Origin of the sequence: Pantoea sp. 1B4, from assembly GCF_016925765.1 — a bacterium.
Lineage (GTDB): Bacteria > Pseudomonadota > Gammaproteobacteria > Enterobacterales > Enterobacteriaceae > Pantoea > Pantoea agglomerans.
In genome coordinates, this window is record NZ_JAEUWZ010000001.1 from 2,882,727 (window position 1) to 2,940,397 (window position 57,671).

Annotated in this window: 49 protein-coding genes, 6 tRNA genes, 2 other RNA genes and 5 pseudogenes (1 of these 62 only partly in view); 32 read left to right on the plus strand and 30 right to left on the minus strand. The window is 55.7% G+C overall.

All coding sequences use genetic code 11. The features are described 5' to 3' along the window. Positions 1-181: 181 nt before the first annotated feature. Together mgrA and JNO11_RS13860 are read left to right on the plus strand one after the other, a co-directional pair. Positions 182-1,172 (plus strand): annotated as a pseudogene (gene mgrA, locus JNO11_RS13855) (L-glyceraldehyde 3-phosphate reductase). A 172-nt stretch (positions 1,173-1,344) separates the two neighbouring features. Then, the gene (locus JNO11_RS13860) at positions 1,345-1,740 is read left to right on the plus strand and encodes a DUF2502 domain-containing protein (protein WP_325177430.1); all 396 of its coding nucleotides are present in this window, start codon (positions 1,345-1,347) and stop codon (positions 1,738-1,740) included. Between the two features lie 359 nt (positions 1,741-2,099). On the opposite strand, the gene JNO11_RS13865 is transcribed toward JNO11_RS13860, so the two are convergent. Continuing rightward, positions 2,100-3,341 carry an Nramp family divalent metal transporter gene (locus tag JNO11_RS13865; protein ID WP_010257845.1) on the minus strand — a complete coding sequence of 414 codons (1,242 nt, stop codon included), beginning with the start codon at positions 3,339-3,341 and terminating at the stop codon, positions 2,100-2,102. Between the two features lie 369 nt (positions 3,342-3,710). On the opposite strand from JNO11_RS13865, the gene JNO11_RS13870 reads away from it, so the two are divergent. After that, the gene (locus JNO11_RS13870) at positions 3,711-4,901 is read left to right on the plus strand and encodes a NupC/NupG family nucleoside CNT transporter (protein WP_010671371.1); all 1,191 of its coding nucleotides are present in this window, start codon (positions 3,711-3,713) and stop codon (positions 4,899-4,901) included. 326 nt (positions 4,902-5,227) lie between these two features. Here the strand turns inward: JNO11_RS13870 and JNO11_RS13875 are convergent. Continuing rightward, positions 5,228-5,303 (minus strand) — tRNA-Ala (locus JNO11_RS13875). A 45-nt stretch (positions 5,304-5,348) separates the two neighbouring features. Next, positions 5,349-5,424, minus strand: a tRNA-Ala gene (locus JNO11_RS13880). A gap of 361 nt (positions 5,425-5,785) precedes the next feature. Here JNO11_RS13880 and JNO11_RS13885 point away from each other — a divergent pair. The 3 genes from JNO11_RS13885 to JNO11_RS13895 all read left to right on the plus strand — a co-directional run bounded on the left by JNO11_RS13885 (position 5,786) and on the right by JNO11_RS13895 (position 7,417). Beyond that, on the plus strand, positions 5,786-6,574 hold the full coding sequence (locus JNO11_RS13885) for a formate/nitrite transporter family protein (protein ID WP_010257841.1): 789 nt from the start codon (positions 5,786-5,788) through the stop codon (positions 6,572-6,574). A 111-nt stretch (positions 6,575-6,685) separates the two neighbouring features. Then, positions 6,686-7,039 carry a YfeC-like transcriptional regulator gene (locus JNO11_RS13890; protein ID WP_010257838.1) on the plus strand — a complete coding sequence of 118 codons (354 nt, stop codon included), beginning with the start codon at positions 6,686-6,688 and terminating at the stop codon, positions 7,037-7,039. Positions 7,040-7,063: 24 nt separating this feature from the next. Next, complete coding sequence (locus tag JNO11_RS13895) at positions 7,064-7,417, plus strand: YfeC-like transcriptional regulator (protein ID WP_010257835.1); 354 nt, start codon at positions 7,064-7,066, stop codon at positions 7,415-7,417. Positions 7,418-7,452: 35 nt separating this feature from the next. On the opposite strand, the gene gltX is transcribed toward JNO11_RS13895, so the two are convergent. Then, positions 7,453-8,868, minus strand: a complete 1,416-nt coding sequence (gene gltX / locus JNO11_RS13900) for a glutamate--tRNA ligase (protein WP_010257834.1) — start codon at positions 8,866-8,868, stop codon at positions 7,453-7,455. A 273-nt stretch (positions 8,869-9,141) separates the two neighbouring features. Here gltX and JNO11_RS13905 point away from each other — a divergent pair. From JNO11_RS13905 to JNO11_RS13935, 7 genes and pseudogenes are all read left to right on the plus strand, one after another. Further along, positions 9,142-9,217 (plus strand) — tRNA-Val (locus JNO11_RS13905). 41 nt (positions 9,218-9,258) lie between these two features. Continuing rightward, positions 9,259-9,335: transfer RNA gene (locus JNO11_RS13910), tRNA-Val, on the plus strand. Positions 9,336-9,369: 34 nt separating this feature from the next. Then, positions 9,370-9,446: transfer RNA gene (locus tag JNO11_RS13915), tRNA-Val, on the plus strand. Positions 9,447-9,450: 4 nt separating this feature from the next. Next, positions 9,451-9,526 (plus strand) — tRNA-Lys (locus JNO11_RS13920). Positions 9,527-9,568: 42 nt separating this feature from the next. Next, positions 9,569-9,704: non-coding RNA, RtT sRNA (locus JNO11_RS13925), on the plus strand. Between the two features lie 42 nt (positions 9,705-9,746). After that, positions 9,747-9,882, plus strand: a non-coding RNA gene (locus JNO11_RS13930) — RtT sRNA. 254 nt (positions 9,883-10,136) lie between these two features. Then, a pseudogene (locus JNO11_RS13935) lies at positions 10,137-10,479 on the plus strand (FlxA-like family protein). On the opposite strand, the gene JNO11_RS13940 reads toward JNO11_RS13935, so the two are convergent. Next, complete coding sequence (locus tag JNO11_RS13940) at positions 10,476-11,396, minus strand: LysR family transcriptional regulator (RefSeq protein ID WP_010259882.1); 921 nt, start codon at positions 11,394-11,396, stop codon at positions 10,476-10,478. The pseudogene JNO11_RS13935 and the gene JNO11_RS13940 sit on opposite strands and share 4 nt — an antisense overlap. 95 nt (positions 11,397-11,491) lie before the next feature. Here JNO11_RS13940 and JNO11_RS13945 point away from each other — a divergent pair, with 95 nt between their 5' ends. Then, the gene (locus JNO11_RS13945) at positions 11,492-12,502 is read left to right on the plus strand and encodes a bile acid:sodium symporter (protein ID WP_325177431.1); all 1,011 of its coding nucleotides are present in this window, start codon (positions 11,492-11,494) and stop codon (positions 12,500-12,502) included. Positions 12,503-12,529: 27 nt separating this feature from the next. Here the strand turns inward: JNO11_RS13945 and JNO11_RS13950 are convergent, their stop codons facing one another. The 3 genes from JNO11_RS13950 to zipA all read right to left on the minus strand — a co-directional run bounded on the left by JNO11_RS13950 (position 12,530) and on the right by zipA (position 15,845). After that, a complete protein-coding gene (locus JNO11_RS13950; RefSeq protein WP_003848878.1) occupies positions 12,530-12,748 on the minus strand; it encodes a DUF3820 family protein in 219 nt (72 codons plus the stop codon). After that, on the minus strand, positions 12,741-14,768 hold the full coding sequence (ligA, locus tag JNO11_RS13955; RefSeq protein WP_010259887.1) for an NAD-dependent DNA ligase LigA: 2,028 nt from the start codon (positions 14,766-14,768) through the stop codon (positions 12,741-12,743). Before ligA ends, JNO11_RS13950 begins: the two co-directional genes overlap by 8 nt. 78 nt (positions 14,769-14,846) lie before the next feature. Then, positions 14,847-15,845, minus strand: a complete 999-nt coding sequence (gene zipA, locus JNO11_RS13960; RefSeq protein ID WP_022624162.1) for a cell division protein ZipA — start codon at positions 15,843-15,845, stop codon at positions 14,847-14,849. A gap of 219 nt (positions 15,846-16,064) precedes the next feature. Between zipA and cysZ the strand changes: the two genes are divergently transcribed. From cysZ to crr, 5 genes and pseudogenes are all read left to right on the plus strand, one after another. After that, positions 16,065-16,832, plus strand: coding sequence for a sulfate transporter CysZ (gene cysZ, locus JNO11_RS13965; protein ID WP_033788115.1), 768 nt, complete (start codon positions 16,065-16,067; stop codon positions 16,830-16,832). A gap of 141 nt (positions 16,833-16,973) precedes the next feature. Then, entirely contained in the window at positions 16,974-17,942 is a 969-nt protein-coding gene (cysK, locus tag JNO11_RS13970) for a cysteine synthase A (protein WP_010671366.1), read from the plus strand. Positions 17,943-18,330: 388 nt separating this feature from the next. Then, complete coding sequence (ptsH, locus tag JNO11_RS13975) at positions 18,331-18,588, plus strand: phosphocarrier protein Hpr (protein WP_003848868.1); 258 nt, start codon at positions 18,331-18,333, stop codon at positions 18,586-18,588. Between the two features lie 161 nt (positions 18,589-18,749). Continuing rightward, positions 18,750-20,478 (plus strand): annotated as a pseudogene (gene ptsI / locus JNO11_RS13980) (phosphoenolpyruvate-protein phosphotransferase PtsI). A 94-nt stretch (positions 20,479-20,572) separates the two neighbouring features. After that, positions 20,573-21,022, plus strand: coding sequence for a PTS glucose transporter subunit IIA (gene crr / locus JNO11_RS13985; RefSeq protein WP_325177675.1), 450 nt, complete (start codon positions 20,573-20,575; stop codon positions 21,020-21,022). 61 nt (positions 21,023-21,083) lie between these two features. On the opposite strand, the gene JNO11_RS13990 is transcribed toward crr, so the two are convergent. The 10 genes from JNO11_RS13990 to JNO11_RS14035 form a co-directional block, all read right to left on the minus strand. After that, on the minus strand, positions 21,084-22,424 hold the full coding sequence (locus JNO11_RS13990; RefSeq protein WP_325177432.1) for an ATP-binding protein: 1,341 nt from the start codon (positions 22,422-22,424) through the stop codon (positions 21,084-21,086). Continuing rightward, the gene (locus tag JNO11_RS13995) at positions 22,421-23,101 is read right to left on the minus strand and encodes a response regulator transcription factor (protein ID WP_010671364.1); all 681 of its coding nucleotides are present in this window, start codon (positions 23,099-23,101) and stop codon (positions 22,421-22,423) included. Before JNO11_RS13995 ends, JNO11_RS13990 begins: the two co-directional genes overlap by 4 nt. 168 nt (positions 23,102-23,269) lie before the next feature. Then, entirely contained in the window at positions 23,270-24,154 is an 885-nt protein-coding gene (cysM, locus tag JNO11_RS14000) for a cysteine synthase CysM (protein ID WP_325177433.1), read from the minus strand. Between the two features lie 81 nt (positions 24,155-24,235). Next, on the minus strand, positions 24,236-25,324 hold the full coding sequence (gene cysA, locus JNO11_RS14005) for a sulfate/thiosulfate ABC transporter ATP-binding protein CysA (RefSeq protein WP_010259925.1): 1,089 nt from the start codon (positions 25,322-25,324) through the stop codon (positions 24,236-24,238). Next, entirely contained in the window at positions 25,314-26,189 is an 876-nt protein-coding gene (gene cysW / locus JNO11_RS14010) for a sulfate/thiosulfate ABC transporter permease CysW (protein WP_010259929.1), read from the minus strand. Before cysW ends, cysA begins: the two co-directional genes overlap by 11 nt. Beyond that, positions 26,189-27,022 (minus strand): sulfate/thiosulfate ABC transporter permease CysT, encoded by an 834-nt coding sequence (cysT, locus tag JNO11_RS14015; RefSeq protein ID WP_010259932.1) that lies wholly within the window; start codon positions 27,020-27,022, stop codon positions 26,189-26,191. The genes cysW and cysT overlap by 1 nt, the downstream gene beginning before the upstream one ends. Next, entirely contained in the window at positions 27,022-28,038 is a 1,017-nt protein-coding gene (locus tag JNO11_RS14020) for a sulfate ABC transporter substrate-binding protein (RefSeq protein WP_033772378.1), read from the minus strand. The genes cysT and JNO11_RS14020 overlap by 1 nt, the downstream gene beginning before the upstream one ends. 252 nt (positions 28,039-28,290) lie before the next feature. Beyond that, on the minus strand, positions 28,291-28,908 hold the full coding sequence (locus JNO11_RS14025; RefSeq protein WP_061901213.1) for an RpoE-regulated lipoprotein: 618 nt from the start codon (positions 28,906-28,908) through the stop codon (positions 28,291-28,293). A gap of 65 nt (positions 28,909-28,973) precedes the next feature. Continuing rightward, entirely contained in the window at positions 28,974-29,441 is a 468-nt protein-coding gene (locus tag JNO11_RS14030; protein WP_010259942.1) for a DUF2919 family protein, read from the minus strand. After that, entirely contained in the window at positions 29,431-29,856 is a 426-nt protein-coding gene (locus JNO11_RS14035; RefSeq protein WP_003848834.1) for a GNAT family acetyltransferase, read from the minus strand. Before JNO11_RS14035 ends, JNO11_RS14030 begins: the two co-directional genes overlap by 11 nt. 207 nt (positions 29,857-30,063) lie before the next feature. Here JNO11_RS14035 and amiA point away from each other — a divergent pair, with 207 nt between their 5' ends. The 5 genes and pseudogenes from amiA to ampH all read left to right on the plus strand — a co-directional run bounded on the left by amiA (position 30,064) and on the right by ampH (position 36,703). Continuing rightward, on the plus strand, positions 30,064-30,912 hold the full coding sequence (gene amiA, locus JNO11_RS14040) for an N-acetylmuramoyl-L-alanine amidase AmiA (protein ID WP_325177434.1): 849 nt from the start codon (positions 30,064-30,066) through the stop codon (positions 30,910-30,912). A gap of 100 nt (positions 30,913-31,012) precedes the next feature. Beyond that, positions 31,013-31,927 (plus strand): oxygen-dependent coproporphyrinogen oxidase, encoded by a 915-nt coding sequence (gene hemF / locus JNO11_RS14045; RefSeq protein ID WP_010671360.1) that lies wholly within the window; start codon positions 31,013-31,015, stop codon positions 31,925-31,927. A 346-nt stretch (positions 31,928-32,273) separates the two neighbouring features. Further along, the gene (gene tal, locus JNO11_RS14050) at positions 32,274-33,224 is read left to right on the plus strand and encodes a transaldolase (protein WP_010259954.1); all 951 of its coding nucleotides are present in this window, start codon (positions 32,274-32,276) and stop codon (positions 33,222-33,224) included. A gap of 57 nt (positions 33,225-33,281) precedes the next feature. Continuing rightward, on the plus strand, positions 33,282-35,282 hold the full coding sequence (gene tkt / locus JNO11_RS14055) for a transketolase (protein ID WP_010259958.1): 2,001 nt from the start codon (positions 33,282-33,284) through the stop codon (positions 35,280-35,282). 256 nt (positions 35,283-35,538) lie between these two features. Further along, positions 35,539-36,703: pseudogene (ampH, locus tag JNO11_RS14060) on the plus strand (D-alanyl-D-alanine-carboxypeptidase/endopeptidase AmpH). On the opposite strand, the gene JNO11_RS14065 reads toward ampH, so the two are convergent. From JNO11_RS14065 to JNO11_RS14080, 4 genes are all read right to left on the minus strand, one after another. Beyond that, positions 36,700-37,773, minus strand: a complete 1,074-nt coding sequence (locus tag JNO11_RS14065) for a DUF1176 domain-containing protein (protein WP_061901210.1) — start codon at positions 37,771-37,773, stop codon at positions 36,700-36,702. The pseudogene ampH and the gene JNO11_RS14065 sit on opposite strands and share 4 nt — an antisense overlap. Positions 37,774-37,962: 189 nt before the next feature. After that, positions 37,963-38,541 carry a GDP-mannose pyrophosphatase NudK gene (nudK, locus tag JNO11_RS14070; RefSeq protein ID WP_031592577.1) on the minus strand — a complete coding sequence of 193 codons (579 nt, stop codon included), beginning with the start codon at positions 38,539-38,541 and terminating at the stop codon, positions 37,963-37,965. Positions 38,542-38,683: 142 nt separating this feature from the next. Continuing rightward, complete coding sequence (gene ansP / locus JNO11_RS14075) at positions 38,684-40,180, minus strand: L-asparagine permease (RefSeq protein ID WP_010259970.1); 1,497 nt, start codon at positions 40,178-40,180, stop codon at positions 38,684-38,686. A 278-nt stretch (positions 40,181-40,458) separates the two neighbouring features. Beyond that, a complete protein-coding gene (locus JNO11_RS14080) occupies positions 40,459-40,731 on the minus strand; it encodes a DUF1471 domain-containing protein (protein WP_010671356.1) in 273 nt (90 codons plus the stop codon). 255 nt (positions 40,732-40,986) lie between these two features. Here JNO11_RS14080 and narQ point away from each other — a divergent pair, with 255 nt between their 5' ends. The 3 genes from narQ to acrD all read left to right on the plus strand — a co-directional run bounded on the left by narQ (position 40,987) and on the right by acrD (position 46,727). Then, positions 40,987-42,675 (plus strand): nitrate/nitrite two-component system sensor histidine kinase NarQ, encoded by a 1,689-nt coding sequence (gene narQ, locus JNO11_RS14085; RefSeq protein WP_029519734.1) that lies wholly within the window; start codon positions 40,987-40,989, stop codon positions 42,673-42,675. 137 nt (positions 42,676-42,812) lie between these two features. Further along, entirely contained in the window at positions 42,813-43,442 is a 630-nt protein-coding gene (gene narL / locus JNO11_RS14090; protein ID WP_010259976.1) for a two-component system response regulator NarL, read from the plus strand. Between the two features lie 168 nt (positions 43,443-43,610). After that, complete coding sequence (gene acrD / locus JNO11_RS14095) at positions 43,611-46,727, plus strand: multidrug efflux RND transporter permease AcrD (RefSeq protein WP_033758593.1); 3,117 nt, start codon at positions 43,611-43,613, stop codon at positions 46,725-46,727. Between the two features lie 105 nt (positions 46,728-46,832). Here the strand turns inward: acrD and JNO11_RS14100 are convergent, their stop codons facing one another. Then, positions 46,833-47,024, minus strand: coding sequence for a hypothetical protein (locus tag JNO11_RS14100; RefSeq protein ID WP_010259981.1), 192 nt, complete (start codon positions 47,022-47,024; stop codon positions 46,833-46,835). A 284-nt stretch (positions 47,025-47,308) separates the two neighbouring features. Between JNO11_RS14100 and JNO11_RS14105 the strand changes: the two genes are divergently transcribed. From JNO11_RS14105 to JNO11_RS14115, 3 genes are read left to right on the plus strand one after another with little or no spacing between them, the layout of a single operon-like run. Continuing rightward, positions 47,309-47,677, plus strand: a complete 369-nt coding sequence (locus JNO11_RS14105) for an ArsC family reductase (protein ID WP_325177435.1) — start codon at positions 47,309-47,311, stop codon at positions 47,675-47,677. 1 nt (position 47,678) lies between these two features. Next, on the plus strand, positions 47,679-48,806 hold the full coding sequence (gene dapE / locus JNO11_RS14110) for a succinyl-diaminopimelate desuccinylase (RefSeq protein ID WP_010671351.1): 1,128 nt from the start codon (positions 47,679-47,681) through the stop codon (positions 48,804-48,806). A 22-nt stretch (positions 48,807-48,828) separates the two neighbouring features. Continuing rightward, complete coding sequence (locus JNO11_RS14115) at positions 48,829-49,017, plus strand: YpfN family protein (RefSeq protein ID WP_003848800.1); 189 nt, start codon at positions 48,829-48,831, stop codon at positions 49,015-49,017. Positions 49,018-49,049: 32 nt separating this feature from the next. Here the strand turns inward: JNO11_RS14115 and ypfH are convergent, their stop codons facing one another. The 6 genes and pseudogenes from ypfH to dapA form a co-directional block, all read right to left on the minus strand. Next, positions 49,050-49,730 carry an esterase gene (gene ypfH / locus JNO11_RS14120; protein WP_010671350.1) on the minus strand — a complete coding sequence of 227 codons (681 nt, stop codon included), beginning with the start codon at positions 49,728-49,730 and terminating at the stop codon, positions 49,050-49,052. Between the two features lie 73 nt (positions 49,731-49,803). After that, positions 49,804-51,811 (minus strand): annotated as a pseudogene (locus JNO11_RS14125) (GNAT family N-acetyltransferase). Further along, positions 51,811-52,677 carry a neutral zinc metallopeptidase gene (locus tag JNO11_RS14130; RefSeq protein ID WP_010259999.1) on the minus strand — a complete coding sequence of 289 codons (867 nt, stop codon included), beginning with the start codon at positions 52,675-52,677 and terminating at the stop codon, positions 51,811-51,813. The pseudogene JNO11_RS14125 and the gene JNO11_RS14130 overlap by 1 nt, the downstream one beginning before the upstream one ends. Before the next feature lie 130 nt (positions 52,678-52,807). Next, entirely contained in the window at positions 52,808-53,521 is a 714-nt protein-coding gene (gene purC, locus JNO11_RS14135; RefSeq protein WP_010260002.1) for a phosphoribosylaminoimidazolesuccinocarboxamide synthase, read from the minus strand. 146 nt (positions 53,522-53,667) lie between these two features. Further along, entirely contained in the window at positions 53,668-54,699 is a 1,032-nt protein-coding gene (bamC, locus tag JNO11_RS14140) for an outer membrane protein assembly factor BamC (RefSeq protein ID WP_325177436.1), read from the minus strand. A 14-nt stretch (positions 54,700-54,713) separates the two neighbouring features. Beyond that, complete coding sequence (dapA, locus tag JNO11_RS14145) at positions 54,714-55,592, minus strand: 4-hydroxy-tetrahydrodipicolinate synthase (protein ID WP_010260008.1); 879 nt, start codon at positions 55,590-55,592, stop codon at positions 54,714-54,716. 143 nt (positions 55,593-55,735) lie between these two features. Here dapA and JNO11_RS14150 point away from each other — a divergent pair, with 143 nt between their 5' ends. Together JNO11_RS14150 and bcp are read left to right on the plus strand one after the other, a co-directional pair. Next, positions 55,736-56,317, plus strand: a complete 582-nt coding sequence (locus tag JNO11_RS14150) for a glycine cleavage system transcriptional repressor (protein WP_010260011.1) — start codon at positions 55,736-55,738, stop codon at positions 56,315-56,317. A gap of 157 nt (positions 56,318-56,474) precedes the next feature. After that, positions 56,475-56,942, plus strand: a complete 468-nt coding sequence (gene bcp, locus JNO11_RS14155) for a thioredoxin-dependent thiol peroxidase (RefSeq protein WP_010260016.1) — start codon at positions 56,475-56,477, stop codon at positions 56,940-56,942. 99 nt (positions 56,943-57,041) lie between these two features. Here bcp and JNO11_RS14160 read toward each other — a convergent pair whose 3' ends face one another. After that, positions 57,042-57,671: the final stretch of a sensor domain-containing diguanylate cyclase gene (locus tag JNO11_RS14160; protein WP_010260020.1), read on the minus strand. It continues 936 nt past the right edge of the window; the window shows 630 of its 1,566 coding nt (coding positions 937-1,566); its start codon lies off the right edge, out of view — the gene reads right to left on this strand; its stop codon occupies positions 57,042-57,044.

Here is a 57,671-nt window from a genome sequence, read left to right on the forward strand (position 1 = left end):
GACAGAGGATGAAATTAGCGAGGCGTGCCGCTATTTTAGCCAGCCGCAATGGCTGGAAAGGCGACGTTACGCTGGCGGAATATTCTGTAAAAATGCGAATTGCAGCGCGCTGTCACTGAGTGTAACCGTATACACTGATAGACTTTTGGCACATATCCCCGTTTTTACCCAGGAGCGCTGAATGTCCCTTTTCCCTCATCCCGATCGCTATCAACAGATGGAATATCGCCGCAGCGGCCGCAGCGGAATCAAACTGCCCGCCATTTCGCTGGGACTGTGGCATAACTTTGGTGACAGTACCCGGGTCGATAACAGCCGTGAGCTGCTGCGTCATGCGTTTGACCTTGGCATCACGCACTTCGACTTAGCCAACAATTACGGTCCACCCCCCTGGCTCAGCAGAAGAGAACTTCGGGCGTATTCTGCGGGAAGATTTTCGTGCCCATCGTGATGAGCTGATCATCTCCACTAAAGCGGGCTATACCATGTGGCAGGGGCCTTATGGTGATTGGGGTTCGCGTAAATATCTGGTCGCCAGTCTGGATCAGAGCCTGAAGCGAATGGGGCTGGAGTATGTGGATATTTTCTATCATCACCGTCCCGATCCGGAAACCCCGCTGGAAGAGACGATGCGCGCGCTGGATCATGTGGTGCGCCAGGGCAAAGCGCTTTACGCTGCCCTTTCTAACTATCCGGCCGATCTCGCCGCCGAAGCGATAGCTATCCTGCGCGATCTCGGCACCCCTTGTCTGATTCACCAGCCGCGCTATTCGATGTTTGAACGCACACCTGAGCAGGGATTGATTCAGACGCTGGGCGATGCGGGCGTCGGCTGTATCGCCTTCTCTCCGCTGGCAGGCGGCGTGCTCACCGATCGCTATCTGCAGGGCATTCCTGAAGATTCGCGCGCGGCCAGCGGCAGCAAGTTCCTGAATGAGAACCAGCTGACGGATGAGAAGATGGAGAAAGTCCGCAAGCTTAATGCTATTGCGCAGCAGCGCGAACAGAAGCTGGCGCAGATGGCACTGGCGTGGGTGCTGCGCGATGAGCGTGTGACTTCAGTACTGATCGGAGCCAGCAAAACAGCCCAGATCGATGACGCGGTGGCGATGCTCGCTCGCCGTCAGTTCAGCGACAGCGAGTTAGTTGCGATTGACGCGGCGCTGCTGTAACGATTTTAGCGCCCGGCTGAGGCCGGGCGTTTTCTGCGCCAGAATAGTCTCAAACCCCTTTCTCTCCCCAATTTCCTCACAATCTTCCGACACAATGATGCGGTAACAACAGCAATACGCAGGCATAATCGCTGCGCCGCAACAGCATCAGACTGTTGATGAGGAGAAGAAAATGAAAAGAGCCCTTATTTTTGCTGCCCTGCTGGCCCTGTTATTGCCGCTGGCACACCACACAGCCCAGGCCTCCAGTGCCTCTATTACTCTGGCCCCCGGCGTCACCCTGAATCTTGGCGATCGCGATCGCCGTGGCTATTACTGGGATGGTGGTCGCTGGCGTGAACCGCGCTGGTGGAACGACCGCTATTCTTACAACGAACGCCGCTGGTGGCGACACGAAGAGTGGCGTCGTCAGCAGCAGTGGGAGCGCGAACGCCGCTGGCATGAGCGCGACCGTGAGCGTCGCTGGGAACATCAGTATCGCCGCGATCGTGATCGTGGCTGGGATCATCATGACCGTCGTGGGCCTGACCATCGCGGTCCAGACCATCACGGACACGATCGCCATTAATAAAAACGCCCGGCAGAACCGGGCGTTTCAGACAACACAAAGACTTCAATCAGTGTGATTCTGGCCGCAACGCATAAACTCAACGCGCAGGGAACACGGTCAGAAGAGGAAAGCGTCCCGCGCCATGGACAAAAACGCCGGGAGCGTTTTTGAACAACGCAACGCGTTGGCCCGGCTACGGGCGCACCTCAGGGATGAGGTGCGTAATCGCGCGGGCCGAGCATGTCATGGATGACGGATTTTGCGTCTTTCCGATCTGACCGTGTTTCCTGCGCTGGCTCGGTATCACAGCGAACCTGGCCAGACGTTGCCAACAAGAAAATGCCCGGCAGAACCGGGCGTTTCAGGTTTCACAGTCGCTACAGCCCCAGCGCTTCACCCACCAGCAGGTAAAGATTCAGCGTAATCACCAGCAGCACGATCAGTCGCCCGGTATTCTGCATCAGACGCGAGTTAACCATATCATCGCCCATCAGCTCGCGGTTGCCGGTAAAGGAGAGCAGCGGAATCAACGCCAACGCAATACCGAAACTCAGCAGCACCTGACTCATCACCAGCACCCTTGTCGGGTCCCAGCCGGCCCAGATGACAATAAAGGAGGGCAGCATGGTGACGGTTCGGCGCACCCACAGGGGAATATGGAAGTGGATAAAGCCCTGCATCACCACCTGCCCCGCCAGCGTACCGACCACCGTTGAAGATAATCCGGCGGCCACCAGGCTCAGACCAAACACCGTCGCCGCTGCCTGACCTAACAGCGGTTGCAACGTCAGATAGGCCTGATCGAGTTCAGCGATTTTACTGTGCCCGCTGAAGTGAAACGCCGCTGCGGCAGTCGCCATCATTGCCAGGTTAACAAATCCGGCGATGGTCATGGCAATCGCCACATCCAGTTTAGTTGAGGAGTACCGCTGACCTTTGCTGTCCTCACTTTTGCCCTGCGTCAGCGCGGAGTGCAGGTAAATCACGTGCGGCATAATGGTCGCACCCAGCACACCCGCCGCCAGGAATACGGCATCCGACGTTGGTAACGCGGGCAGCGCCATACCGATCACCAGCTCTTTGACACTGGGCTGAGAGAAGAAGAGTTCGACGATATAGGCCGCCGCCACAAACAGCAGCAGTCCGCCAATCACCAGCTCCAGCGGCTTTTGCCCACGGCTCTGTAACATCAATATCAGGAACGTGGCGATGCCTGTCAGCACCGCGCCCTGCATCAAAGAAATGCCGAGCAGCAGTTTGAACCCCAGCGCGGCACCGATAAATTCCGCCAGGTCAGTGGCCATGGCGATAATTTCCGCCTGCACCCAGTAAAACCAGACGGCGGGCCGGGGAAAACGATCGCGGATGTGTTCAGCGAGGTTTTTGCCGGTAGCGATACCCAGCTTGGCTGACATCAGCTGAATCAGCATGGCCATGATGTTGGCCCATACCACCACCCACAGCAATTTGTAGCCGTAAGCAGCGCCCGCCTGAATGTTGGTCGCAAAGTTGCCCGGATCGATATAGCCGATAGCGGCGATAAAAGCGGGCCCCAGTAGTGCGAGTTTGACTTTTCTGACTCCGCGAGCGGCGCGCTCGGCGGTACGACTTTCAAACATATCCGGTACCCTGTCTGAACATTTGCCTGCCCCGGCAGCTTAGGGGTTAGCAGGTGCAAGTGAAATTCGTTTGTTGTTATCGGTGTAATAGATGCTGCTATAAAGTATAGCCATTGCTATACATTACAGTAAAGGATGTGATTGCTAAAAATGTGAGCAATAGTGTCACTTTACGCCCGGTGTAAAATTCAGACAATAATTATGTGGTTATCTGAAGTGAAGTATTTGTAAACAGGACGTGATCTCTGGAACTTTTCTGGAAAATATAACGATAGCGAATACTTATATTGTGGTTCAGATCTCGTTTTTAAGTAACGCGTTACATAGAATACGCAACAAAATACAACCCTCCTCAAATTTGGAGCAACCATGTCCCATATTTTGCAATTTCTTTTAGCACTGGTGGTGGTCGGGATACTCGCCTTGCTGGTTAGTCACGATCGTAAAAGCATTCGCATTCGCTACATTATACAGCTACTGGTGATTGAAATTGTGCTCGCCTGGTTCTTCCTGAACTCAGAAGCGGGACTCGGTTTCGTCAAAGGATTCGCGGGCTTCTTTGACCATCTGCTGAAGTATGCCGCTGAGGGTACCAACTTCGTCTTCGGCAACATGAGCGACAAAGGCCTGGCCTTCTTCTTCCTTAACGTATTGTGCCCTATCGTCTTTATCTCTGCGCTGATCGGTATTCTGCAGCATTTCCGTATCCTGCCATGGGTGATTCGCGGTATCGGTACCGTACTGTCGAAAGTGAATGGCATGGGAAAACTGGAATCTTTCAACGCCGTGAGTTCTCTGATACTGGGACAATCAGAAAACTTCATCGCCTATAAAGATATCCTGGGCCAAATGTCACAGCGCCGCATGTACACCATGGCCGCGACCGCGATGTCGACCGTATCGATGTCGATCGTCGGCGCCTACATGACCATGCTGCAGCCGAAGTATGTGGTCGCCGCGCTGGTGCTCAACATGTTCAGCACCTTTATCGTGCTGTCGCTGATCAACCCTTATCGCGTTGAGAACGAAGAAGATCTGCAGTTGCAGGATCTGCACAAAGGCCAGAGCTTCTTTGAGATGCTGGGCGAGTATATCCTGGCCGGTTTCCGTGTCGCGATTATCGTTGCCGCCATGCTGATTGGTTTTATCGCGCTGATTTCAGGTCTGAATGCGCTGTTTGATCTGATCTTCGGCATCTCCTTCCAGGGCGTTCTCGGCTTTGTCTTCTATCCGTTTGCCTGGGTGATGGGCGTGCCTGCTGGCGAAGCGTTGCAGGTCGGCAGTATTATGGCGACCAAGCTGGTGTCGAATGAGTTTGTTGCCATGATGGATCTGCAGAAAATCGCGGGTCAGCTGTCGCCACATTCAGAAGGTATTCTTTCTGTGTTCCTGGTCTCGTTCGCTAACTTCTCTTCTATCGGCATCGTGGCCGGTGCGATTAAAGGTCTGAACGAAGAACAGGGCAACGTGGTTTCCCGCTTTGGTCTGAAGCTGCTGTACGGCTCTACGCTGGTGAGCGTGCTTTCCGCCGCTATCGCCGGTCTGGTTCTGGCGTTCTAAGCACGGTTCTGCGCACTACTCTAAGCATCAAAGGGCGAGCAGGTCTCGCCCTTCTCTTTCTGCTCTATCCTTGCTCTGCTTCCCGCTGATTCCACTTTCCTGCGTTAACTCTTTCATTGCACATGTCACATCTGCATTCAGATCGTGCACGACAGGCGGCACAGCGTCCCGCAAACAGCATCGGATGTCATAGCAGGTTATGCCGGTTGATAACGCAATTAAGCGTGCGCAGCAGCGCGTATGGCAAAGCAATAGCGTTGGGATCCGCAGCAACTGGCGAATAAGAGATTAATCAGAAGGGATTTTGACAACGGCGTGTCAGAAAATGGTGGAGATAAGCGGGATCGAACCGCTGACCTCTTGCATGCCATGCAAGCGCTCTCCCAGCTGAGCTATACCCCCCACATCTGGAATCGTTTTTCAGTGCCAAACTTTTGGGAAGAAGTTTGGTGGAGCTAAGCGGGATCGAACCGCTGACCTCCTGCATGCCATGCAGGCGCTCTCCCAGCTGAGCTATAGCCCCGAACCGAAAAACTGTCGCGTTAAGCGACGGACGGCATAATATGAAACCCCCCTCCGGGGTGTCAACGGCAAAATGACATTCTCTGTTTGATCGCTGAAAAAGGCGGCAACCTGCGAAGTTTCAGCAGCATGCTGCAGGGGAAAATCGTGTCTGTTCACACAGGACCGTTTTTTAACTGTTATTCAGTCTGCCGTCAGGTTAATTCACGGTTAAATATGTTATAGGAATTTTCTTGTCTTCGGCTTTTTCGCATGCAAAACTTAGCCCGCTAATTTAGTGGTACCCGGGACCCTCTCCCGCGCACCACGCGTCCACCAGGCGTTATCGTCCCATTAATCATAAAAAAAACTACTGAGATACTATGTCGCTGCATACACCTAAAGAAATCGCACAACTGGCGATCCAGTCAGGCGTGGCTAAAAGCCGTGCACCTGTCAGCATCCTTCTGATTCTCGGCTTTATGGCGGGCGCATTTATTGCGACCGGCTTCCTGCTGGATCTTCACGTGATCAACACCCTTCCCGCTGAATGGGGCTCTTTTGGTGGCCTGTTAGGTGCCGCGGTCTTCCCGGTGGGGATCATCATGACCGTGCTGGCGGGTGGTGAACTGCTGACCGGTAATATGATGACCTTACCGGTGGCCTGGTTCGCCCGTCGCATCAGCTTTATGAGCGTGGCGCGCAACTGGTTCTGGGTTACCCTGGCTAACTTTCTCGGCAGCGTGGCTGTCGCCTGGTTCTTTGGTCACATGCTGGGTATGACCGAGGGCGATTACCTGAAGAAGACCGTTGCTATCGCTTCTGCAAAAGTCCACGCTGATTTCCTGCACGCCTTTATTTCCGGTATCGGCTGTAACTGGCTGGTTTGCCTGGCGGTATGGCTGGCCTTTGCCAGTAAAGATGTGGTCGGCAAGATCTTCGGCATGTGGTTCCCGGTGATGGCATTTGTGGCCATTGGCTTCCAGCACGTTGTCGCTAACATGTTTATTATTCCGGCCGCCATTTTTGCCGGTCAGATGAGCTGGGCAGAGTACTTCCCTAATTTTATTGCCGTCTTCTCAGGCAATGCCGTGGGTGGTGCCGTGTTCGTTGGTCTGGCCTATTTCCTTGCATTCCGCCCTGCCGCTGAACCCGCCAGTAATCCTCAGTAATGATGTTTTGCCTTTTGTCGAGAGACAAAAGGCAATTTCAGCTTCAGTTACTTTCACCCGTTACGTTTTGCTGTAATATGTCCTGCTAATGTATTAATCAGGGACTGCATCGTGAAAAAGGAATGGCTTACCCCCGAAGAGCTGGCTGCAGAGACGGGTTACAGTCGGCAAACGGTGAATAAATGGATCAAGCGGGAAAACTGGACGACCACGCCGAAGCCCGGTGTGCAAGGCGGTAAAGCCCGATTGATTCACATTGATGAGCGCGTGAAAAGTTTTATTCAGTCGACCCGTAACCTTAACGAGCCGACGGCAACTTATGGCACTCCGTCTAATTCATTACCTGCGTTATTAATAAGTTCCGTCCAGCAAATGACTCAGGACGAGCAGGATCAATTCACTGCACTAATCTTACGCGAAGGTATCAAGGGCGTTTTGCAGCGACTGGGAATCAGCGAAGAGTAAGGTGTATTTATCAGGGAAGGTATGATGAAAAAGGAATGGTTAACACCCGAAGAACTCGCCTCAGAGACGGGCCTGAGCCGACAGACAGTGAACAAATGGATTAAGCGCGAAAACTGGACCACCCTGCCCAGACCCGGTATTCAGGGCGGCAAGGCGCGATTGATTCATGTCGATGATCGCGTAGAAAAATTTATCCATTCGACGCGTAGCCTGCACGAACCCGCCGCAATGTACAGGGTTCCGGCAGATTCACTGACGGCACTGTTGGTGAATGCGGTTCCACAAATGAGTCAGGCTGAACAGGAGCAGCTGTCAGCGCTGATATTACGGATAGGTATTAAAGGCATGTTGCAGCGTCTGGATATCACTGAAGAGTAAAAAAACCGGAAGCGCGAAGCTTCCGGTTCTGTTTATTAAGCCTGCGCTTCACGCTCACTGATAAAGGCCAGCGCCTGCTCAATACGTGCAACGCTGCGGCTGCGGCCTATCGCTTCCACGGTGACATCCAGTCCGGGTGACTGACCGGCACCGGTTACGGCCACGCGCAGCGGCATGCCCACTTTCCCCATCCCGACTTCCAGCTCATCTGCGGTGCTCTGAATAGCCTGATGTACGTTTTCAGCCGTCCACTCTTCGATCGCGGCCAGCTTATCACGTACCACTTCCAGCGGCTGACGAGCTACCGGACGAAGATGTTTCTTCGCGGCATCGGCATCAAATTCTGCAAAGTCTTCATAGAAGTAGCGGCAGGATGCAGCCATCTCTTTCAATGTTTTGCAGCGCTCGCCTAACAGACCAACCAGCTTCGCCAGTTCCGGGCCCGTGCGGGTATCAATTTTCTGCTCTTCAATATGCCACTGCAGATGTGTCGCCACATATTCTGGCGGCAGCGTATTGATGTAGTGATGGTTCAGCCACTGCAGTTTCTCAGTGTTGAACGCACTGGCAGACTTACTGACCGCATCCAGGGTAAAGAGCTCAGCCATTTCGGCCACGCTGAAGATTTCCTGATCGCCATGTGACCAGCCCAGACGAACCAGGTAGTTGAGCAGCGCTTCTGGCAGGTAGCCATCATCACGATACTGCATCACCCCTACCGCGCCATGACGCTTGGAGAGCTTTTTGCCGTCATCGCCCAGGATCATTGAGACGTGGGCATACACCGGAACCTGCGCGCCAATTGCTTTGAGGATGTTGATCTGACGTGGCGTGTTGTTAATGTGGTCTTCACCGCGAATCACATGGGTGATGCCCATATCCCAGTCATCCACGACGACGCAGAAGTTGTAGGTTGGCGAACCATCGGTGCGGCGGATGATCAGATCATCCAGCTCCTGGTTGCTGAACTCAATCGGGCCACGGATCTGGTCGTCAAAGATGACCGAACCTTCCTGCGGATTGCGGAAACGCACAACGCACGGCTCATCATCTGCATGATGTTCATGGCTGTCACGGCAGCGGCCGTCGTAACGCGGCTTTTCGTTGTTGGCCATCTGCTCTTCACGCAGCGCTTCCAGACGTTCTTTAGAGCAGTAGCATTTATAGGCTGTGCCCGCTTCCAGCATTTCATCAATGACCGCGTTGTAACGATCAAAACGTTTTGTCTGGTAGTAAGGGCCTTCATTCCAGTCGAGGCTCAGCCAGTTCATGCCATCCATGATGGCTTCGATAGCTTCCGGCGTGGAGCGCTCCAGATCGGTATCTTCAATGCGCAGCACGAACTCGCCCTGGTTGTGACGGGCAAAGAGCCAGGAGTAAAGTGCGGTACGGGCGCCACCTACATGCAGATAGCCAGTCGGGCTGGGCGCGAAGCGTGTTTTGATTTTCATTGAGTATTGCCTTAGATGCGCGGGTTCTCTGTCTGGATGACAAAAAACAGGTTAGACGCGAAAAAACAGTGGGCACATTCTAGCATCTGTCGGTGAATCCTCAATGCATGCCCGCCGGTTGCCGCCCGGGAAAAGGGGCTTTTCTGCCAGTAAAACCAGCACATTGGCTAAAAGCGCGACAGGGTGTTTAAAAATAAACCGAACGCACATTTATGTTTTAAAAAGCGTTGACTCAAAATCAACTATCCCTATAATGCGACTCCACACAGCGGGGGGTGATTAGCTCAGTTGGTAGAGCATCTCCCTTACAAGGAGGGGGTCGGCGGTTCGAACCCGTCATCACCCACCACTCTTAACAGCGTGGCCCGCAGTGAACAGGTATGAAGATATGGGTGATTAGCTCAGTTGGTAGAGCATCTCCCTTACAAGGAGGGGGGTCGGCGGTTCGAACCCGTCATCACCCACCATATCTTGCCTGTTAGTAGTACTGAAGTACGAAGTGGGTGATTAGCTCAGTTGGTAGAGCATCTCCCTTACAAGGAGGGGGGTCGGCGGTTCGAACCCGTCATCACCCACCACTTCGGGTCGTTAGCTCAGTTGGTAGAGCAGTTGACTTTTAATCAATTGGTCGCAGGTTCGAATCCTGCACGACCCACCAATTCAGAATAAAGCGCCTTAAGGCGCTTTTTTCGTTTCCGGGGCACGGACTTTACCGTGCAGGATGAGAACCTGCTGCAGGTTCGACTGAATCGCCGGGAGCGATTCAGGCTGATGCGACAGCATCACCCGCAGGGCGAGGCCCACGACGGGCCGAGGCTATCCTGCACGACCCACCAATTCAGAATAAAGCGCCTTAAGGCGCTTTTTTCGTTTCCGGGGCACGGACTTTACCGTGCAGGATGAGAACCTGCTGCAGGTTCGACTGAATCGCCGGGAGCGATTCAGGCTGATGCGACAGCATCACCCGCAGGGCGAGGCCCACGACGGGCCGAGGCTATCCTGCACGACCCACCAATTCAGAATAAAGCGCCTTTAAGGCGCTTTTTTCGTTTCTGCTATTGAGAGATTTCCTGCGCTTCAGAGTGGAACTGCTTTTTCCAGCTATTTCAGACTTTAAACAACGTGCTGGATCAGGTAGCAAGGGCGAAGCTGCCCTTTGCTAAGGTACTGGATAAGCTCTCGCCTTTTCGCAACCTTAACAATTTCAGCTCTCAAGTCGTTTCACAGCGTGCCGATAACGTATCTGACAACTTACAGGGAGAAAAATGATGTCTTCAATTTCCGGAATTCTAAGCAGTGCAGTCAGTGGCGGTGACAGCGGTGGCGGCAGTGTTGCCTCGCAGGTCGCGGCGCTGAATAAACAGATTCAGAACGTCTTAACGCAAGTCAAAAGAGCTGGCCGACAACAAAGAACTGACTGACGAACAGAAGTCTGAAATGCAGCAGATGTATCAGTCACAAATCACCATGCTGCAGGCACAGATTGCTCAGCTGGAACAGAAGCAGGCCGAGCAGGATCAGCCAAAGAGTGACAGCTCGTCCGTCAGTGAGAGCAAAGCAGACGGGATTAACCGCCCTACCGACACCAACAAAATTGATGTCTACATCTAAAATGCGGGCCTGGCCTCGCGTTGTTGCGCCAGCAGCGTCGCCTGCTGGCGCACCTCCTGCCAGATCGCTTCGGCAGCAGGCGTCAGCGAACGGTTTTTACGCTTGATCAGCGTGAGGCTGCGATTGATTTCAGGATATAGACGCCGCACCGTTAATGCGCGATCCGCCGGTAACGGTAACGCCAGCGCGGGCAGAATACTGATGCCGATCCCCACCTGTACCATCGGAAACAGCGTAGCGGGATGACCAATCTCCTGAACGACTTCAGCCCTGATATTCTGCTGCTGCATCGCCGCATCAATGAGGACCCGACTGCCCGAAGCGTAGTCCTGAAGCACCATGGTGCGGCCATCCAGCATTGACCATTCTGCCCTTTCCACCTGCGCCAGCGGATCATCATCACGGCATAGCAGCAGGAAAGGCTCATCCAGAATCGCGATGCTGTCAAAATCGCTGTCGCTGAGTGGCCCAATCACAATCCCGAAATCGACTTCGGCGTTACGCACACTTTGCAGCACCCACTGCTGGGCGCGATCGTGCAGTATCACTTTGATGTCAGGAAAGTGTTGCTGGCTGGCGGCCAGACATTGCGGCATCAGATGAGCGGAAATGGTCTGGCTGGCTGCCACCCTGACGGTACCACTGCGCTGTTCGCCAAAACTGCGGATATCCAGCAGCGTGGTATGAATCTCCTCCAGCAGGCGCTCCATGCGTGACGCCAGCTGTTTTCCCGCTTCAGTCAGCATCACCTCCCGGGTGGTTCGATCCAGCAATCGCACGCCGGTTTCCGCTTCCAGCTCTTTAATACTGTGGCTGACCGCCGACTGACTCAGACCTATCGCCTGCCCCGCCTGGCTGAATCCGCCATAGTGAGCCACCGCAATAAAGGTTCGTAGCTGACGCAGGGTGTAATTCATCGATTCTGCTCATAGATTAATTCAATAAATCAATTTTATTTCTAAACAGGTTTCACGCACAATCGCACTATTGAAAAATTTACCGGAATTTAACAATGGGATTTTTAAAACTCGATCCGATGATGGTTAAACTCATCATCACCGTGCTGCTGGCCTCTTTCCTGCCAGCCAGAGGGATCTACGTTGATATATTCAGCTATCTCGCGACGGCAGCGATAGCACTGCTGTTCTTTATGCATGGTGCCAAGTTGTCGCGTGAAAAGATCATCTCAGGCAGCAGTCACTGGCGGTTGCATCTGTGGATTATGTTCAGCACCTTTGTGCTGTTTCCGGTGCTGGGTCTGTTGCTGGTCTGGTGGCATCCGGTTAATGTCGGCCCGGAAATTTATACCGGCTTTATCTACCTCTGTATCCTGCCTGCGACCGTGCAGTCCGCTATCGCGTTTACCTCCATGGCGGGTGGTAACGTTGCGGCAGCGGTATGCAGCGCCTCTGCATCAAGCCTGCTGGGTGTGTTTATTTCGCCGTTGCTGGTGAATCTGGTGATGGATATTCACAGCAGCGCGCCCAGCGATGGACTGGAGCAGATCGGGAAGATTATGCTGCAACTGATGGTGCCTTTCGTGCTGGGACACCTCTCACGGCGCTGGATCGGGGGCTGGGTTGAAAAGCACCGCAGCGTGATTGGCAAAACCGACCAGACCTCCATTCTGCTGGTGGTCTACTCCGCCTTCAGTGAAGCGGTGGTTAACGGCATCTGGCATCGCGTTGGGTTGATTACGCTGCTGTGGATTGTGGCAGGCTCAATCATCCTGCTGACCGCCGTGCTGATTATCAACCTGCTGGCCTCGCGTCTGTTCCGCTTTAAACGCGCCGACGAGATTGTGGTGCTGTTTTGTGGTTCGAAGAAGAGTCTGGCGAATGGCGTGCCGATGGCGAATATCCTGTTCCCGGCCAGTACCGTGGGGATTATTGTGCTGCCGCTGATGATTTTCCATCAGGTACAGCTGATGGTCTGCTCATTTATTGCCGGACGGTATAAGAAGACCAATGAGAAGCAGCAGGCTGTGCAGGTCAAAGATTCGGTGATGGAGTCTCAGAAATAGATCGGCTGCCCGCCTGGGCGGGCAGCGTTACTTGCGGGTCTGAAGCGGTTTAACTAACCCTTCCAGACCCTCAATTTTTATTGTCAGGGTGAGTTGCATGAGATCGCCCAGCAGACCAGACGGAAAGTCCCCACTGCGGGCAAACCACAGCAGATAAGGCTCAGGCAGATCGATCAGCATCCGCCCCTTATATTTGCCAAACGGCATAGGCGTATTGGCTATCGCCACCAGCTGATGTTCATCCATCTGAGGCTCCCAGCAGGCGGATCATTTCCGCTTCATCAATCACTTCAATGCCAAGCTCCGCTGCTTTCGCCAGCTTTGAACCAGCCGCTTCACCGGCAATCAGCAAATCAGTTTTCTTTGAGACACTGCCGCTGACTTTTGCGCCCAGCGCGATCAGCTGCGCTTTGGCATCATCGCGGTTCATCTGCGACAGTGAGCCAGTCAGCACCACCGTTTTACCCGCGAACGGACTGTCGATCTCTTCGGCTCTCACCACCACCACCTGCGGCCAGTGAATACCGATATCCTCGACCAGCTGGCGGATAACCTCACGGTTGCTTTCCTCTTCCATGAAGTTGCGCACGTGTGCCGCAACGACTTTGCCGACATCCGGCACCGCAATCAGCGCCTCAAGATCGGCATCCATGACCTTCTGCAACTCACCAAAATGGTTAGCCAGATTAGCAGCGGTGGCTTCACCTACTTCACGAATGCCCAGTGCATAGAGGAATCGCGCCAGCGTAGTCGATTTCGCTTTCTCCAGCGCGTCGACAACGTTTTGCGCCGATTTCGGCCCCATGCGATCCAGTCCGGTCAGTTTGCCCGCCGTGAGACGGAACAGATCCGCTGGCGTGTTGACGTACTCTTTCTCCACCAGCTGGTCGATAATCTTATCGCCCATGCCATCAACATCCAGTGCCCGGCGCGAGACAAAATGCTTCAGCGCCTCTTTGCGCTGAGCACCGCAGATTAAACCGCCCGTGCAGCGCGTGACCGATTCCCCTTCGACCCGTTCAACCTCGGAACCACAGACTGGACAGTGTGCCGGGAACAGGACTTCACGCGTCTGTTCAGGGCGCTCGGCCATCACCACGTTGACCACCTGCGGGATCACATCACCGGCGCGGCGAATAACGACCCGATCCCCGATGCGTAATCCCAGCCGCTCGATTTCATCCGCATTATGCAGCGTGGCATTGCTGACAATCACGCCCGCGACCTGCACCGGCTCCAGGCGAGCCACCGGTGTGATAGCCCCGGTGCGACCAACCTGAAATTCGACGTCCCGCACCCAGGTCAGTTGTTCCTGTGCCGGGAATTTAAAGGCAATCGCCCAGCGCGGCGCACGCGCCACAAAGCCCAGCTTTTCCTGCAGTTCCTGTGAATCGACTTTGATCACCACGCCATCAATATCAAAACCCAGATTCGGACGCTGTTGTTCAATATCACGATAGAAGGCCAGGGCTTCTTCTGCGTTGTGCACCAGCTTAATGCGGTCGCTGACCGGCAGGCCCCAGGCTTTAAACTGTTGCAGACGCCCCATGTGACTGTGCGGCATCTCACCGCCTTCCAGCAGGCCAAAACCGTAGCAGAAGAAGGTCAGCGGACGTTTGGCGGTAATGCGCGGATCCAGCTGACGCAGAGAACCGGCTGCTGCATTGCGCGGATTAGCAAAGACTTTGCCATCAGTCCGGCGTGCTTCCTCATTCAGCTTTTCAAAGCCGCGCTGCGTCATAAATATTTCGCCACGCACTTCCAGCCGTGCCGGAATGTTGTCGCCTTTAAGCCGCAGCGGGATAGCGCGAATGGTGCGGACATTGGCGGTAATGTTCTCGCCGGTTGTGCCGTCACCGCGCGTTGCGGCCTGGACCAGCAGACCATTTTCATACATCAGGCTGACCGCAGCGCCATCGAGCTTGAGTTCACAGCAGTAGGTTATGTCGTCACTGCTTTTCAGGCGATCCTGCACCCGCTTGTTGAAAGCCATAAACGTGGCTTCATCAAAGGCGTTATCCAGCGACAGCATCGGGACTTCATGGCGCACCTGCTCGAAGACCGTCAGCGGCGCGGCACCCACGCGTTGTGTCGGCGAGTCTGGCGTAATGAGATCCGGGTGTTCCTCCTCCAGCTGACGCAGTTCGCGCATCAGACGATCGTATTCAGCATCCGGCACTTCCGGCGCATCCATAACGTGATAGAGATATTCATGATGGCGCAACGTGGTGCGCAGTTCGGTGATGTGATCCTGGACGGATTTCATAAAGCCCCATCAGATAAAAAACCCCCCGACAGGCGGGGGGTTTGTTTTTAACAATTCAGATAGCGTTTAGCGCAGGTCTCAGACGCCAACCACATCGCGGATACGCGCTTTGTAAGTTTCCAGCTTCTGTGGCGTCATCATGCGACGCTCATCATCCAGCACCACGCCACCTACATCATCAGCGATACGCTGAGCCGACTGCAGCATCAGCTTGAAGTTCTGATTCGCATCGCCATAAGAAGGCACCATCATAAAGATAGAGATGCCAGGCGTGCTGAAATCGGTCATCAGGTCAGGATTGAACGAGCCCGGCTTAACCATATTGGCCAGACTGAACAATACCGGGCCGCTGCCAGCCGGACTGAGATGACGATGGAAAATGTTCATTTCACCAAACTGGAAGCCCGCCTGGAGAATACCCTGCAGTAGGGCCTCACCGTTCAGTTCACCGCCCGAGTGTGCGGCAACATGCAGCACCAGCACCGCTTCTTTCGGTTTTTCCGCTGGCGCTTTAGCAGCAGGCTGTGCCGGCGCGGGAGCCGGTGTCACTTCAGGCTGCGGCTCAGGTTCTGCCTGGTACTGCGGTGCAGGCTGTACAGATTCCAGCGGATCGAGATCCAGCAGCGGGTCGGCCTGAACGGGCGGCGCGACAAAAGTGGGTGCGGGCTGCTGACGAACCGGTTCAGGGCGCGACTGCGGAGCAGGCTGCGGTGCCGTGTTAAAAAGCGGGTCGCTTTCAGGTTCGGGTTGCGGTGCGGGTCGTGGCGCAGGCTGACGCACAGGCTCAGCGGGCGCAGGCTTACGCGGCGCTTCTGGCTGTGGCTCGCGAATCTCATCGAAACGCGGTTCCTGATGTACGTTGCGATCAGAACGAACGCGAACCTCGCCGACGCCATCATCCTCGTCGTCAATCAGGTCCTGCTCATCATTTTCATCACGTTGTTTTAGACGTTTGTGCGGGCGATCGCGGAACACTGACGAACGCTCTTTACGGCTGGTCCACAGCCCGTGAAGAAGGAGCGCTATAATGGCGATCGCGCCAACAACGATTAATATCAGACGCAAATCCTGCATCATTGTATTCTCTGTTGTTCCAATACCTTGCCACCGCGGCAAACTTTATCCTCTAACTGTATTTGCCCTGCTACACAAGTGCAAGTCTGTGCACTATTTTCTGACAAATAAGATAGGCAACCCACGCTTTTTCGCTGTTTTTTTTACCCAAACGGCACCTGGCCTGGAGAAAAAGCCAGGTTATAGTGGGCGCGCCTTAACATCTTCAGGAGAACTGGCTTTATGGCCCTTGAGAATTCCGTCTCAAATTTTAACGGCATGCACTACTTTAGCCAGGGCTGGAAACTGGTACGTCTGCCTGGCATTCGCCGCTTTGTGGTGATGCCGTTGCTGATCAATATCGTGATGCTGGGTGGCGCTTTCATCTGGCTGTTCTATCGTCTCGGTGACTGGATCCCGCGGCTGATGGCCCATATTCCGGACTGGCTGCAGTGGCTGAGCTATCTGTTATGGCCGCTGTCGGTGATTGCGATTGTGCTGGTGTTTAGCTACTTCTTTTCGACCCTGGCAAACTTAATTGCCGCTCCGTTTTGCGGCCTGCTGGCCGAGCAGCTGGAAGGCCGCCTGACAGGCAAGCCTCTGCCGGACAGCGGCTGGGCTGGAATGATCAAGGATGTGCCGCGCATTATGAAGCGCGAACTGCAAAAACTGGGTTATTACCTGCCCCGCGCGCTGGGACTGCTGCTGCTCTACTTTATTCCTGGCTTTGGCCAGACCGTTGCGCCGGTGCTGTGGTTCCTGTTCAGCGCCTGGATGTTGTCCATCCAGTATTGCGACTATCCGTTCGATAACCACAAAGTGCCGTTTCAGCAGATGCGCAACGCCCTGCGTCAACACAAAACGGCCAATATGCAGTTTGGCGCGCTAATCAGTCTGTTCACCATGATCCCGGTTCTGAACCTGGTGATCATGCCGGTTGCCGTCTGCGGTGCCACCGCCATGTGGGTCGATCGCTACCGGTCAACGCTGGCACGTCATGAGTTGCGTTAAATTCATCAGCGCGCCTTATGCTCTTTTTAGCAGGGCTTATTGCCGGGCGACATATAGATATACGATTTCTTTCCTTCCGCCACCAGGCAGAAAAGGTATGCTCATAGGGTTCCCAATAATTCATACAGTTAAGGACAGGCTATGAGTAAGATCTATGAAGACAACTCTTTGACAATTGGTCATACGCCATTGGTTCGACTGAACCGCATCGGTAACGGCCGCATCCTTGCGAAAGTTGAATCCCGTAACCCGAGCTTCAGCGTAAAATGCCGTATCGGTGCCAATATGATTTGGGACGCAGAAAAACGCGGTATTCTGAAACCGGGTGTTGAACTGGTTGAACCGACCAGCGGCAACACCGGTATTGCTCTGGCCTATGTCGCCGCAGCGCGCGGTTATAAATTAACGCTGACGATGCCAGAAACCATGTCAGTTGAGCGCCGTAAATTGCTGAAGGCGCTGGGCGCGACGCTGATACTAACCGAAGGCACCAAAGGCATGAAAGGTGCCATCAGCAAAGCTGAAGAGGTTGTTGCCAGCAATCCGGATAAATATGTGCTGCTGCAGCAGTTCAGCAACCCGGCCAACCCGGAAATCCATGAAAAGACCACCGGCCCGGAAATCTGGGAAGACACGGACGGCGAAGTGGATGTCTTTATTGCCGGTGTCGGCACCGGCGGTACGCTGACCGGCGTCAGCCGCTACATCAAAAACACCAAAGGCAAAAAAGATCTGATTACCGTCGCGGTTGAGCCGACCGATTCCCCGGTGATTGCTCAGGCGCTGGCGGGCGATGAGATCAAGCCCGGCCCACACAAAATTCAGGGTATCGGCGCAGGCTTTATCCCGGGCAACCTTGAGCTGAATCTGGTGGACCGCGTCGTGGCCATCACCAATGAAGAGGCGATCAGTACGGCGCGTCGGCTGATGGAAGAGGAAGGTATTCTGGCCGGTATCTCATCCGGCGCTGCCGTTGCCGCGGCGCTGAAGCTGCAGGAAGATGAAGCCTTCGCCAACAAAAATATTGTGGTGATCCTCCCCTCCTCCGGTGAACGCTATCTGAGTACCGCTTTGTTTGCCGATCTCTTCACTGAAAAAGAGCTTCAGTAGCAGAGGCCGATAGTCCGAAAATGGAGAAAAAAGCACCCAATCGGGTGCTTTTTTTGTGGTGCAGATCTCACTTTCATCACCCGGCAGATTGATTTCAGTGACGCCGCTCTGGTATTTAGACTGCCAATTATTTCGATGCCTGAAATTAATCCGCGTTTGAAGTGGATCAAGCTGAATCGATTTACGGATTCAGTGAAACGGCGAATCACGGCATAATTAACCGGTGACGTGTAGAATCGGTTTTGAGACGCAACGGACTGTAGATTTGACGCATGCGCGTCTTTGGTCAGCATGAAGCTATACCCGCGCACCTACACAGGCTAAAGTAAAGGCTCCAGGCTAGACTTTAGATCCATAACACTCATCCTGATAACGTTGGGGAAATAGAATGTTCCAGCAAGAAGTTACCATTACTGCACCAAACGGTCTGCACACTCGCCCAGCTGCGCAATTCGTTAAAGAAGCCAAAGCTTTCCAGTCAGAAATTACCGTGACCTCTAACGGTAAATCAGCGAGCGCGAAGAGCCTGTTCAAGCTGCAGACACTGGGTTTAACCCAGGGAACGGTTGTGACCCTTTCCGCGGAAGGTGAAGACGAGCAGAAAGCAGTTGAGCATCTGGTCAAACTGATGGCTGAACTGGAGTAATCTCCGCTCAGCTCTCCAGCAAATCGACTCCTCTGCGCCATTGAGTGCAAACATCTTGATCGCGGACAACCTGTCCGCGTTATTGCTTTCGTAGAGTACGTGTCCCGCGACAATGGCACCGCACAGAGTCCCATCAGCCATCGTGATTAAAAGGTAGCGTTATGATTTCAGGCATTTTAGCATCACCAGGTATCGCTTTCGGCAAAGCACTGCTGCTGAAAGAAGACGAGATCGTCATCAACCGCAAGAAAATTTCTGATGACCAGGTTGAGCAGGAAGTTCAGCGCTTCCTCGATGGCCGCAGCAAAGCGGCATTACAACTGGAAGCGATTCGCGTCAAAGCGGGTGAAACCCTCGGTGAAGAGAAAGCAGCAATCTTCGAAGGCCACATTATGTTGCTGGAAGATGAAGAGCTGGAGCAGGAAATCATCGACCTGATCAAAAAAAGATCACGCTTCTGCCGATGCTGCTGCTTACTCGGTTATCGATGGCCAGGCGAAAGCACTGGAGGAGTTAGATGACGAATATCTGAAAGAGCGTGCGGCTGACGTACGTGACATCGGTAAGCGTCTGCTGCAAAACATCCTCGGTCTGCATATCGTTGACCTGAGCGCTATTCCGGACGAATCCATTCTGGTGGCAAAAGATTTAACGCCGTCAGAAACTGCACAGCTGAACCTGAAGAAGGTGCTGGGCTTTATCACCGATCTGGGTGGCCGTACCTCACATACCTCAATCATGGCGCGCTCGCTGGAGATCCCAGCCATTGTCGGTACCGGCAATGTGACCGTCACGGTTAAAAATGGCGATTTCCTGATTCTGGATGGCGTTAACAATGCGATTCACGTCAATCCTTCAGAAGCGATTCAGGAAGAGCTGAAAGCCGTACAGAACCAGTATCTGTCGGAAAAACATGAATTAGCTAAGCTGAAAGATCTGCCAGCCGTTACGCTGGATGGTCATCAGGTTGAAGTCTGCGCCAACATCGGTACTGTGCGCGATATCGCCGGTGCTGAACGTAACGGCGCTGAAGGCGTGGGTCTCTACCGCACCGAATTCCTGTTTATGGATCGTGACTCACTGCCAAGCGAAGAGGAGCAGTTCCAGGCGTATAAAGCCGTCGCTGAAGCCATGGGTTCACAGGCCGTTATCGTGCGTACCATGGACATCGGCGGCGACAAAGACCTGCCTTACATGAACCTGCCAAAAGAAGAGAACCCGTTCCTCGGCTGGCGTGCTATCCGTATCGCCATGGACCGCAAAGAGATTCTGCATGCGCAGCTGCGTGCCATTCTGCGCGCCTCCTCTTTCGGTAAACTGCGCATCATGTTCCCGATGATTATTTCGGTTGAAGAAGTACGCAGCCTGAAAGCGGAACTGGAACTGCTGAAAGCGCAGTTGCGTGAAGAAGGTAAAGCCTTTGATGAGAGCATCGAAGTCGGCATCATGGTGGAAACCCCGGCTTCAGCCGTGATTGCTCATCATCTGGCGAAGGAAGTCGACTTCTTCAGTATTGGGACAAACGATCTGACGCAGTATACTCTGGCGGTCGATCGTGGTAATGATTTGATCTCGCACCTGTACAACCCAATGGCGCCGTCTGTGCTTAACTTAATCAAGCAAGTCATTGATGCATCTCACGCTGAAGGTAAATGGACCGGCATGTGTGGTGAGCTGGCAGGTGATGAACGTGCTACACTACTGTTACTGGGAATGGGGCTGGACGAGTTCAGCATGAGTGCCATTTCTATCCCTGGCATCAAGAAAATCATTCGTAATACTAATTTTGAAGATGCGAAGGCATTGGCGGAGCAGGCACTGGCTCAACCGACAGCGGAAGATTTAATGAACCTGGTAAACAAGTTCATTAAGGAAAAAACGCTCTGCTAATCCGCATGATGCTGGCCCCAAATTACTGCTTAGGAGAAGATCATGGGTTTGTTTTCTAAACTTTTTTGGCGAAAAAACGGATAGCGCTGGGACAATTGACATCGTAGCGCCTCTGTCAGGCGAAATCGTGAACATTGAAGACGTACCAGATGTGGTGTTTGCAGAAAAAATCGTGGGCGACGGTATTGCGATCAAGCCCAGCGGCAACAAAATGGTTGCTCCTGTTGATGGCACTATCGGTAAGATTTTTGAAACCAATCACGCTTTTTCGATCGAATCAGACAATGGCATTGAGCTGTTTGTCCACTTCGGTATCGATACGGTTGAACTGAAAGGTGAAGGCTTCAAACGCATCGCTGAAGAAGGCCAGAAGGTCAAAAAAGGCGACGTGGTTATCGAGTTCGACCTGCCGTTGCTGGAAGAGAAAGCGAAATCAACCCTGACACCGGTTGTCATCTCCAACATGGATGAAATCAAGGAATTGATTAAGCTGACTGGCCAGGTCACCGTCGGCGAAACGCCGGTGATTCGCATCAGAAAGTAAGCATTCGTTCATAACATAACGGCACCCGCGGGTGCCGTTATCGTTTCTGCTGTATGCCTGTTCAGGGCTGCCAGTGCGGCAGACGCAGCGTCAGTTCCAGTCCGCCTTCTGGCCGGTTTCTTGCCTCAACCTCACCATGATGCGCCAGCACCACCTTGCGCACGATAGCCAGTCCCAGACCATAACCTTTGCCCATCAGCGGCGAATTCACCCGCACAAACGGGTCAAAGATGCTGGAGAGCTTATCCTCATCGACACCCGGCCCCTGATCGCGCACCTGAATCACCAGCCACTGCTGTTCTGCGCGCAGATGAACATCAATCCGCTGCCCTGGCTGAGAGAAGCGCAGCGCATTGCGTAATACATTCTCTGCTCCGCGCCGTATCAGCTCTGCATTGCCTCGCACGGTGTAATCAGCGCGATCGTCGACCTGCAACTCTACCTGCACGCCTGGGATCTGCGCTTCATAACGGACATCGGTAATAACCGCCTGCAGCAAGCCGGTCAGATCAAAATATTGCTCATCCGGGATGCTTTCATGCTCAGCCCGCGACAGTGTCAGCAGTTCACCGATCATCTTGTCCAGCCGACGCGCCTCTTCATCAATGCGATCAAGCGAACTGTTCACACTTTCTGGCGTCTGTCTGGCCAGCCCGGTCGCCAGCTGCAGTCGCGCCAGCGGTGAACGAAGCTCATGTGAGATATCATGCAACAGTTCTTCACGGGCGCGCACCAGGGTATCGAGCCGCTCGACCATGGCGTCAAAGGCTTCAGCGACGTTTGAGATCTCGTCGTGGCGCTTACGCATGATCGGAAACAGCCGCACGCTTAAATCGCCCTCAGCCACGCGGGAAAATCCTTCCCGCAGCTGACGCATAGGTCGCGTCAGATTCCAGGCCAGCAGCAGACTGAACAGCAATCCCACCGAGCCGGCGAAGACAAACATCGGCTCAGGAATATTCAGAAATTTGCGCGGCATCATGTTCAGCGTGCTGTCTTTACGCATGCCATCCAGGTCGTAGCGCAGCTGATAGGCTTTGCCATCCGCGCCGCGAACCCAGCGCACCACCTCTTCAGGAAAGCGCCCTCTGATATCCAGGTTGCCGATGTTTTCTGATTGGGACGGCTTTGTCTGTTGGGTGACGTGGAAGAACTGCCGATCGCTGTTATCCCAGTCCGAGAGCATCGCATTCAGCGCGTCAGGCCCGCCCCGCTCCAGCACGGACGCGGCGGAGGTCATCTGCAGATCCACAATACGACGGATAGCCACGAGTTCAGGCGGTTCATGCCGTTTACCGGAGAGCGTAAAGCCGAGCCAGATAAGCTGGCTCATAATGACGAAAACGATCCAGAAGCCGATAAAGATCTTCCAGAACATGCGTCCACGGTAACTCTGCTTCATCGAATACGGTAGCCGATGCTGCGAACGGTTTCGATGTTGATGCTGTCAGCGGTTAATGCACTGAGCTTCTGACGAATGTTACTGATATGCACATCGACGCTGCGGTCATAGGCTTCACGCGGACGACCGAGTCCCTTTTCGGAGAGCTCATCTTTTGACACCACTCTGTCCGGCGCACGCAGCAGCAGATCCAGCAGATTAAATTCCGACGCCGTCAAATCAAAGGTTTTACCCTGCCATTCGCTTATGCGGGTGGCGGGATTAAGCATCAGCTCTCCCCAGCGCAGCGGCTCTCTGGCGTCTGGCTGCGGCGCCTGCTCTTCGAAACGGCGTAATACGGCGCGCAGCCGCGCCACCAGCTCACGGGGATAGCAGGGCTTGGGCATATAGTCATCCGCGCCCATCTCCAGACCGATCACGCGATCAATATTATCGCCTTTGGCGGTCAGCATAATGACCGGTATCCGGCTGTTCTGGCGCACCTGACGCAACACATCAATGCCGCTCATGTCGGGCAGCATAATGTCCAGGATCATGGCGGTGAACTCTCCCGATAACGCGCCCTGCACGCCGGCGCTGCCGGTCAGAACCAGCTGGGCATCAAACCCTTCCCCGATCAGGTACTGGCTTAACATCGTGCCTAATTCAACATCATCATCAACAAGCAAAATTTTCATGGTTATCTCTCTGGAGAATTGCCGCTATTTTGTCCTGTGCTGAACATTCGCGCAGCCTGATTTACGCGATCCTTACAGATTCAGTCTGTCTGGCACCGAAAATTGGGGTTAAAAAAAGGCCTGTGGGCAGTAAATGCACGCACAGGCCTGATTCCGCATCAGCAGAAGTTACTGATGGTAGAGTCCGGTAGAGAGATAACGGTCACCGCGATCGCAGGCGATCGCCACCACCACGCTGCCAGGATTGGCATGCGCAATGCGCAGCGCACCCGCCACCGCGCCGCCTGAACTGACGCCACAGAAAATGCCTTCACGGCGTGCCAGCGCGCGCATCGTCTCTTCCGCTTCCTTTTGCGTCATATCTATCACATCATCCACCAGATCGGGACGGTAGATCCCCGGCAGATAGGCCAGCGGCCAGCGACGAATGCCTGGAATACTGCTGCCTTCGCTTGGCTGCAAACCGATCACCTGCACGCCCGTGTTGAGCTCTTTCAGATATCGTCCTACGCCGGTAATGGTGCCGGTGGTGCCCATGCTGGAGACAAAATGGGTCATGCGCTGGTTCGACTGCTGCCACAATTCCGGGCCGGTGGTCTGATAGTGACCCAGCGGATTATCGGGATTATTAAACTGGTCCAGCACCCGGCCTTCACCGCGCGCCGCCATCGCCTGGGCCAGATCGCGTGCGCCCTCCATGCCCTGTTCACGTGGCACCAGGATTAACTCTGCGCCATAGGCGCGCATCGCGTCCTGCCGCTCCTGACTCATGTTGTCGGGCATCAGCAGGCGAAGTCGGTAGCCTTTCATCGCCGCGATCATCGCCAGCGCAATCCCGGTGTTGCCGCTGGTAGCTTCAATCAGCTGATCGCCAGGTGCAATATCACCACGCAGCTCTGCCTGATTGATCATCGACCAGGCCGCGCGATCTTTTACCGAACCTGCCGGATTATTGCCTTCCAGCTTGAGCCAGACCTCGCTGCCGTTGGCGGGCGTCAGGCGCTGCAACTTAATCAGCGGGGTATTGCCGATGGTATTTTCGAGAGTCGTCACGGTGCGGTTCCTGGCATCTTACAAACCAGATGCGAAAAAAAGGCGGGAGTGACACTCCCGCCCGGTGTTGAAGAGAAAATATCAGGCGCTTTGTGCAAAGGCAACTGCGCGCAGTGGCGTATCGCCCTTATAGAGACGCGCCTGCTGTAAGCCAACAAACAGACGCTCGCCGCGAATCGGCGCTGTCTGCTCACCTTCAAACACCACAGAAACCGGCTCGCTCTGCCAGCCGGCAGGCTGGACGACCAGTTGCCAGAAGTGTCCACGCGGGCTCACTTCCAGTACCTGTACCGGCAGCGGGGTTTCCAGACTGCTGCGGCGTGATACGTCGATTTCCCACGGACGCAGGAACAGCTCAACCGCACCCTGATGGGCCGAGGTATAGCCCAGCGGCCAGTGGTGCGCGCCGACGTGGAACTGTGATCCCTGAATCTCGCCATCAAAGCGGTTCACTTCACCCAGGAATTCCAGCACAAAACGGGTCGCCGGATCGCGCCACACATCATCTGGCGTGCCGACCTGTTCAATGTTGCCCTGGCTCATCACCACCACGCGATCCGCCACTTCCATCGCCTCTTCCTGGTCGTGGGTGACAAACACGCTGGTAAATTTCAGCTCTTCATGCAGCTGACGCAGCCAGCGGCGCAGCTCTTTACGCACCTGAGCATCCAGCGCGCCAAAGGGTTCGTCCAGCAGCAGAATCTGCGGTTCAACCGCTAACGCTCGCGCCAGGGCCACACGCTGTTTCTGGCCGCCCGACAGCTGTGCCGGGAAGCGATTCGCCAGATGGGCCAGCTGCACCATCTCCAGCAGACGGGTAACACGCTGTTTAATCTCCGCCGTTGAAGGACGCTCACGACGTGGCAGCACGGTCAGGCCAAAGGCGATGTTGTCGAATACCGTCATATGACGGAACAGCGCGTAGTGCTGGAAGACAAAACCGACCTGACGATCGCGCGCATGCAGGCGACTGACATCGTTGCCATGAAAACGGATGTGACCGCTGTTCTGATGCTCCAGCCCGGCAATAATGCGCAGCAGCGTGGTTTTACCCGAGCCTGATGGGCCAAGCAGCGCCACCATTTCACCCGAGGCAATATCCAGAGAGATATCGTTCAGCACCGATGTGCGACCAAAGGATTTGTTGATCTTGTTAATCTCAATGCTCATGATTTCCCTCCTGTTGCAGGCGTTTGTGCTGTTGCTCTAAACGCCACTGCACAATGCTTTTCAGAAACAGTGTCACAATTGCCATCAGGGTTAACAGGGCGGCCGCGGTAAACGCGCCAACGGTGTTGTAATCCTGATGCAATAATTCAACCTGAAGCGGTAATGTGTAGGTCTCACCGCGAATCGATCCCGATACCACCGAGACCGCACCAAATTCACCAATCGCACGGGCGTTGGTCAGCACAATGCCATACAGCAGCGCCCAGCGAATGTTCGGCAGCGTTACGCGGCGGAACATCTGCCAGCCAGAGGCGCCCAGCAGCACCGCCGCTTCATCTTCGTGACTGCCCTGACTCAGCATCACCGGGACCAGTTCGCGCACCACAAACGGACAGGTCACAAACACCGTCGCCAGCACCATGCCAGGCCAGGCAAACATAATCTGGATGTTATGCGCATCCAGCCAGCCGCCTGCCGGGCCATTAACGCCCCAGAACAGCAGATACATCAGACCGGCCACGACCGGCGACACGGCAAAAGGAATATCAAACAGGGTCAGCAGCAACTGACGCCCCGGAAAGGTAAAGCGCGTCACCAGCCAGGCGAGCAGCGTGCCGAACACCAGGTTAACCGGTACGGTGATCAGCGCCACCATCACGGTCAGCCAGATGGCATGCAGCATGTCCGGATCCGCCAGATTGCTGAGGGCGACAATGAGCCCCTGATTCAGCGCTTCCCAGAAGATGGAGGCCATCGGCACCACCAGCAGCAGAATCGAGATCAGCGCGCCGATACTAATCAGCAGCCACTTGCCCCAGTTCACTGGCTGACGTGCAGCGTGATTAATCTGTGAAACCTCAGCCATTAGTGACCTCCCAGACGACGGCCAAAGCGGCTCTGTAATGTGTTAATCGCAAATAACAGAATCAGCGATGCCGCCAGGATCACCGAGGCGATGGCGCTGGCCGCCGGATAGTCGAACTCCTGCAGCCGGACAAAAATCATCAGCGAGGTGACTTCCGTTTTCCAGGCGATGTTACCGGCAATAAAGATCACCGCACCAAATTCACCCAGGCTGCGGGTAAAGGAGAGCGCCGTTCCGGCCAACAGCGCCGGTGCCACTTCCGGCAACACGACGCGGCGGAAGCTCTGCCACGGCGTGGCACCCAGCGTTTCGGCCGCCTCTTCATACTCCGGGCCTAACTCTTCCAGCACCGGCTGTACGGTACGCACCACAAACGGAATGCTGGTAAAGGCCATGGCGATGGCGATACCAATCCAGGTGTAAGAGATTTTGATGTCGAACTGAGCGAACCACTGTCCATACCAGCCGTTGACCGAAAAGAGTCCGGCCAGGGTCAGACCCGCCACCGCCGTAGGCAGTGCAAACGGCAGATCCATCAGGCCATCCAGCAGCGTCCGGCCCGGAAAACGATAACGGGTCAGGATCCATGCCATCAGCATGCCGAACACCGCATTAAACAGTGAGGCGACGCCTGCAGAGAGCAGCGTTACTTTATAGGCGGCAATCAGCTGCGGATTGGTCACCACATCCCAGTACTGTTGCAGCGTCATCTGCGACAGCTGCATGATCACCGCGCTGATAGGCAGCAGCAGAATCAGACAGGTAAAGAGCAGACTGGTGCCGAGGCTGAGACCAAAGCCGGGCAACACGCGTTTCTGGCTGGCTGCAAACATTATCCGCGCCCCGCCGCTAACAACTTATCAAGCTCACCGCCGCTGACGAAGTGCGTCTTCATCACCTTATCCCAGCCGCCAAACGCCTCTTCCACCCGGAACAGGTTGGTCTGCGGGAAGCGATCTTTCTGCTCCGCCATCAGCTGTGCATTGTTCACGCGATAGTAGTAGTGAGTAATAATATTCTGCGCTTCAGGTGTATAGAGATAGTTCAGATAAGCGCTGGCCGCATCAGCGGTTTTATTGGTGGCGACGTTTTTATCCACCCATGCCACCGGAAACTCCGCCAGAATGTTGGTTTTCGGCACCACCACTTCATACTCATCTTTGCCGTACTGGTTGCGGATGTTATTCACTTCGGACTCAAAGCTAATTAATACGTCGCCCAGGCCACGCTCAGCAAAGGTCGTGGTCGCACCGCGACCGCCGGTGTCGAACACTTCAACGTTTTTCAGGAATTGCGTCATAAAGGCACGGGTTTTGGCCTGATCGCCCCCGTCCGCTTTATCCGCTGCGCCCCAGGCGGCCAGATAGGTATAGCGGCCATTCCCGGAGGTTTTCGGATTCGGGAAAATCAGCTTCACATCACTGCGGGTTAAATCTGACCAGTCGTGAATCTGTTTTGGATTCCCTTTGCGCACCAGAAACGCCATGGTGGAGTAGAAAGGCGAGCTGTTATTCGGCAGACGGCTTTTCCAGTCTGCGGCAATCAGGTTGCCTTTATCGTGCAGCACCTGCACATCCGTAACCTGATTGTACGTGACGACATCCGCGCGCAGTCCCTGCAGGATAGCCAGCGCCTGCTTCGATGAACCGGCGTGCGACATCTTAATGGTCAGTGGATCGCTGGGATGGCTGGCATCCCACTGTTTAACGAAGGGAGCATTCAGGGCGACAAACAGCTCCCGCGAAACATCGTAAGAGCTATTGAGGAGTTCAGTGGCATTGGCTGCGCCGGCCAGGCTCAGCGACAACGCGATACCGCTCACGATTTTTTTCATCGCTTGTAATGTCATTTGGCACCCTGAAAAAGTTTGATGCGGATCTCACCCGCTGAGGCACCAGTTTATTTATAACTCAGTGAAAACCAGTAACGGTTTTATATATCGTTTGATGATTTCAAAGTCGAAAAAAGCATAAGACGACGGCACTGTTTATGCAGAAATCAGCAAAAGCCGATAGCGAGGAGGAACCCCGTGCCGTGCGCGGCGGCAAAGGTTTGGGAGGCTCAGCGGCCGCCTGACGGGCGGCGCGCTGAAGACGAGGGATTAACGCTGCCAGACAATCTTGCTGATTTTCCAGCTTTTCAGCGTATCGTCCGAGGGCATTAATCCCTCCGGTCCATGCCAGTCACCATGATAAACATAGGTCAGATGCTGACTGCCAGGCGCACGGCATGCCACGTCACGCGCATCGGTGCCGCTGGCTAAGGTGCAGTTGTCGAAGGCTTTGCTGAACTTATTACTGAAGACATCACCCACTTTGCTGCCATCGCTGCTGGCGATTGCGCTGTCCATGACCTCAATACGTTCAACCTGCGACTGCCCGTAAATCACCAGCTTAACGTTGCCATCATCCAGCGCCTGCCAGAAAGAGACCACCTGACCGTTCTGGCTGCGCATGCCCTGACGCAGATTATAGTCACCGTTCAGTCCGGCATTAATCGCGTCCTCTTTCATGGCGGTCGAGGCAGTTAACCCACCCACACCCTGTTCAGTCGCGGTCAGCGAGGAACCGAACCAGTTCCACGGCAGCGCCGAAGACCAGTGATACGTCAGCGGATTCCACCAGCTTGCCTGCTGGCTGCTGTCAGCGCCGGAACCCGAACTGGCACAGCCGCTCAGTACAACCGCGGCGATCAGTAGCGTGGAACGAACAGCTTTCATGAGAACTCCTGTAAATGCGATGCCGGAAAGGCGGAACTGATTGGAGTCGCAAAGCGACAAAAAGTTTAGTGAAGATGATGTTCGGGCAGAAAGCAGTCGCGGCAGCGGCGGCTGGATTGTAGCCAGATCAACGCCAGCAGGTCAAAGAGCGTCAGCAGCAATGGCAGCGGTGAGGTGAGCAGATCGCCCTGCACAAACTGCATTCCCTGCCAGAGCAGATTCACCAGCAGCGACAGCGCCAGCACGCTGCGCCAGTGCTGCCAGAGTCGCGGCAGGCGGGTGCGATACCCGGTCAGCAGCAGGCCCGCCAGCGCCGGTAAACCCAGCGCAAGACCGATCCAGAACGCCTGACGATCCGGATAGAACAGCGCCAGCAGATCGTTGCCCTGCTGCCGTGACGCACCGGCCATCACCAGCAGCAGCCAGGTCCGCGCCTGGAGTAACAGGATCAGCCAAAAAAGAAACGGCAGCCGCAGCTGCCCTCTGGCGTCATACTCGTCCGGCAGATAGCCCGGTGACGGCTTAGTATTCACGATCTTCGATCAGACGTTTACCAAACAGTAGCGCATCGACCGGCTCATAATCGAGCTTCTCATAGAACGCCACGACCTGATCATTCTCTTCGCGGATCATCAGATGCAGTTTCGGACAGCCGCGCGCGATAAGCTTCTTCTCCAGACGGTTCATCAGCGCATTCGCAAAGCCGCGTCCCTGATAGTCGGGATGCACGGCCAGATAGTAAGCCGCGCCGCGATGGCCATCATAGCCGCCCATCAGTGTGCCAACGACCACGCCGCCCACTTCAGCGACCAGAAAGAGATCGGGGTCGTGATTCATTTTGCGTTCGATATCCAGCTCAGGATCGTTCCATGGCCGTAACAAATCGCAACGTTCCCATAAGGTGATCACTTCTTCAAAATCTTCCTGGCGGAAGGCGCGGATTTCCATCTTCTTTACCTGCAAATAAGCACAATTTGCTGATTATCACGCATTCTCTGCCGCACGCAACCCTCCATGACGGGCGACAAATAAAAAAGCGCAAATTTACTGTTCGCGACCTGCAATACAAAGTAATGCCCTGAAATGGTTCTGTGATCGCAGGCAGCAGCCCCTTAGGCTATAACACCGGCAAGATTCCTGTTACCGGACCCGCACATGCACCTGCTTAAACGTTTGATTCATCGCCGTCAGTTACTGCTTTCCGGGCTGGCTCTGGCCATTTTATCGCCGCGCGCGGTTCAGGCTAAAGAGCAGTCTGCGCTTACTGGTGCCAATCGTCACTCGCGCCCTGCCCCGCCCACTAAGAACGGGAAACGTATCGTGATGATCGACCCCGGTCACGGCGGCATCGACTCTGGTGCCGTTGGCGAAGAGGGTTCCGAAGAGAAACACATCGTGCTGGAGATTGCCGGTAACGTGCAACGTCAGCTACAGAGCCATCCGCGCATAGAAGTGCGTCTGACCCGCGACAGCGACCACTTTATTCCGCTCTATCAGCGGGTGGAGATCGCCCACCAGCACGGCGCCGATCTCTTTATGTCGATTCATGCCGACGGTTTTACCAGTCCCGATGCCAACGGTGCCTCGGTGTTTGCGCTCTCTAATCGCGGTGCCAGCAGCTCGATGGCGCGTTATCTGTCACAGCGGGAGAACGATGCGGATAAGCTGGGTGGCGTGAAAGCGCAGCAGCAGGATCACTATCTGCAGCAGATCCTGTTCGATCTGGTGCAGACAGACACCATCAAAAACAGCCTGACGCTGGGCAAGCATGTACTGGATCAGATCCGTCCGGTTCATCATCTTCACAGCCAGCACACCGAGCAGGCGGCCTTCGCAGTACTCAAGTCACCGTCGATCCCCTCGGTGCTGGTCGAGACCTCCTTTATTACCAATCCGCGTGAAGAGCAATTGCTTGGCACCACCGCGTTTCGCCAGAAAATCGCCTCGGCTATTGCCAGCGGCATCGTCAATTACTTTGATGAGTTTGATCGCCGCAACGCCTGATGCATGTCGCCGGTTCAGGCCGTGCGACTCGCCGCACTCATGCAAGCGGCGCGGTTTTGCGTATAATCGCGTCAGACTTTGACAAACCATAAGCGAAAAAATGGCTGATATTTCCCGCGTAAAAGCGTTCCTGCTCGCATTGCAGGATGAGATTTGTAACCAGCTGGCGGCTGAAGATGGCGGCGCAGCGTTTGCCGAAGATAGCTGGCAGCGTCCTGGCGGCGGCGGCGGTCAGAGCCGCGTGCTGCGCAACGGCGCGGTGTTTGAGCAGGCGGGCGTCAACTTTTCGCACGTGCATGGCGATCAGATGCCGGCATCCGCCACTGCACACCGGCCGGAGCTGGCGGGTCGCAGCTTTGAAGCGATGGGCGTGTCGCTGGTGATCCACCCGAACAACCCTTATGTACCTACCAGCCACGCCAACGTGCGCTTTTTTATCGCGGAAAAACCGGGTGCCGATCCCGTCTGGTGGTTTGGTGGCGGATTTGACCTGACCCCTTTTTATGGCTTCGAAGAAGATGCGCTGCACTGGCACCAGACCGCCGCTGACCTCTGCCAGCCTTTTGGCGAGGATGTCTATCCGCGCTATAAAAAGTGGTGTGATGACTATTTCTATCTGAAGCATCGTGATGAGCAGCGCGGCATTGGCGGCCTGTTTTTTGACGATCTCAACACGCCCGACTTTGAGCAGAGCTTCAGCTTTATGCAGGCGGTAGGCCGCGGCTTTATGGATGCCTATCGGCCGATTGTGGCGCGCCGTAAAGATCACCCGTGGGGCGATCGTGAGCGTCAGTTCCAGCTCTACCGCCGTGGCCGCTATGTGGAGTTTAATCTGGTGTGGGACCGCGGCACGCTGTTTGGTCTGCAGACCGGCGGTCGCACTGAATCGATCCTGATGTCGATGCCCCCGCTGGTGCGCTGGGAATATGATTATCAGCCCGATGCCGACTCACCTGAAGCCGCCCTCTATCGCGATTTCCTGCCGGTGAAGAACTGGCTGAATCTGCCAGTCTGATCGTTTCTGCCGCTGCAGCGCGCGTCTCAACCCGCGCTGCGCTTACCTCTCGCCTGATCGGCCTCTTCTTTTTTACAGGGCACAGATTGCTACAGTGTGGCCTGCGTCATTCCTCCTGACTGCTATGCTTATGGGTGGAATATGGCGCACCCCACGGTTAACACCGCATGACGGCTCCTTCGCACCGCCTCGCAGCGCAACAATCAGAGAAACCGCATGTTCATCAGAAACTCTCTGTTGCAATGTTATGGGTTCGCGTTCCCGGTAGCAGAACATGCCACAGACCGGCTGCGAGGCCTGAGGTGCCCCCTGTTCGCTTTCATTTTTCTTTTCAAGGAGTTTAGAGATGAACCAGCTAGAAGCCCTAAAACAGTTCACCACCGTGGTGGCGGACAGTGGTGATATCGAATCGATTCGTAATTACCATCCGGAAGACGCCACCACCAACCCCTCACTCATTCTGAAAGCGTCCGGTCTCGAAGGGTATAAGCACCTGATGGATGACGCGATTGAGTACGCCAAAAAACAGGGCGGCAGCAAAGAGACGCAGATTATCAACGCCAGCGACAAAGTGGCGATCAACCTTGGTATGGAAATCCTGAAAAGCATACCGGGCCGTGTTTCGACCGAAGTGGATGCGCGCCTCTCCTTCGATCGTGGCATGTGTGTGACCAAAGCAGAAAAACTGATTCGGATGTATGAAGAGCACGGTATCGATCGCTCACGCGTACTGATTAAGCTGGCCTCAACCTGGGAAGGCATCCGCGCAGCGGAAGAGCTGGAGAAAAACGGCATCCAGTGCAACCTGACACTGCTCTTCTCCTTTGCTCAGGCGCGTGCCTGTGCCGAAGCGGGCGTGTTCCTGATCTCCCCGTTCGTTGGCCGCATCTACGACTGGTATAACTCGCGCAAACCCATGGACCCCTATGTGGCGGATGAAGATCCGGGCGTGAAATCCGTGCGTCGCATCTACGATTACTACAAGAAGCACCGTTACAGCACCATCATCATGGGCGCCAGCTTCCGTAAAGTGGAGCAGATTATCGCGCTGGCAGGCTGCGACCGCCTGACCCTGTCACCTAACCTGCTGGAAGAGTTGCAGAACAGTGATGCGCCGCTTGAGCGCAAACTGGAGCCTTCAACTGAAGGTTTCCACCAGCCGTCGCCGCTCTCCGAGGCGGAGTTCCGTTGGGAACATAATCAGGATCCAATGGCAGTTGAAAAACTCTCTGACGGCATCCGCCAGTTCGCGGTTGACCAGCAGAAGCTGGAAGATGTGCTCGCCGCACGCCTGTAGTCTTTATTTTAGTCGGGCGGGACTTTCCCGCCCTGATGCATAACAAGGGAGAACTTTATGTCCTCACGCAGAGAGTTGGCAAACGCGATTCGTGCACTGAGCATGGATGCGGTACAGAAGGCAAATTCAGGCCACCCCGGAGCGCCAATGGGAATGGCCGATATCGCCGAAGTGTTGTGGCGCGACTTCCTCCAGCATAATCCGACCAATCCCGCCTGGCTTGATCGCGACCGCTTTATCCTCTCCAACGGCCACGGCTCGATGCTGCTTTATAGCCTGCTGCACCTGAGCGGTTATGACCTGCCGATTGAAGAGCTGAAAAATTTCCGTCAGCTGCACTCTAAAACGCCAGGTCACCCGGAAATCGGCTATACCCCAGGCGTTGAAACCACCACTGGCCCGCTGGGTCAGGGACTGGCTAACGCCGTGGGCTTAGCCATTGCAGAACGCACGCTGGCCGCGCAGTTTAACCGTCCGGATCATGAGATTGTCGATCACCACACCTATGTGTTTATGGGCGATGGCTGTCTGATGGAAGGCATCTCGCACGAAGTCTGTTCACTGGCGGGGACCCTGGGTCTCGGCAAACTGATCGGCTTCTATGACCATAACGGTATCTCGATCGATGGCGAGACCGAAGGCTGGTTTACTGACGACACCCATAAACGCTTTGAGTCCTACAACTGGCATGTGATTGGCGACATTGACGGCCATGACGCTGATGCCATTCGTGAGGCGATCAAAGAGGCGCAGAGCGTCACCGATAAGCCTTCACTGATTATCTGCCGCACCATTATCGGTTTCGGTTCGCCGAACAAAGCCGGTAAAGAGGAGTCGCACGGCGCGGCGCTGGGTGAGGCAGAAGTTGCCCTGACCCGCAAACAGCTCGGCTGGAACTATCCGGCGTTTGAGATCCCGGCTGAAATCTACCAGCAGTGGGATGCCAAAGCGGCGGGTGCTGAACGTGAAAAAGCCTGGGATGCAAAATTTGCGGCTTACAAAGAAGCCCATCCAGAGCTGGCGAAAGAGTATGAGCGCCGGATGAATGGCGAAATGCCCGCCAACTGGGAAACCGAAGCGACCCGTTTCATTCAGGAGTTGCAGGCTAACCCGCAGAAAATCGCCAGCCGTAAAGCGTCACAAAACTCGCTGGAAGCCTATGGCAAAATGCTGCCGGAGTTCCTCGGCGGTTCTGCTGACCTGGCACCGAGTAACCTCACCATCTGGTCTGGTTCTAAATCGATCAAAGAGGATCCGGCCGGTAACTACATTCACTACGGCGTGCGTGAATTTGGTATGACGGCGATTGGTAACGGTATCGCGCACCATGGCGGTTTCGTTCCCTACACCGCAACCTTCCTGATGTTTGTCGAATATGCGCGTAACGCCGCGCGTATGGCTGCGCTGATGAAGGCACGACAGATTCTGGTCTACACCCATGACTCCATCGGTCTGGGCGAAGATGGCCCGACGCACCAGCCGGTAGAGCAGATCGCCAGCCTGCGTCTGACGCCAAATATGAGCGTATGGCGTCCGTGCGATCAGGTCGAAACGGCCGTAGCGTGGAAAGCCGCCGTCGAACGCCATCACGGCCCGACAGCACTGATCCTTTCGCGTCAGAATCTGCTGCAGCCGGAACGTACCCCGGAGCAGATCGAAAACATCAAACGCGGCGGCTACGTGCTGAAGGATTGCGACGGAACACCAGAAGTGATTCTGATCGCGACCGGTTCAGAGATTGAGATCACCCTGGGTGCAGCGGATAAGCTCACTTCAGGCGGTCACAAGGTGCGGGTGGTTTCACTACCTTCTACTGACCTGTTTGATGCGCAGGATGCCGCTTACCGCGAATCCGTACTGCCGAGCGGCGTGAAAGCGCGTGTGGCGGTAGAAGCGGGTATTGCTGACTACTGGTTCAAGTATGTCGGTCTGGACGGTGCGATTGTCGGTATGACCACCTTTGGTGAATCCGCCCCGGCCAGTCAGCTGTTCCCGGAGTTTGGCTTCACGGTTGAGAATATCGTCAGCCACGCTGAAGCATTACTCAAGCCAGTTTAATGCTTATGCCCTTCCCGGCTCACCGGGAAGGGCCATTTCCACTTATAGCCTGATACATAAAAAAAACTCCATTCCCCTCTTCCCGCCCTGCGCAAACTCATTACTATAGAGCCGTCATACTTAATGCTGCCTGTGCGCTGACTGTCCGTCTGTTCCTGCTGTTGTTCTGCCGGGATAACGCGGTTCTGTCCTGATGCATCCCGATGAGTGAAGGCAGATTTCCTCCGATTTTATAGCGAAGCCACTTCCGTTGAACATGCGCACACCCTATTTACTGGCCCTGATGGTTTCACTGCTTCCATTAAAAAGCATGGCGCAGGTCGCGCCCGATCCGCTGCTGGCCTCTCAGATTGTTGATCGCTATGCGGAACATATCTTTTACGGCAGCGGTGCAACCGGCATGGCACTGGTGGCGATTGATGGCAATCAGCGGGTGTTCGCCAGCTTTGGTGAAACCCGTCCCGGCAACAATATCCGTCCGCAGAAAGATTCGCTGATTCGCATCGCCTCGCTGAGTAAGCTGATGACCAGTGAAGTGATGGTGAAGCTGGCTGAGCGCGGACAGATCCGCCTCGACGATCCCCTGAGTAAATATGCGCCGCCGGGTTCACGCGTGCCCACCTACAATGGTCAGCCCATTCGCCTGATCAATCTCTCGACCCACACCAGCGGACTGCCTCGCGAACAGCCAGGCGGCAAAGCGCAGCGTCCGGTATTTGTCTGGCCGACCCGTGGTGAACGCTGGGCGTGGCTGTCGCGCGCTAACCTCAAAGCGGCACCGGGCAGCAGTGCCGCCTACTCTAACCTGGGCTACGATCTGCTGGGTGATGCACTGTCGCGCGCCACCGGCAAACCCTATCCGGCGCTGTTTCAGCAGCTGATTACCCGCCCGCTCGGCATGAAGGACACGACGTTTACGCCGTCGCCTGAGCAGTGCGGACGCCTGATGGTGGCGGAAAAAGGGGCCAGTCCGTGCAATAACACCCTGGCGGCGATTGGCAGCGGCGGCGTTTACTCCACGCCGGATGATATGGGCCGCTGGATGCAGCAGTTCCTTAACTCTTCGGTTAACCACCGCACGCCGCAGATCGATCGACTACAGACGCTAATCTATCGTCGCGATCAGCTGAGCAAAGTAGAAGGCATGGATGTGCCGGGTAAAGCGGATGCGCTGGGGATGGGCTGGGTCTTTATGGGGCCAAAAAAATGGTCGCCCTGGCATTATTCAGAAAACCGGCGGCGGCGGCGGTTTCATCACCTATATGGCGATGGTGCCGCAGCATAACGTTGGGGTATTTGTGGTGGTGACTCGCTCACCGCTGACCCGCTTTACGCCAATGAGCGACGGCGTGAATAATATGCTGGCCGAACTGGTCGGTAATCAGCTTGGCTCACCGATGATGGTGCAGGCGATTCGTTAACGCTGCTGTACGCCACCGTCAGACTGGCTGACCCACAGGGTTGGCCAGTCATCACTGCTGTGCCAGGCGTCACAGGTCGACTCTTCCGCATACTCCGCTAACACAAAACGGGTGCCATCAAACTGCCAGCGAGTGGCACTGCCGCAGTCACCCAACCCACGTCCTTTACCAAAGGTGTAGAGCTGGCCGCTGGCCGCATCATATTCGGCGTTGATCAGCTCAAGCTGCCGATCACTGGCACCTGGTGGGGTAAACGGCAGAGTTAAGGTGATGCCGCGCGCGACATACGGCTGGCTGCGCGTCACTTCAAACGCCAGATCGATCACGTTATAAGCTCCCATTTCACAACTCACCAGCAGCAGCGCGCGCTGATCGGTGAGTGGCGCCACGCTGACTTCACGACGCAGCGGATCGAGTGAGCAGGAGTCGGTATTGACCCGCCAGGTGCCGTAATCAATTAATCCGCTGGTCTCGTCGCGTGTTAATGCCGCGGGTGGCTCGATAGCAGGCGGCAGTGGCGGCAGCGCAGGCGGCGGCGGAACATCCCAGCTGGCGCGATCGCCACGTTTGACCCATGCGCTCATGCTGTTGACCCGCCCCTGGGTGTCATCCATCAGCAACAGCGCGGCCTTCATGCCGCGCAGGGAGATCAGCGCATTGGGATCGAAAGTGAGCTGAAGGGTTTTCGCCTCCATCACCAGATCAAGAAACTCATCAATTGCGATGGCATTGCTGGTGGCGAGATGATGCGGTTCAACCGTCCAGTGTTTGAGGTCGGGTTTCAGACGGCGCTGATCCAGTAGCAGGTTATCCTGAAGCGAACCGCCCGGCAGCGCGCCACTGTAGGCACTGCCGTAGTCGATTCGCAGCAAGGGGCGATCGTTGACGCCCGCATGCCGCGAAATCGTCATCACTAACCCTTTGTCGCCCGGAATATTGCGCGCCACGCAAAAGGCTTCATTGTTGCAGGTGATTTGCCAGTCGTTGAATGACTTTTGCAACGGTTCCGCCTGAACACAGGCAACCCACAGAGACGGCAACAGCCACAGCGATTTCATCCAATACGACATTAAGAAAATCGATCCCCGAATACCCAGAGTGGAGAGGATAGCGCATCAACGGGCCTGCCAGGGTTCCCATTCTGTGAACCTGTGCAAAAAGCGCAGTTAACTGCTTAAAAAGCGTGCATGAAAAGTGGATTATGCTTCACTTTCCACACTCAACGCCGTCACGCTGCAACAGGCTAACTGCATGATTTTTTATGGTATCAGCCAGCCAGCAATCTGCGCATGCTGCAACAGCATGACGGTTTTGCCGTCGCGAATGCGGCCATCGGCGACCATTGCCAGTGCATCAGGGAAAGGCAGTTCCAGCACGTCGATCGACTCATCTTCAACGCCGCCGCCCGCATTGTCGCGCAGCGATTCATTATATTCCGCTGCGAAAAAGTGGATCAATTCAGTGACGCCGCCCGGCGACATATAGCAGGCATAGAGTTTCTCCACCTCGCCCACCGCATAACCGGTCTCTTCAATCGCCTCTTTGCGAATGCAATCTTCCGGAGAGTCGTCGTCCAGCAAGCCGGCACAGGCTTCAATTAACATGCCGCCCTCGTTACCGTTGACGTAAGTGGCGATACGGAACTGGCGCGTCAGGACCACGCTGTTCTTTTCGCGGTTATAGAGCAGGATGGTCGCCCCGTTTCCACGATCGTAGACTTCACGTTTATGGCGGATAACCTCGCCACGGCCATCGGTGATCTCATAGGTGTAGTTACGCAGCACAAACCAGTTTTCGGACAGGAGCTTATCTTTGATGATGTTGATCTTAAACGACATGAGGACTCCGCTACCGCATAAAGGGAGCCTTTCATCATAGGGGCAAGCTTGCGGGAAAACTATCTTAATTCTCGCGGTGAATGAGGCGGTTTACGCCAAAAAAAAGCCAGCCCGAAGGCTGGCCTGATTGCTGCAGCGCTTATCAGCGCGAGGTGTCGTCAGCCAGTCGGGTCGGCTGAGGCTCCTCTTCGTGATGATCCTGTTCGGTCTCAGCTATGGCGTGAACACGCTTACGCACGCCAAACCATCCCAGCACCAGCAATACCGCGATCAGCGGAATGGAGGCGATGGTGTAAGTCCCGTTCGGGTAGTCAAACGCCATCAGCACCAGCACGCTGAACAGGAACAGCAGCGTCAGCCATGAGGTAAACGGCGCGCCTGGCAGCTTGAAGCTGACATCATCCGCCTTGCCCTCTTTAATCGCTTTGCGCAGACGCAGCTGACAAACCACGATAAAGGCCCAGGAGGAGATAATCCCCAGCGAGGCGACGTTCAGGACGATCTCAAACACCTGAGAAGGCACATAGTAGTTAAGCACCACACCAATCACATAGACGGCGATGGTCACCAGAATACCGGCATAAGGCACCTGCTGACCGTTCATCTTAGACATGAATTTCGGTGCAGAGCCACCCATCGACATGGAACGCAGAATACGCCCGGTTGAGTAGAGGCCCGAGTTCAGGCTGGAGAGCGCGGCACTCAGCACCACGATATTCATGATGCTGCCAACGTAAGGCACGCCCAGCTTCGAGAAGAAGGTAACAAACGGACTCTGACCCGCCTGATAGGCGTTCCACGGCAGCAGCAGCACCAGCAGGACCACGGAGCCAACGTAGAACAGACCGATACGCCAGATCACGCTATTGATCGCTTTCGGCAGCATGGTTTTCGGGTCTTTACATTCGCCGGCCGCCGTACCTACCAGTTCGATAGAGGCAAAGGCGAACACCACCCCCTGAATCAGCACCAGCGCAGGCAGTAAGCCGTGTGGGAACATGCCACCGTTATCGGTGATCAGATGGAAGCCGGTACTGTTGCCATCCAGCGGTTTGCCGGTGCCAAGGAATACCACGCCCACCACCAGGAAGATCACAATCGCCAGCACTTTCACCAGCGCGAACCAGAACTCCATCTCGGCAAACCACTTTACGCCGATCATGTTCATGGTGCCGACAATCGCCAGCGCGCCCAGGGCGAACACCCACTGTGGCACATCACCAAATGCGCCCCAGTAGTGCATGTAGAGCGCGACGGCGGTGATATCGACGATGCCGGTCATTGCCCAGTTGACGAAGTACATCCAGCCCGCCACGTAGGAGGCTTTCTCACCCAGGAATTCACGGGCGTAGGAGACGAAGCTGCCGCTGCTGGGACGGTGTAACACCAGTTCGCCCAGTGCACGCAGAATAAAGAAGGAGAAGATGCCACACACCAGATAGATGATGGCTAAGGCGGGGCCAGCAGCCTGCAAACGGCCACCTGCGCCCAGGAACAAACCGGTACCGATGGCACCGCCGATCGCAATCATCTGTACGTGACGGTTACCCATCGCCTTCTGGTAGCCGGCGTCATGAGAGTTGAGCCAGCGTCGTTTCGCAGCGCGCATCTCGCCTGGGGTTTTGTTTTTAGATTTCATAGCATTCCTGTTTGTCCTGACTATCAGTCGTCGCCCCCATTTCAGGCGTAATGCCCTGTGAAATGGGGTATTTTCCTCTGTGCGTTTGCCTGTGAGTGAGTGCCAGGCAGCGCGGGAATTTACGGCGATGAATCCTACCCGTTCTGCAAGAACGAAGCAAAATATACCGGGCAGATGCACAGGCTGATTTGTAAGAATCCATCCTGATGCACAAAAACAAAAAAACCGGCCATTTTCAGGCCGGTAAAAGCTACAGGGATGGAAACAGGAGGGTTGGGTTAGCGATAAATCTCTGCGGTGCCGCTCCACAGGCTGGAATCGCCTGGGTTATCGACACCGATAACGCGGTAATGGCTGGCGCCCATCTCTTCCGCTTTTTGCGACAGCTGGCGATTCGCATCGTCCAGCGAGCCGCGAACGCCGGAGACCGAAACGCTACCGATGCTCTGCATACTCTGCGCCTGCGACTGATCGACCGGCGCGGCGGCGAAAGTGGCAAATGAGGCGGTAGCCAGTAATGCGCCCGCCAGGACAGCATTCAGCTTTTTCATTGGATGCTCCTTAATCTGTGATCGGGGTTGAGTTGATGACTGGATGAATTATTAGCGCTGCAATGAAAAGCAACATCGGGACGATGTAAACCTGTTCCTTTTTTTAAGCGTTGAACAGCAGCACGTCCTGGGAACTGTCAGTTGCGGTCATTTTATGTGCGATGTGTAACGTCCTGTGCGATAAACAGGGAATGGATCATTTGCGTTACGTTAATGCGCTCTTATAATTCCCGCACTCTCAACAGGGCCATTCATGTGATTGTTAAACGTTCCGTAACTCAAAGCATCGCTCAGGCGCTCAGCGCCATTGTCCTGCTGTCGCTGCTCACCACCGGTCTGGCATTAGTCACGCTCCTGAGCAGCCAGCGCGACGCGGAGGCGATCAACCTGGCGGGTTCACTGCGCATGCAGAGCTATCGCATGGCCTGGGATGCCAGCCGTCAGCCGCAAAATCTGGCTCATCATCTGGCGCGCTATCAGCAAACGCTGGATGCCCCGGTGCTGCAGAAACTTGATCGGCCCTGGGTACCCCGTGAAGTAAGTGTTCGCTATCAACGGCTGCGTGCCGCCTGGCCCTCGCTGCAGCAACAGTTGCAACAGGGCGATACCGTGGCTTATCAGCAGCAGGTGCCGATCTACGTCGGTGAAATCGATCGCTTTGTGCTGGGTCTGCAACGCTATACCGAGTTGAAAATGCATCTGGTGGCCGCCAGCAGCCTGGTGGGGGTCATTGCGATTGTGGCGCTGGCACTGATGACGATTCGCTTTACCCGACTGCAGGTGGTGCGCCCGCTTAATGCGCTGGTTACCGCCAGTCGCTACGTAGAGAGCGGCAACTTTGCTTTTCCGCCGCTGCACGTTGAGCAGCAGAATGAACTGCGGGTGCTGTCGCATGCCTTCAGCGGCATGGCGGCACGGCTGCATTCGCACTACCAGCTGCTGGAAAGCACGGTGCGCGCCAAAACAGAAGATTTAACCCAGGCTAATCGCACGCTGTCGCTACTCTATGACAGCTCACAAATGCTGACCGCCAGCCCGCTGCATCCGGCACTGTTTGAAGCCGTGTTAACCAATGTACTGACGCGCGAGAAACTAACGGCGATCCGGCTCGACAGTGACCAGTTTCAGTTTCGTGCCGGTGATGATCAGGCAGCCGGTCAGTGGCAACGTCTGCCGTTACAGCAGGACGAGCAGCAGATTGGCGAGCTGCGCTGGCAGACAGCTGGTGCCTCGCCTCCGGATGAACTGATGCGCAGCCTGGCGGCGATGCTGGGACGGGCTATCTGGATCTGGCAGGCACAGCAGCAGTATCAGCAGATGCTGCTGATTGAAGAGCGCACGACCATTGCCCGGGAATTACATGACTCGCTGGCGCAGTCGCTCTCGTTTTTACGCATTCAGCTGACCCTGCTGCGCCGCGCCGTTGATAAAGACGATAGCGCCGCCCATACCATTATCGCGGACTTCGATCAGGCGCTGGCCGAGGCCTATCGTCAGCTGCGTGAGCTGCTGACCACCTTCCGTCTGACCATTGAGCAGGCGGATCTGGTGGCGGCCATGCAGGCGATGATCGCCTCGCTGCAGGAGAAGAGTAGCGCAGAGATACACTTTAACTATCAGACCGGCCTGCAGAGTCTGGAAGCACAACAGCAGGTGCATGTGTTGCAGATCGTCCGTGAGGCGCTGCTGAATGCGATTCGTCACGCCAGTGCGCAGGTTATCCGGGTGGATTATCAGCACAGTGAAAAAGGTGAGCACTTACTGACGATTACGGATGATGGCGTGGGGATGAACAGCACTGACGAACCGCCGGGCCATTATGGCCTGACTATTATGGCGGAGCGCGCTCAGCGCCTGAGCGGCCATCTGACCCTCCACGCACAGCCACGGGGTACCAGGGTGGAGTTGCGCTTTCCACCGCAACCGGCGCGCCCGCTGGAATAGCAGGCCAGACCTAATCTTAATTCATTAAAATAATCTATCGGTTTGCGACCGCGGGCTATTCGATACAGAACAGGGTGTTGTCCCTGAACAATACCGTCTGATCTGCCGCAGTCTGAAACCTATGAAACGGAGAAAATATGCAACAGCCCGCATTAACATTGATGATTGTGGATGACCACCCGCTGATGCGCCGCGGTGTCCGTCAGCTGCTGGCGCTGGATCCCCGGCTGGAGGTGATCGCCGAAGCCAGCAACGGCACTGAAGCGCTGGCGGAGGCCCGCCATCAGGAACCGGACATCATTCTGCTCGACCTGAATATGAAAGGCATGTCCGGACTGGATACGCTGAAGGCGCTGCGCCATGAAGGGATCAGTTCGCGCATTCTGGTGCTGACCGTTTCTGACGCCCGCAGCGATATTTTTGCCATGGTGGATGCCGGTGCTGACGGCTATCTGCTCAAGGACAGCGAGCCGGAGGTCCTGCTGGCGCATATCCTGCAGGCATCGCGGGGCGAAAAGGTCTTCAGCGAGGGCGTCACCCGCTATCTGGCTAATCGCCAGCACAGTGCCGATCCTCTGCGTCAGCTCACCGAGCGCGAACGGGATGTGCTGCAGGAGGTGGCGCGTGGCCTGTCGAATAAAGAGGTTGCCGCTATTCTGCATATCTCTGAAGAGACGGTAAAAGTGCACATTCGTAACCTGTTGCGGAAACTGGATGTCCGCTCACGCGTCGCCGCCACGGTGATGTGGCTTGAAAGCCGCAAATAGCCAACGAATTTACATTTTCTCCTCAATTTCTCCACGATTTCCCCCCGCTGCCGCACGTAGAGTAAACGGCGGCGGAGAAACGTGGCAAAGACCCGCCGAGTTTCCTGCCAGAGCGCCCGTTGCTGGTGGGCCTGACCAACGATAAAAGTAGTGAGGAGTGTCGATTTAATGTCGAATTTCTTTATCGACCGCCCTATCTTTGCCTGGGTTCTGGCGATTCTGCTGTGCCTGTGTGGCACGCTTTCGATTATTTCGCTGCCTATTGAACAGTACCCCGATCTGGCACCGCCCAACGTGCGCATCACCGCTAACTATCCGGGCGCATCCGCCCAGACGCTGGAAAACACCGTTACCCAGGTGATCGAGCAGAACATGACCGGCATCGATAATCTGATGTACATGTCCTCTAACAGCAGCAACACCGGCCAGGCACAGATCACCCTCACCTTTACCGCCGGGACCAATCCCGATGAAGCCCGTCAGCAGGTACAGAATCAGCTGCAATCCGCACTGCGCAAATTGCCACAGGCAGTGCAGTCGCAGGGTGTGACCGTCAATAAAACCGGTGACAGTAATATTCTGATGGTGGCATTCGTTTCAACCGACGGCAGCATGGATAAGCAGGATATTTCAGACTATGTCGCCAGTAATATTCAGGATCCGCTAAGCCGTATTGATGGCGTCGGCCAGGTTGACGCTTACGGCTCGCAATATGCGATGCGTATCTGGCTCGATCCCAATAAACTGATCGCCTATTCGCTGACCACGGAAGATGTGGTCAGTGCGATCCAGTCGCAGAACACCCAGGTTGCCGTGGGTCAGGTGGGTGGCCTGCCGTCGGTAGAGAAACAGGCGCTTAACGCTACGGTCAACGCCCAGTCGATGCTGCAGACCCCTGAGCAGTTCCGGGCGATTACCCTGAAGAACAATCCCGATGGTTCGGTGGTGACGCTGGGCGATGTCGCCAGCGTGGCGCTGGGCGCTGAGAAGTATGATTATCTGAGTCGTTACAATGGCCAGCCCGCGTCAGGCCTGGGGGTGAAGCTGGCATCCGGTGCCAACGAGATGAACACCGATAAGCTGGTGCGGGCGCGCATTGAGGAGCTGTCCCACTACTTCCCGCACGGTCTGGAAGCAAAAATCGCCTATGAAACCTCCCCTTTCGTTAAAGCGTCAATCACCGATGTGGTGAAGACGCTGCTGGAGGCGATTGTGCTGGTATTTGGCGTGATGTACCTGTTTATGCAGAACTTCCGCGCCACCTTAATTCCTACTATTGCAGTGCCGGTGGTACTGTTCGGCACCTTCAGCGTGCTCTATGCCTGCGGGTTCAGCATCAATACCCTGACCATGTTTGCCATGGTGCTGGCAATCGGGCTGCTGGTGGATGATGCCATCGTGGTGGTGGAAAACGTTGAACGTATCATGCATGAAGAGGGACTCTCGCCGCGTGCCGCCACCCGAAAATCGATGGGCCAGATTCAGGGCGCGCTGGTGGGTATCGCGCTGGTGCTCTCTGCGGTGTTTGTGCCGATGGCGTTTTTCGGCGGCACCGTCGGCGCCATCTACCGTCAGTTCTCAATTACCATTGTGTCGGCGATGGTGCTGTCGGTGCTGGTGGCGATGATCCTGACACCGGCGCTCTGTGCCACGCTGCTCAAACCCGTTTCACAGGGCGAGCAGCCTGAGCGTCGCGGCTTCTTCGGCTGGTTCAATCGTCACTTTAATCGCAATGCTGACCGCTACGAGCGCGGGGTCGCGGGTATCCTGCGCAAGGGCGGTCGCTGGCTGCTGCTCTATCTCGGCATCATCGGCCTGATGGCCTTTCTGTTTCTGCGTCTGCCGACGTCGTTTCTGCCGCTGGAAGATCGCGGCGTATTCCTGACGCAGGTTCAGCTTCCGGCAGGCGCGACGCTTGAGCAAACTGCCAGCGTCGTCGCCAAAGTTGAAAACTATTATCTCACCGAGGAGAAAGCCAATGTGCTGTCGGTCTTCTCCACCATCGGCGCAGGTCCGGGCGGCAATGGACAAAACGTGGCGCGTCTGTTTGTGCGGCTTAAAGACTGGGAAGCGCGGCCCGGTGCCGATCGCACCTCGTTCGCGATTATCGAGCGCGCGACGAAGGCATTTCAGAAGATCAAAGAGGGCCGGGTGATTGCCAGCAGCCCGCCAGCCATCACCGGCATGGGCAGCAGCTCCGGCTTTGACCTGCAACTGCAGGATCACGCGGGCGTCGGTCATACCCAACTGATGGCGATGCGTGACAAACTGCTGGAGATGGCGGGCAATGACAACGCGCTGTCGCGGGTACGGCACAATGGACTGGATGACAGCCCGCAGCTGCAGATCGATGTTGATGCACGTAAAGCGCAGGCGCTGGGCGTGTCGCTGGATACCATCAACGACACCCTGACCACCGCGTGGGGCTCCAGCTACGTGAATGACTTCCTGGATCGTGGCCGGGTGAAGAAGGTCTATGTGCAGGCTGCCGCTGAATTCCGCATGCTGCCAGACGACATCAACAAATGGTACGTGCGCAATAGCAGCGGCAAAATGGTGCCCTTCTCCGCGTTTGCCACCAGCCGCTGGGAGACCGGTTCCCCACGTCTTGAACGCTACAACGGCTATTCATCGCTGGAGATTGTCGGCGAAGCGGCCAGTGGCGTCAGCAGTGGCACGGCGATGGATGAGATGGAAAAACTGGTTAATGCCCTGCCCCTGGGCGTCGGGTTCCAGTGGACCGGTGCCTCTTATCAGGAGCGGCTCTCCGGTTCGCAGGCGCCGGCACTTTATGCGATTTCGCTGCTGGTGGTCTTTCTCTGCCTTGCCGCGCTGTATGAAAGCTGGTCGATCCCGTTCTCGGTGATGCTGGTAGTGCCGCTGGGCGTGGTCGGGGCGCTAATCGCCACCTGGATGCGTGGGCTGGAAAATGACGTCTATTTCCAGGTTGGCCTGCTGACGGTAGTGGGGTTATCCGCCAAAAACGCCATCCTGATTGTAGAATTTGCTAATGAGATCAACAGCCGTGGACGCGAGCTGGTGGAATCTACGCTGGAGGCATCGCGTCAGCGCCTGCGGCCGATTCTGATGACCTCGCTGGCCTTTATCTTTGGTGTACTGCCCATGGCGATCAGCAGCGGAGCGGGCTCCGGCAGCCAGCATGCCGTGGGAACCGGTGTGATGGGCGGAATGATCTCTGCCACACTGCTGGCGATCTTTTTTGTGCCGCTGTTCTTTGTGCTGGTACGCCGCCGCTTCCCGCTCAAAGAGAAGCCGCTCGACTAAGTAGAGGCGCAAATAAAAAGCGGTCACTGATATCAGTGGCCGCCTTATTTCTGTGTGTGGTAAGAATTCCAGCAAGCGGGATTAACCTGCTTTTTTCTTCGCGCGTTACTTGTTGCGTAACATCGCTTCGATAAATTCTTTCCAGGTTCCCATTTCGGTGTCAATCATAATGCCCTCTCTTATTGTGCTGGCAATGTTACGCTCTTTTTTTATACAGGTGAATACGTTTACACCTGTTATATCTATCGGCATACGCCATAAAAACATGAATGTTGCTGGTTTTGCAAGCTGACGCACACTTCAGCAACTCCTTAACCCCGTTGAAAATAATTTATTTTAAACCCAGCGGTAGACTATTTTATCAACATGGCGAAATTCCTAAGCTCTTATTGATAAGCAGGGTAATGGTTAGCTGCGAAATTGATAGCGTTTACCCGATGCCGGACGATGACCTTGCTGCCGTGCTCTGTGGCCCGATTCCCGCGCCTGTGCAGATGCCGCAACGGATCACACTATGGTAAACTCGCACTTTGGCTGCTTTTTTCAGCTTTCACTTCTCACAGGACAATAAGGATCGGGCAATGAGCACGCAGTGGGTGATGTTCGGGATTAAAAATTGCGACACCATAAAAAAAGCCCGGCGCTTTTTAACAGACGCAGGCGTTGACTATCACTTCCACGACTACCGTGCGGATGGCCTGAACGATGTCCTGCTGCAGGAGTTTATCGATGCACTGGGTTATCAGGCTCTGCTTAACACCCGGGGCACCACCTGGCGTAAAATGCCTGAGAGTGATCGCGACGCGGTTACCGATGCCAGCAGCGCCAAAGCGCTGATGCTGGCGCATCCCGCCATGATTAAGCGTCCGCTGTTGCGCGCCCCGGATGGCTCCCTGCTCGCCGGTTTCAGCGAAGCCACCTATCAGAATGCTATCCAGGAGAAGTCATAATATGTTTTGCCCGGTCATTGAGCTGACGCAGCAGCTTATTCGTCGCCCCTCTCTCAGCCCCGATGATGCCGGATGTCAGGCTCTGCTGATCGCCCGTCTTGAAGCCATTGGCTTTAAGATTGAAACGATGAACATCGACGACACCCTGAATTTCTGGGCCACCCGTGGCGAAGGTGAAACGCTGGCGTTTGCCGGTCACACCGATGTGGTGCCGCCTGGCGATGCCAGCCGCTGGATTAATCCGCCGTTTGAACCCACCATCCGCGACGGCATGCTGTTCGGTCGCGGCGCGGCCGACATGAAAGGATCGCTGGCGGCAATGGTGGTGGCTGCCGAACGTTTTGTTGCAGTGCGTCCCAATCACCGAGGGCGACTCGCCTTTATGATTACCTCTGATGAAGAGGCCAGCGGGGCCAACGGCACGGTTAAAGTGGTTGAGCGGCTGATGGCGCGCCGCGAACGGCTCGACTATTGCCTGGTCGGCGAGCCCTCCAGCACGGAAGTGGTAGGTGATGTGGTGAAAAATGGCCGTCGCGGCTCAATCACCGCTAACCTGATGGTGCATGGCGTGCAGGGCCACGTCGCCTATCCGCATCTGGCGGATAACCCGGTTCACCGGGCGATGCCCGCGCTGAACGAGCTGGTCGCGACCGAGTGGGATCAGGGGAATGAGTTCTTTCCGGCGACCAGCATGCAGATTGCCAACGTCCAGGCGGGCACCGGCAGTAACAATGTGATCCCCGGCGAGCTGTTTGTGCAGTTTAACTTCCGCTTCAGCACCGAACTCACCGATGAGATGATTCGTCAGCGGGTCGCAGAGCTGCTGGATCGTCACCAGTTGCGTTACACCATTGAGTGGAAACTCTCTGGCCAGCCCTTCCTGACCACGCGCGGTAAGCTGGTTGATGCCGTCGTGAAAGCTGTAGCGCACTATAATGAAATTAAGCCGCAGCTGCTGACCACGGGCGGAACCTCCGATGGCCGCTTTATTGCCCGGATGGGTGCACAGGTGGTGGAACTGGGGCCAGTGAATGCCACCATTCATAAAATCAATGAGTGTGTGAAAGCCTCCGACCTGCAGATGCTGAGCCGGATGTACCAACGCATCATGGAACAACTGATCGCCTGACGGCGGTTCTAAGGAGCAGCAAATGGAATTTATTAAAGATTACTGGTGGATCCTGGTGATCCTGCTGATGGTTGGCGTGCTGATGAACGTTTATAAAGATCTGAAACGCATCGATCATAAAAAATTTATGGATAACAAACCTGACCTGCCGCCGCATCGTGATTTCAACGATAAATGGGATGACGACGACAACTGGCCGAAGAAGAAGTAAACGAAAAAGCCCCTGCTATGCAGGGGCTTTTTTTACATCATCACGATAACATCATCGTCACCCGGTTTTGCGCCGCTTAACGCCTCATCAAAGTAGCGTTTTGGCACCGTATAACGCAGATGATTCAGCGCCAGCTCCATGCTGCGGTGATCGATGGCGTGCTCCAGATCGTCAACGATATCCAGGGTAACGTCGCCACCGCAGGCGGTCAGCCGATGCTCCGCCTGCTGCGCATGGTGCAGCGGGACCTGCTCATCATAATCACCGTGGATCAGGTGGATGGTGGTGCGGGTACTGGCCTTCTCCGGCAGGGTAATAAACCGGCCATTAAACACCACCGCGCGGCCCGCCAGATCCGGATGCGCCTTAACCCCTTCCAGCACCATACTGCCGCCCTGCGAAAAGCCGATTAACGCTGTCGCTTCCGGCCGCACACCGCTCTTTTTTTGCCAGTGACGCACAGACCCAACAAACTGCGGCATGGCCGCATCAACCCGCTGCTGGACGGTCTGATCGTGCAGGTCGGTTTCGCCGAACCACTGACGACTCGCACCAGGCGAGCCGACGGACACCACCAGCGCGTCGGGAAACGTTCGGGCAAACCAGTTGCCAATCTCGCCCATTGAATCCGGGTTATCGCCAACGCCATGGTAGAGCAGAAACAGCTGTGCTGTGGTAGCAGGCTGTTGAACGATTACATATTTCAGTGTCATGTTGACCTCCTGTGTTCACTCTACGCCGCCTGGCATAAAATCATATGAGGATAATTTGAACCAGCTGGTCGAATTATTTCAACGGCAGGTGCAGCAAGGCTGCATCAACGCCCAGTGTCTGGAGGGCCGCTGCCGCCTGCTGACGCAGCGCTGCGACTAGCGCTTTGCGCCCGCTCACTCCCGCCTGCTGGGCCAGTTCGCCCAGGGCTGTGGGTGTGGCCACCGCCGCGGCCAGCAGCGGTACAGAGGCTGAACTGGCCTGCACCAGACGCTGCAACACCGGCAGGCTCGCTTCCAGTGGCCGCTGCGCCCAGGCAAAACCCGCCGCCAGACGAATATCCTGCGCGGTCAATCCGTCGTCAGTAACCTGATCAAACTGCAGTTCCAGTGCGATATGCTGGCGCAACAGCGGCCAGTCACGCGCCAGCTGTTCTGCCGCGCGGTGTTGCAATGCCTCACCCGCAGCAGAACAGGGCAACATAGCCATCGCCGCGTAGCAGCCGCTGCTGGCTTCGCGCTGACTGCCAATCCGCACCAGGCTAAAGCCACAGGCGCGCCAGAACGCCCAGAGAGATTCAGTGTAGCCGAAGCTGACGGAGAGGTAGTCATATCCGGCTGCCGCACTGGCCGCTGCCGCAACCAGCTGCTGTCCGGTTCCCAGACGACGTCGCTCCGCCGCCACGGCAATACGGCTGATGCGCAGCGAGCGCAATGTCGCCGCCTCAGCCAGACCAGCGTGGGCTGCCAGCGACTGTGCCACCAGATTCCCGCGAGGTCGCCGGGTGCCCGCCCAGACCGCCTGTGCCAGTGCAGGTTCAAGACCGCCCTCTTCCACCAGCCAGAGCGCACCCTGTAACGCCGACGCGTCGCCGGCCCGCCACAGCTGCATGCCCGGAGCATCCAGCAGGCGGCGCAGATCAAGTGGTGAGGTACGATAGTGTGCACTGGTCAGCAGACGATACGCGGCCTCCAGCGCGCTGAAATCGTGGCGCTCAACACGATGAGGCGTTACAGGGCAATCGGGTGCGGGTGCGGTCGCGGCGGCATCGTCAAACAGCAGCGCCTGGTTCAGCCACTGCTCCAGCGGATCGAAACGCGACCAGCGCAGCGGCTCATCGAGCGTAAAATAGTGTGCATCAGGAAGCCCGGCGCAGAATTTAAGGATAAACCCTCGCCCGCTTCCTTCGTAGCCCTGTACGGTGGTGGTGAGCAATACGCGGGGATATCGACTGACCAGCGCCTGAAGCAGCGGTGCCGGGATCGCCGCCGCTTCATCCACAATCAGCCATTCCGCCTGCGGTGGCGTCTCCAGCGCCAGCAGCGCATCGGGTGCCATAAAGTGAAAAGCGTCAGCGGCGAAGGTGCTCAGCACCTCCGTTGAGGCTTTGGCCGGAGCCGTCACCAGACAATGTCCGTTCAATCGCGCCAGCATACCCGCCAGCGCCGATTTACCGCGTCCGCGGGGCGCGGTCAGCACGGCAACCCCCCGATGGCAGCCTCATCAGCTGATCGAGTATCGCCTGCTGCTGCTGCGGTGCCTGACAGTGCCACTGCGGCCAGTCCGGCTGCGCCGGAAACCGGCATGGCTGATGCTGCCGCTCCAGCAGCACCTGGTCATCCGCTAATATCAGCTGTTGCAGGTGGTGAACAAAATAAGGGGTGGCGATGGGTTCAGCGACATCGGCCCAGCGCAGGCTGTCGCTGTCAGGCTGCTGCGCCCACTGTTCCCAGGGCGGCACCAGCAGTAACAGCCAGCTACCGGCGGTGAGCGTGCCAGCCAGCGCAGCGAAAGCGTCGGCATGAAAGCCCTGACGGGCGTCAAACAGAGCATGACGAAATTCACGGCCAAGCAGCGTGCGCACCGCAGCAGGCTGTTTGTGCAGGACCGGCGTTTTATACTGACCCGGCCCTTTATCCGAAGCAGAGAACAGCGGTTCCGGGCTCAACGCCAGCCAGTCGCCGGTCAGCGTTTCACGCCACGCCGCAGCCCGTAGTAAACACCAGGCCGGGTCGCCGCTGATCACCGCCAGACGACGCACACCGGCCTGCTGCATAAGCTGCGTAAGAGGCTGCAGACTCATCAGTTGCTGGCGAAGGTGTTGCACTGTCCTGGATTGCCACCATCAAACCCGCGCTTGAACCAGGTGTAGCGCTGCTCAGACGTGCCGTGGGTGAAGCTGTCCGGCACTACGCGGCCCTGACCTTTCTGCTGCAGGCGGTCATCGCCAATTGCCTCGGCGGCATTCAGCGCTTCCTGCAGATCGCCCGCTTCAAGGATATTTTCCTGCTGCATATAGTGTCCCCAGACACCGGCAAAACAGTCCGCCTGCAGTTCCATTTTGACGGAGAGCTGATTAACCTGCGTCTGGCTGGCACCCTGCTGCATTTCACGCACTTTCGGTTCAATACCCAGTAGTTTCTGGACATGGTGACCAACTTCATGCGCGACGACGTAGCCCTGGGCGAAGTCACCGTCCGCGCCAAGTTTGGTTTTCATCTCGTCATAAAAAGAGAGGTCGATGTAGACGGTCTGATCGGCAGGACAGTAGAACGGCCCCATGACTGACTGTCCGGTACCACAGCCGGTGCGGGTTGCGCCGCGATACATCACCAGCTTCGGTGCCACATACTGTTTGTTCATCTGCTGGAACAGTTTGCCCCAGGTATCTTCCGTGGTGGCCAGGATCACCTTCGTGAATTTCGCAGCCTCATCATCATTGGCGCTGACGCTGCGCTGTTGCTGCTGGCTGGTCGGTGCAACTTCGCCGCCTGTCAGCAGTGCGGTCAGGTCGTAACCGTAATAACCCGCGATGGCCACGACAATCAGCAGCACAATACCGCCTTTACCGCGCGGCAGACGAATCTGGCGGCCTCCGCCGCCTAAACCGGACGATTGATCGCGACGGTCCTCTACATTGTCGCTTTCGCGACGCCCTTGCCAGCGCATGCTGTATTCCCTCAGTCATTTTTTCAGATGGCATGATTTTAGTTGTGTGAGGCAGCAATCACCAGCTTTACCCTGAAATGAAAAAAGGAGAGCCGGGGCTCTCCTTTTTCTTTCTGCGCGGCAGGCAAACTCAGTCGAGCTTCACGCCCAGCCGCTGTGCAACCGCTTCATAGGCTTCCACCACGCCGCCGAGGCTCTGGCGGAAACGGTCTTTATCCATTTTATCCAGCGTCTCTTTGTCCCACAGGCGCGCACCGTCTGGCGAAAACTCATCGCCCAGCGTCACTTCGCCGTTAAACAGACCAAACTCCAGTTTGAAGTCGACCAGAATCAGACCCGCATCGTCGAACAGTTTGCTCAGCACCTCGTTGGCTTTAAAGGTCAGCTCCTGCATCCGCGCCAGGTTCTGTTTGCTGACCCAGCCAAAGGTTTCGCAGTAGGATTCATTGACCATCGGGTCATGCTTTGCATCATCTTTCAGGAAAAGATCAAACAGCGGCGGATTGAGCACAATGCCCTCTTCCACGCCCAGACGTTTTACCAGCGAGCCTGCGGCGCGGTTACGTACCACGCACTCTACCGGCACCATCTCCAGCTTCTTCACCAGCGCTTCAGTATCTGACAGCAGCGCTTCCATCTGGGTCGGGATACCCGCTTCCTGCAATTTAGTCATGATAAAATGGTTAAACTTGTTGTTAACCATTCCCTTGCGATCAAATTGCTCGATTCGGGCGCCATCACCTGCTGACGTATCGTTGCGGAATTCGAGTATCAGCAGATCCGGGTTATCGGTGCTGTATACGGTTTTCGCTTTACCGCGATACAACTCAGCTCGCTTTTGCATCTTGTTCACTCCAGACTTGAAATAACGGGTGTTCAGCGGCCAGTGCCGCTGCGGCGATTGCCTTGACGCAATCGTTTACTTCGCCGCGCGCTATTATGCCAAAAACAAAATAAAAAAGGCCGGAGAATCTCCGGCCTTGGGCAACTTTATTTGTTCAGCGCCGCCTGGAACACGGCCACCAGCGCATCGTTCTGCGACTGGGTCAGCACATGCCCTTTCGGGTCGATGAATTGCAGACTGGTGCGGTTGTCGAGATCGCCGACCTGCACTTTGTAATCACCGTTTGGTAATTCCGGATCTTTCGAACCGACTGAATCCCAGTCGCTGCTGCTCAGTGACTTGTAGGTCACCTTCATGCTGCCAGTTGAGCGGGTCGTGTCGGTCACTTCCATCCCGACGCGTTTCATTGCATCAGGCAGACGCTGCCATGCCACGTTGTATGGCGTACGCAGGATCAGCAGTGGCAGGCCGGTATCATCTGCACCGCTCTGCACATCAATGGCCCCATTCACCCGACCAGAGGCCGCGTTTTCACTCGCCGTATCAATCTTGTCCATACCGGTGCTGATGTCATTCAGCATCTGCGCGGTGTAACGCTGGATCTGCACAGGTGAGGTAATGGTTTTACCATCCTGCTGCAGCTCCAGCAGACGAACGGTTAACTGCTGCTGATAGCTCTGCGACTGCACGCTGATCTGGTAGCGGCCACGATACTGCTGATCTTCATCAGCACGGTTCCACTGCACCCAGTCCGTCGTCAGCTGCTGGCCTGCGTCATTACGGGAAGCAATCGGGAATTTGTAAGACTGCACCACGTTGACGACCTGCGACCAGACTGAGCCGCGGCTGTTATCAATCATCAGCGCGCCGGTATTGTTGCTGAACTGTGCGCGGGTGCCGTTCATCAGCGCCAGCGGCTGGGCTGGCGGACGGATGTCGAGCTGCTTGCCGGTGGGTGCCTGACTGGTCGTGCGCGGCACGTCGAAATCACCACGCTGCACCGGCAGGATCATTCCGGCAGGCGCTTTCAGTTCATTTAACTGACTGGCTTCAAGATAAGATTCGTCACCGCTGACCTGGCGCTTATAACGCTGATCGCTTGAACAGGCCGACAACAGCATCAGGGTAGAAAGCCCCACCACTGTGGCTACTGTTGACCGCTTTACTGAGTAATTCATTCAAACTCCCTAAATTATCGCAAACCCGCTTTCACCAGCGCCTGCTCCACTTTCGGCTGGCCGGCTGCAGTCAGTGGCGTCATTGGCAGACGCAGCGTGTCGTTAGCGATTAATCCTAGCTGTTTCGCAGCCCATTTCACCGGGATAGGATTGGGTTCACAGAAAAGCGTCTGGTGCAGATGCATCAGACGCTGATTCAGGCGGCGTGCCTCGACGAAATTGCCCTGCTGTGCGAGTTGACACAGTTCGACCATTTCGCGCGCAGCCACGTTGGCCGTCACCGAAATAACGCCTTTACCGCCCAGTTGCATAAAGTCCAGCGCAGTTGCGTCATCGCCACTCACCAGAATGAAATCTTCATTAACCAGCTCTTGGATCTGACTAACCCGCGATAAGTTCCCGGTTGCCTCTTTGATTCCGATAATATTTTTGATTTCGGCCAGGCGGGCAACGGTTTCCGGCAGCATGTCACAACCGGTACGCGAAGGAACGTTATACAGCATCTGTGGCAGGCTGGTGCTATTCGCAATCGCTTTAAAGTGCTGGAACAGCCCTTCCTGCGTCGGGCGGTTATAATATGGGGTCACGGTCAGGCAACCCACAACGCCGGAATTTTCAAAACGCTTAGTCAGAGAGATGCCTTCAGCAGTGGCGTTTGCCCCGGTTCCGGCAATCACCGGAATACGGCCATCGGCCAGTTCCAGGGTCAGCATCACCACATCACCATGTTCTTCATGGCTCAGGGTAGCAGATTCGCCTGTGGTGCCGACGGAAACGATCGCCGCGGTGCCGCTGGCGACGTGATAATCAATCAGTTTTTTCAGACTCGACCGGCAGACATTACCGCTGTCATCCATTGGCGTAACGAGTGCAACAATACTTCCCGTAAACATTGGCGATCCCCTCGACAAACAAGTGCTTCATGGTACGTTTTACACTTAGGGAAAAGCAAGCCAGCCACGCCATTCCCGCGCTTGTCAGCAGTTTTTTTTATGTTTACCTTATGGTTATTAGCGAAAGCAGAGGAAAAGCCATTTTGCCGCAATCTCAGCCCCATCATCTGGTGATCACCGCGCTCGGTGTTGACCGTCCGGGTATCGTCAACACCATTACCCGACACGTCAGCAGCTGCGGTTGCAATATTGAAGATAGCCGTCTTGCCATGCTTGGGGATGAGTTCACCTTTATCATGCTGCTGTCGGGCAGCTGGAACGCGATCACACTGATTGAATCGACCCTGCCACTGAAAGGGGCAGAGCTGGAACTGCTGATCGTCATGAAGCGCACCAATGCCCGGCTCCGTCCGCCGATGCCCGACACCGCGTTCATTCAGGTTGAGGTGGCTGATTCGCCGCATATTATTGAACGCTTTACCGATCTTATCGATAAGCATCAGATGAATGTGGCCGAACTGGTGTCGCGCATCACGCCAGCGCAACACAATTTGCCACCTACGCTCTATATTCAAATGACCGCTCACAGTCCGACGCGAACCAGTGGCACCCCGTTTGAGCAGGCGTTTAATACCCTGTGTCAGGAGCTGAATGCTCAGGGAACGCTGCGCCTTTACAGTGTGTCAGATGCCGACAGCAGCGAATCTGTCAGCGCGGTACGCTAAGCTTTGGTCAATTAACCGGAGTTATTTCTCCACATTACTGCCACTGAAAGGTGACCGGCTATGTGGTGAAATACCCCCTGATGGTAATTTTCCCTCTGGCCGTTTCTGACCGGATGGTGTATTACCCACAGCCTGAATAAGAAAATGGAGAGATGTAATGAATCCACTGAAAGCCGGAGATACTGCACCCGCATTTAGCCTGCCCGATCAGGACGGCGAACACGTGAATCTGACCGACTTCCAGGGACAGCGCGTTCTGGTGTACTTTTACCCGAAAGCGATGACACCAGGCTGCACCGTGCAGGCGTGCGGTCTGCGTGACAACATGGATGAGTTGAAAAAAGCGGGCGTGGAAGTGCTGGGCATCAGCACCGACAAACCGGAAAAACTGTCAAAGTTTGTCGAAAAAGAGCTGCTGAACTTTACCCTGCTCTCCGATGAAAACCATGAAGTCTGCCAGGCGTTTGGCGTCTGGGGTGAAAAAACGTTTATGGGGAAAACCTATGACGGCATTCATCGCATCAGCTTCCTGATAGATGCCGAGGGCAGGATCGAAAAAGTGTTTGATAACTTCAAGACCTCGAATCACCACGACATGGTGCTGGATTACGTCAAGTCAGCCTGATGTTGAGGGGCGCGGTAGCCTTAACGCCGCGCCCTGCTTAGCTGCCTCTTCCCCGCCCGTTTTTATCCTGCCGTTGCGAAACACTGTGAGTTAACGCGATTACGCGGCGGCCACGATAACGCAGTTGCGCCCGGCATTTTTCGCTTCATAGAGCGCCGCATCCGCCTGTTTTAAACTGCCTTCCAGCCCGACATCCTGCGAACCATTCCATGCCGCGACGCCGATAGACAAGGTAATGCGACCCACGTCGGTGAGCCAGGCTTCTGCAATGCCCAGTCGCACGCGCTCGGCGATAATCTGCGCCTCATCCAGCGCCGTTCCCGGCAGCAGCATCAGAAACTCCTCTCCGCCGTTGCGGCACACCACATCAGACTGACGGGCGCTGGCACGCAGCGTGCTCGCCACCTGCTGAATCACCCGGTCGCCCACATCGTGGCCCCAGCTATCGTTGACGTTTTTAAAGTGATCGATATCCAGCGCCAGCACCGAGAAAGGCTGACGTAGCGTGCGGTAGTACTCCAGTACCGCATTAAGACCACGCCGATTCAGCAACTGAGTCAGGGGGTCGGTCTGGGCTTCCGAACTCAGACGACCGATTTTGTCCTGCACCAGTCCGATGCCGGTGAGTAGCGCGCGCTTGACCTGCGCCGCCTCAAAATACCAGGCACTGATGCCGCCAATCTCTTTTGATACGCCCTGCGCATCCATACGGCTGGCTTTGCGGGCCAG

Coding starts and splice junctions, on each gene's coding strand:
- narL (WP_010259976.1), top strand. CDS start 42,813: ATGCAACAGCCCGCATTAACATTGATGATTGTGGATGACCACCCGCTG.
- JNO11_RS14130 (WP_010259999.1), bottom strand. CDS start 52,677: ATGCGCTGGCAAGGGCGTCGCGAAAGCGACAATGTAGAGGACCGTCGC.
- JNO11_RS14025 (WP_061901213.1), bottom strand. CDS start 28,908: ATGAAAGCTGTTCGTTCCACGCTACTGATCGCCGCGGTTGTACTGAGC.
- ligA (WP_010259887.1), bottom strand. CDS start 14,768: ATGAAATCCGTCCAGGATCACATCACCGAACTGCGCACCACGTTGCGC.
- JNO11_RS13990 (WP_325177432.1), bottom strand. CDS start 22,424: ATGAAGCAGAGTTACCGTGGACGCATGTTCTGGAAGATCTTTATCGGC.
- JNO11_RS13895 (WP_010257835.1), top strand. CDS start 7,064: ATGAAAAAGGAATGGTTAACACCCGAAGAACTCGCCTCAGAGACGGGC.
- JNO11_RS13870 (WP_010671371.1), top strand. CDS start 3,711: ATGTCCCATATTTTGCAATTTCTTTTAGCACTGGTGGTGGTCGGGATA.
- amiA (WP_325177434.1), top strand. CDS start 30,064: ATGCACCTGCTTAAACGTTTGATTCATCGCCGTCAGTTACTGCTTTCC.
- gltX (WP_010257834.1), bottom strand. CDS start 8,868: ATGAAAATCAAAACACGCTTCGCGCCCAGCCCGACTGGCTATCTGCAT.
- cysW (WP_010259929.1), bottom strand. CDS start 26,189: ATGGCTGAGGTTTCACAGATTAATCACGCTGCACGTCAGCCAGTGAAC.
- JNO11_RS13945 (WP_325177431.1), top strand. CDS start 11,492: ATGGGATTTTTAAAACTCGATCCGATGATGGTTAAACTCATCATCACC.
- JNO11_RS13885 (WP_010257841.1), top strand. CDS start 5,786: ATGTCGCTGCATACACCTAAAGAAATCGCACAACTGGCGATCCAGTCA.
- JNO11_RS13860 (WP_325177430.1), top strand. CDS start 1,345: ATGAAAAGAGCCCTTATTTTTGCTGCCCTGCTGGCCCTGTTATTGCCG.
- JNO11_RS13940 (WP_010259882.1), bottom strand. CDS start 11,396: ATGAATTACACCCTGCGTCAGCTACGAACCTTTATTGCGGTGGCTCAC.
- JNO11_RS13950 (WP_003848878.1), bottom strand. CDS start 12,748: ATGGATGAACATCAGCTGGTGGCGATAGCCAATACGCCTATGCCGTTT.
- JNO11_RS14020 (WP_033772378.1), bottom strand. CDS start 28,038: ATGACATTACAAGCGATGAAAAAAATCGTGAGCGGTATCGCGTTGTCG.
- acrD (WP_033758593.1), top strand. CDS start 43,611: ATGTCGAATTTCTTTATCGACCGCCCTATCTTTGCCTGGGTTCTGGCG.
- cysT (WP_010259932.1), bottom strand. CDS start 27,022: ATGTTTGCAGCCAGCCAGAAACGCGTGTTGCCCGGCTTTGGTCTCAGC.
- bcp (WP_010260016.1), top strand. CDS start 56,475: ATGAATCCACTGAAAGCCGGAGATACTGCACCCGCATTTAGCCTGCCC.
- ypfH (WP_010671350.1), bottom strand. CDS start 49,730: ATGACACTGAAATATGTAATCGTTCAACAGCCTGCTACCACAGCACAG.
- JNO11_RS14035 (WP_003848834.1), bottom strand. CDS start 29,856: ATGGAAATCCGCGCCTTCCGCCAGGAAGATTTTGAAGAAGTGATCACC.
- JNO11_RS13865 (WP_010257845.1), bottom strand. CDS start 3,341: ATGTTTGAAAGTCGTACCGCCGAGCGCGCCGCTCGCGGAGTCAGAAAA.
- cysA (WP_010259925.1), bottom strand. CDS start 25,324: ATGAGCATTGAGATTAACAAGATCAACAAATCCTTTGGTCGCACATCG.
- ansP (WP_010259970.1), bottom strand. CDS start 40,180: ATGAAATCTAAAAACAAAACCCCAGGCGAGATGCGCGCTGCGAAACGA.
- cysK (WP_010671366.1), top strand. CDS start 16,974: ATGAGTAAGATCTATGAAGACAACTCTTTGACAATTGGTCATACGCCA.
- JNO11_RS13995 (WP_010671364.1), bottom strand. CDS start 23,101: ATGAAAATTTTGCTTGTTGATGATGATGTTGAATTAGGCACGATGTTA.
- purC (WP_010260002.1), bottom strand. CDS start 53,521: ATGCAAAAGCGAGCTGAGTTGTATCGCGGTAAAGCGAAAACCGTATAC.
- tkt (WP_010259958.1), top strand. CDS start 33,282: ATGTCCTCACGCAGAGAGTTGGCAAACGCGATTCGTGCACTGAGCATG.
- ptsH (WP_003848868.1), top strand. CDS start 18,331: ATGTTCCAGCAAGAAGTTACCATTACTGCACCAAACGGTCTGCACACT.
- dapE (WP_010671351.1), top strand. CDS start 47,679: ATGTTTTGCCCGGTCATTGAGCTGACGCAGCAGCTTATTCGTCGCCCC.
- dapA (WP_010260008.1), bottom strand. CDS start 55,592: ATGTTTACGGGAAGTATTGTTGCACTCGTTACGCCAATGGATGACAGC.
- tal (WP_010259954.1), top strand. CDS start 32,274: ATGAACCAGCTAGAAGCCCTAAAACAGTTCACCACCGTGGTGGCGGAC.
- zipA (WP_022624162.1), bottom strand. CDS start 15,845: ATGATGCAGGATTTGCGTCTGATATTAATCGTTGTTGGCGCGATCGCC.
- cysZ (WP_033788115.1), top strand. CDS start 16,065: ATGGCCCTTGAGAATTCCGTCTCAAATTTTAACGGCATGCACTACTTT.
- JNO11_RS14115 (WP_003848800.1), top strand. CDS start 48,829: ATGGAATTTATTAAAGATTACTGGTGGATCCTGGTGATCCTGCTGATG.
- JNO11_RS14080 (WP_010671356.1), bottom strand. CDS start 40,731: ATGAAAAAGCTGAATGCTGTCCTGGCGGGCGCATTACTGGCTACCGCC.
- nudK (WP_031592577.1), bottom strand. CDS start 38,541: ATGTCGTTTAAGATCAACATCATCAAAGATAAGCTCCTGTCCGAAAAC.
- bamC (WP_325177436.1), bottom strand. CDS start 54,699: ATGAATTACTCAGTAAAGCGGTCAACAGTAGCCACAGTGGTGGGGCTT.
- hemF (WP_010671360.1), top strand. CDS start 31,013: ATGGCTGATATTTCCCGCGTAAAAGCGTTCCTGCTCGCATTGCAGGAT.
- JNO11_RS14065 (WP_061901210.1), bottom strand. CDS start 37,773: ATGTCGTATTGGATGAAATCGCTGTGGCTGTTGCCGTCTCTGTGGGTT.
- JNO11_RS14105 (WP_325177435.1), top strand. CDS start 47,309: ATGAGCACGCAGTGGGTGATGTTCGGGATTAAAAATTGCGACACCATA.